General features: G+C 66.1%; 36 protein-coding genes and 3 tRNA genes (1 of these 39 running past the window's edge). 24 read left to right on the top strand and 15 right to left on the bottom strand.

Annotated features, from left to right (window positions below; genetic code table 11):
* Positions 1-74 precede the first annotated feature (74 nt).
* From ABS767_RS14895 to rpsA, 4 genes are all read right to left on the bottom strand, one after another.
* Positions 75-524 carry a hypothetical protein gene (locus ABS767_RS14895; protein ID WP_408079723.1) on the bottom strand — a complete coding sequence of 150 codons (450 nt, stop codon included), beginning with the start codon at positions 522-524 and terminating at the stop codon, positions 75-77.
* A 558-nt stretch (positions 525-1082) separates the two neighbouring features.
* Positions 1083-2303, bottom strand: a complete 1221-nt coding sequence (locus tag ABS767_RS14890; RefSeq protein WP_408079721.1) for a tyrosine-type recombinase/integrase — start codon at positions 2301-2303, stop codon at positions 1083-1085.
* Positions 2304-2506: 203 nt separating this feature from the next.
* Positions 2507-2785, bottom strand: coding sequence for an integration host factor subunit beta (gene ihfB, locus ABS767_RS14885; protein WP_408079719.1), 279 nt, complete (start codon positions 2783-2785; stop codon positions 2507-2509).
* 197 nt (positions 2786-2982) lie between these two features.
* Positions 2983-4692 carry a 30S ribosomal protein S1 gene (rpsA, locus tag ABS767_RS14880; protein WP_408079717.1) on the bottom strand — a complete coding sequence of 570 codons (1710 nt, stop codon included), beginning with the start codon at positions 4690-4692 and terminating at the stop codon, positions 2983-2985.
* 331 nt (positions 4693-5023) lie between these two features.
* Between rpsA and ABS767_RS14875 the strand changes: the two genes are divergently transcribed.
* Positions 5024-5434: a hypothetical protein gene (locus ABS767_RS14875; RefSeq protein WP_408079715.1), complete on the top strand. Its 411-nt coding sequence runs from the start codon at positions 5024-5026 to the stop codon at positions 5432-5434.
* Positions 5435-5494: 60 nt separating this feature from the next.
* On the opposite strand, the gene ald is transcribed toward ABS767_RS14875, so the two are convergent.
* A complete protein-coding gene (gene ald / locus ABS767_RS14870; RefSeq protein ID WP_408079713.1) occupies positions 5495-6601 on the bottom strand; it encodes an alanine dehydrogenase in 1107 nt (368 codons plus the stop codon).
* A 136-nt stretch (positions 6602-6737) separates the two neighbouring features.
* Here ald and ABS767_RS14865 point away from each other — a divergent pair, with 136 nt between their 5' ends.
* The 4 genes from ABS767_RS14865 to ABS767_RS14850 all read left to right on the top strand — a co-directional run bounded on the left by ABS767_RS14865 (position 6738) and on the right by ABS767_RS14850 (position 9997).
* Positions 6738-7211, top strand: a complete 474-nt coding sequence (locus ABS767_RS14865) for an Lrp/AsnC family transcriptional regulator (protein WP_408079711.1) — start codon at positions 6738-6740, stop codon at positions 7209-7211.
* A 181-nt stretch (positions 7212-7392) separates the two neighbouring features.
* Positions 7393-9324, top strand: a complete 1932-nt coding sequence (locus ABS767_RS14860) for a potassium transporter Kup (RefSeq protein ID WP_408079709.1) — start codon at positions 7393-7395, stop codon at positions 9322-9324.
* Positions 9321-9851, top strand: a complete 531-nt coding sequence (locus ABS767_RS14855; RefSeq protein ID WP_408079707.1) for a 2'-5' RNA ligase family protein — start codon at positions 9321-9323, stop codon at positions 9849-9851. Before ABS767_RS14860 ends, ABS767_RS14855 begins: the two co-directional genes overlap by 4 nt.
* 69 nt (positions 9852-9920) lie before the next feature.
* A tRNA-Met gene (locus ABS767_RS14850) sits at positions 9921-9997 on the top strand.
* 27 nt (positions 9998-10024) lie between these two features.
* On the opposite strand, the gene ABS767_RS14845 is transcribed toward ABS767_RS14850, so the two are convergent.
* Positions 10025-10498 (bottom strand): Lrp/AsnC family transcriptional regulator, encoded by a 474-nt coding sequence (locus ABS767_RS14845; protein ID WP_408079705.1) that lies wholly within the window; start codon positions 10496-10498, stop codon positions 10025-10027.
* Positions 10499-10592: 94 nt separating this feature from the next.
* On the opposite strand from ABS767_RS14845, the gene putA reads away from it, so the two are divergent.
* Complete coding sequence (putA, locus tag ABS767_RS14840; protein ID WP_408079703.1) at positions 10593-14192, top strand: trifunctional transcriptional regulator/proline dehydrogenase/L-glutamate gamma-semialdehyde dehydrogenase; 3600 nt, start codon at positions 10593-10595, stop codon at positions 14190-14192.
* Between the two features lie 47 nt (positions 14193-14239).
* On the opposite strand, the gene ABS767_RS14835 is transcribed toward putA, so the two are convergent.
* A tRNA-Cys gene (locus tag ABS767_RS14835) sits at positions 14240-14313 on the bottom strand.
* 181 nt (positions 14314-14494) lie between these two features.
* On the opposite strand from ABS767_RS14835, the gene ABS767_RS14830 reads away from it, so the two are divergent.
* The 4 genes from ABS767_RS14830 (at position 14495) to ABS767_RS14815 (ending at position 20117) form a co-directional block, all read left to right on the top strand.
* Positions 14495-15154, top strand: a complete 660-nt coding sequence (locus tag ABS767_RS14830) for a protein-L-isoaspartate O-methyltransferase family protein (protein WP_408079701.1) — start codon at positions 14495-14497, stop codon at positions 15152-15154.
* 14 nt (positions 15155-15168) lie between these two features.
* Positions 15169-16686, top strand: a complete 1518-nt coding sequence (locus tag ABS767_RS14825; RefSeq protein ID WP_408079699.1) for a TolC family outer membrane protein — start codon at positions 15169-15171, stop codon at positions 16684-16686.
* 86 nt (positions 16687-16772) lie between these two features.
* A complete protein-coding gene (locus ABS767_RS14820) occupies positions 16773-17279 on the top strand; it encodes a DUF2497 domain-containing protein (RefSeq protein ID WP_408079697.1) in 507 nt (168 codons plus the stop codon).
* A 48-nt stretch (positions 17280-17327) separates the two neighbouring features.
* Positions 17328-20117 (top strand): valine--tRNA ligase, encoded by a 2790-nt coding sequence (locus ABS767_RS14815; RefSeq protein WP_408079695.1) that lies wholly within the window; start codon positions 17328-17330, stop codon positions 20115-20117.
* On the opposite strand, the gene ABS767_RS14810 is transcribed toward ABS767_RS14815, so the two are convergent.
* Complete coding sequence (locus ABS767_RS14810) at positions 20114-21523, bottom strand: MFS transporter (RefSeq protein WP_408079693.1); 1410 nt, start codon at positions 21521-21523, stop codon at positions 20114-20116. The genes ABS767_RS14815 and ABS767_RS14810 overlap by 4 nt on opposite strands.
* 68 nt (positions 21524-21591) lie before the next feature.
* Between ABS767_RS14810 and hemB the strand changes: the two genes are divergently transcribed.
* The 3 genes from hemB to ABS767_RS14795 are packed head-to-tail and all read left to right on the top strand — an operon-like array spanning position 21592 to position 25416.
* Positions 21592-22581 (top strand): porphobilinogen synthase, encoded by a 990-nt coding sequence (hemB, locus tag ABS767_RS14805; protein WP_408079691.1) that lies wholly within the window; start codon positions 21592-21594, stop codon positions 22579-22581.
* A gap of 12 nt (positions 22582-22593) precedes the next feature.
* Positions 22594-23133 (top strand): GNAT family N-acetyltransferase, encoded by a 540-nt coding sequence (locus ABS767_RS14800; RefSeq protein ID WP_408079689.1) that lies wholly within the window; start codon positions 22594-22596, stop codon positions 23131-23133.
* 27 nt (positions 23134-23160) lie between these two features.
* Positions 23161-25416 (top strand): spermidine synthase, encoded by a 2256-nt coding sequence (locus ABS767_RS14795; RefSeq protein ID WP_408079687.1) that lies wholly within the window; start codon positions 23161-23163, stop codon positions 25414-25416.
* A gap of 9 nt (positions 25417-25425) precedes the next feature.
* On the opposite strand, the gene ABS767_RS14790 is transcribed toward ABS767_RS14795, so the two are convergent.
* Positions 25426-25917 carry a hypothetical protein gene (locus ABS767_RS14790; RefSeq protein ID WP_408079685.1) on the bottom strand — a complete coding sequence of 164 codons (492 nt, stop codon included), beginning with the start codon at positions 25915-25917 and terminating at the stop codon, positions 25426-25428.
* An 84-nt stretch (positions 25918-26001) separates the two neighbouring features.
* Between ABS767_RS14790 and ABS767_RS14785 the strand changes: the two genes are divergently transcribed.
* Positions 26002-26078, top strand: a tRNA-Arg gene (locus ABS767_RS14785).
* A gap of 272 nt (positions 26079-26350) precedes the next feature.
* Here the strand turns inward: ABS767_RS14785 and ABS767_RS14780 are convergent.
* Positions 26351-27613: a serine hydrolase domain-containing protein gene (locus ABS767_RS14780; RefSeq protein WP_408079683.1), complete on the bottom strand. Its 1263-nt coding sequence runs from the start codon at positions 27611-27613 to the stop codon at positions 26351-26353.
* 131 nt (positions 27614-27744) lie between these two features.
* Here ABS767_RS14780 and ABS767_RS14775 point away from each other — a divergent pair, with 131 nt between their 5' ends.
* Genes ABS767_RS14775 through ABS767_RS14765 form a run of 3 tightly spaced genes read left to right on the top strand, consistent with a single transcriptional unit; the run spans position 27745 to position 29931 of the window.
* Positions 27745-28389, top strand: a complete 645-nt coding sequence (locus ABS767_RS14775) for a histidine phosphotransferase family protein (protein WP_408079751.1) — start codon at positions 27745-27747, stop codon at positions 28387-28389.
* Positions 28389-29336, top strand: coding sequence for an oxygen-dependent tRNA uridine(34) hydroxylase TrhO (gene trhO, locus ABS767_RS14770; RefSeq protein ID WP_408079681.1), 948 nt, complete (start codon positions 28389-28391; stop codon positions 29334-29336). Before ABS767_RS14775 ends, trhO begins: the two co-directional genes overlap by 1 nt.
* Positions 29299-29931: a glutathione S-transferase gene (locus ABS767_RS14765; RefSeq protein WP_408079679.1), complete on the top strand. Its 633-nt coding sequence runs from the start codon at positions 29299-29301 to the stop codon at positions 29929-29931. The genes trhO and ABS767_RS14765 overlap by 38 nt, the downstream gene beginning before the upstream one ends.
* On the opposite strand, the gene ABS767_RS14760 is transcribed toward ABS767_RS14765, so the two are convergent.
* The 5 genes from ABS767_RS14760 to ABS767_RS14740 all read right to left on the bottom strand — a co-directional run bounded on the left by ABS767_RS14760 (position 29928) and on the right by ABS767_RS14740 (position 34364).
* On the bottom strand, positions 29928-30332 hold the full coding sequence (locus ABS767_RS14760; protein ID WP_408079677.1) for a hypothetical protein: 405 nt from the start codon (positions 30330-30332) through the stop codon (positions 29928-29930). The two genes, ABS767_RS14765 and ABS767_RS14760, sit on opposite strands and share 4 nt — an antisense overlap.
* A gap of 163 nt (positions 30333-30495) precedes the next feature.
* The gene (locus ABS767_RS14755; RefSeq protein ID WP_408079675.1) at positions 30496-30795 is read right to left on the bottom strand and encodes a hypothetical protein; all 300 of its coding nucleotides are present in this window, start codon (positions 30793-30795) and stop codon (positions 30496-30498) included.
* Between the two features lie 403 nt (positions 30796-31198).
* Positions 31199-31615, bottom strand: a complete 417-nt coding sequence (locus ABS767_RS14750; RefSeq protein WP_408079673.1) for a hypothetical protein — start codon at positions 31613-31615, stop codon at positions 31199-31201.
* Positions 31616-31953: 338 nt separating this feature from the next.
* Positions 31954-33177, bottom strand: a complete 1224-nt coding sequence (locus tag ABS767_RS14745) for an RtcB family protein (protein ID WP_408079671.1) — start codon at positions 33175-33177, stop codon at positions 31954-31956.
* Positions 33178-33488: 311 nt separating this feature from the next.
* Entirely contained in the window at positions 33489-34364 is an 876-nt protein-coding gene (locus tag ABS767_RS14740; RefSeq protein ID WP_408079669.1) for a hypothetical protein, read from the bottom strand.
* A 323-nt stretch (positions 34365-34687) separates the two neighbouring features.
* Between ABS767_RS14740 and ABS767_RS14735 the strand changes: the two genes are divergently transcribed.
* The 7 genes from ABS767_RS14735 to ABS767_RS14705 all read left to right on the top strand — a co-directional run.
* Complete coding sequence (locus ABS767_RS14735) at positions 34688-36994, top strand: chemotaxis protein CheA (protein WP_408079667.1); 2307 nt, start codon at positions 34688-34690, stop codon at positions 36992-36994.
* Positions 36994-37428 carry a chemotaxis protein CheW gene (locus tag ABS767_RS14730; protein ID WP_408079665.1) on the top strand — a complete coding sequence of 145 codons (435 nt, stop codon included), beginning with the start codon at positions 36994-36996 and terminating at the stop codon, positions 37426-37428. Before ABS767_RS14735 ends, ABS767_RS14730 begins: the two co-directional genes overlap by 1 nt.
* A 77-nt stretch (positions 37429-37505) precedes the next feature.
* Entirely contained in the window at positions 37506-37871 is a 366-nt protein-coding gene (locus tag ABS767_RS14725; protein WP_408079663.1) for a response regulator, read from the top strand.
* A gap of 12 nt (positions 37872-37883) precedes the next feature.
* Positions 37884-38945 (top strand): chemotaxis protein CheB, encoded by a 1062-nt coding sequence (locus ABS767_RS14720; RefSeq protein WP_408079661.1) that lies wholly within the window; start codon positions 37884-37886, stop codon positions 38943-38945.
* A 113-nt stretch (positions 38946-39058) separates the two neighbouring features.
* Positions 39059-39802: a CheR family methyltransferase gene (locus ABS767_RS14715; RefSeq protein WP_408079659.1), complete on the top strand. Its 744-nt coding sequence runs from the start codon at positions 39059-39061 to the stop codon at positions 39800-39802.
* Between the two features lie 42 nt (positions 39803-39844).
* A complete protein-coding gene (locus tag ABS767_RS14710; protein ID WP_408079657.1) occupies positions 39845-40552 on the top strand; it encodes an N-acetylmuramoyl-L-alanine amidase in 708 nt (235 codons plus the stop codon).
* Positions 40552-41770, top strand: partial view of an NAD(P)H-hydrate dehydratase gene (locus ABS767_RS14705; protein ID WP_408079655.1) — the 5' portion only. Its footprint extends 182 nt past the window's final position; 1219 of the gene's 1401 nt are visible here — the first part of the coding sequence; its start codon is at positions 40552-40554; the stop codon falls past the right edge of the window. Before ABS767_RS14710 ends, ABS767_RS14705 begins: the two co-directional genes overlap by 1 nt.

Genomic DNA, 41770 nt, shown 5'->3' with positions numbered 1-41770 from the left:
GTTGCCATCCCCTCAACCAACCATCATGAAGGAGCCGAACTCTACCTCTGACTGGTAACAATCAGGGGCGCACGTCAAACGCGCAGCTTCTCCGGCTCCGCTGGCTTGATATGGACATAATGCACGGTGGGGGTCGCCAGGCGTGCGACTTCCCTCGCGTGATCTTTCTCCATGCGCCGCCGCTTTTCTGTTTCCCGGTCGGCGGCCTGCTGCTCGCTTTTCAGCGCGCCCTCAAGCTGCCGCCGCTTATTGGTCTGGTCTCGTGAATTGTCGGCAAGCTTCTTGCTGACAGCGGTTGCCTTAGCGGCTTCACCCAAGGCTTTTTTGCGAGCGCGTTCGGCCGAATTGAGATAGGTTTTGGCGGTGCTGGCTGATGAAGCGCGCTGCGCGGACGCAAGATGGCGACGGTATTCCTCGTCGGCCTTTGCGGCGGCGGATTCGTACCGATCCATCTCCTTACGCAATGCGTGTTCGCGGTCACGCAGGCGGTCCAGGTCCCGGCGGTAGGTATCGGATAGGGGCATGTCGTTCCTCGGGCTTTGTCCCGTTCGTTATATGTTCTGAAAGAGGGCAAGTCTATTTGAGGCGATGGTCGGAGCCGTTCGGCATCCTGTTGACCACCATGCGCCACGGTACCGTGCGCATTTCGCAAGGGCGCAAGCGGGTTCCCGCCATGCGCGGCCCTTCCGTCAGTCGTGTTCACTTGGTGGCTGGTGCGGGCGGGGGGACTCGAACCCCCACGGCCATACGGCCGACGGATTTTCTTACCAGCTACGGCTTTCGCCGCCGCTCGCTGGGCGAGCGTTTGTGGTCTGGACTATCCCTTCACCGTGCCTTCCGGGGAAGGATTAGGTGCTGCCCGTCTAGTCTCTACACCTTCCCGTTGCCGGGCTTGGCTCGGGATCGCCATGTTAAAGGGTTCCCCGAATTTGAGCAGTTCTGCATCGAGGGTTTCCCCCCGAGCACTCAAGTCATTGGCCTAAGTCCGTTGCGTCTACCATTCCGCCACGCCCGCATTGCCGGGCCGGACTATATCGGGGCGACGAATCCTCGCCAAGGACGATGTTCGATCTGTCCGCAGGTTAGGCCGGTTTTTCAGCGTCCCTGCGCTTTTTGGCTTTGCGGACGTTGACCGACTCTGCGTCGATCATATCCTTGATGTGCGAGGCGTAGTACTTCTCGATCATCTCGACGCTGGTGCGGCAGTTTTTGGCGATCTGGTAGATGTCCGCGCCTTCAAGCAGCCGCATCGAGATATAGGTGTGCCTAAGGCTGTAGGTTGTGCGAGGGGTTCCCTCGCGATCCTTCTTCATCCCCAGTTCGTTCAGGATGCTGTTGAACAGCTCTTTCTGAATTTTGGGAAAGATGAGGTCTTCGGCTTCCAGCTTGTGCCGTTTTCTCATGCGCGTGAACGGGTGGACGGCTCCGGGCATGGACTTGGCCCAGCCGGTGCCGCGTTTGCCGCGCACGGCGATATGCAGGATGCGCTCATTATTGGGGCCGTCCACGACGATCTGCACGTCTCGCACCTCCAAGCGCTTCGCTTCGTCGGGGCGAAGGCCGGTGTTGGCCATAAACAGCACATAGTCGTGCAGATCCTCGCAGGCCGTTCGCCAGCGCTCCTTCTTGGGGTTTTTGGCCCGCTCGCCCGTGGCGGTATAGAGTTCCTTGTATTCGGAAGGCGAGAACCAGGCGCGGTGCGAAATCTTGCTCGGCGCGCGGTAGGGGTCTGAAAGGTCCGGCATCAACTCGATCCAGCCATGACGCCGGGCGAATTTTAGCACCTGTCGAAGAACGACCATCTCTTGGTGCAGGGAGCTGCGGGATGGCGGCTTTCCATTACGTTCGCGAATCGCGGGATCGATTCGCTCGCCGTGCTTGCCCTTGTCGAAGCCGCCGCGAGTCATCCGATCGATTCGGTAGTCCTGAACTATTCCAGATGTGATCTCGGAAAGAACCTTGTTGCCGAAGAAGGGAAGGAGGTGGAGCCTCAGCCGCTCCTCATGCCGCTGGACATAGAGCGGGCTGCGATGGCCCTGTGTGAGTACCTTGAACTCTGCCATGAACCGCTCAGCGGAGTATCCGAATGTCTTACCCGCTTTCAGCTCGCCACGATTTGCCTTGCCCCTGAGGGTTAGAAACCAATCCTCCGCAACGTCCTTCGCTAAAGCCAAACTGCTCTGCTTGGTGCTGTGCCGATGCTGGCTGCCGCCGACGCTGGCGCGGCATTGCCAGTAGTTGCTGTTGGGACGGCGGTAGAGCTGCACCTTTCCGCCAAGGATCGAATGGACTGCTTCTGCCATGGGTAGCGCCCTCACACTGCGCTAAAATGCGCTAGCTGTGTGCTAGCGCCTCATGGTCTAAAAATGGCAGAAAACTGGGAAAAATCAAGGAAAATGGTGGCTTTTAAGTCCGTTGCGTCTACCATTCCGCCACGCCCGCGCGCACTGCGCATCTATCGGGGGTGATGCGGGGTGCCAAGCCGATTTGGCACGACGCGCGGCGCTCACACGTTGAGGCGCAGGCGCATTTCCTTGCCGGGCTTGAAATAGGGGACGCGCTTCGCTTCCACGTCGACCGCTTCCCCGGTCCGCGGGTTGCGACCGGTGCGCGCATCCCGAGCGCGCGTCGAAAAAGCGCCAAAGCCGCGCAATTCGACGCGACCGTTGGCGACCAGCCGCTCGATAATCTCTTCGAAGAAGGTATCGACGATGCGCTCGATCTCACGCGCCGACAGCTCGGGATTGTCCGACGCCAGCATCTGTACGAGTTCCGAACGGATCATGTGCCATCCCCGGTTTTCCGCTCGCGGGACGACGCCCCGCGCAATCAGCGGTATTCACTATAGGAGGAGTTAGGCGGAGTGGGAGGGGGACTTCAACGGAATCTTCCCCGATCCATCGCGGGTTCGAAGGCATCGAGCCGAACCCGTTGAAATGATTGAGCGGGGCGGGCGAGAAAAATCGCCCGCCCCGCTGCAGATCACTTCTTGTCTTCGCGCGCCTTGAGCGCTTCGCCCAGAATGTCGCCCAGCGACGCGCCCGAATCGGACGAACCGTACTGTGCAACCGCCTGCTTCTCTTCGGCGATCTGCATCGCCTTGATCGAGAAGGTCGGCTTCTTCGAACGATCGAGGCCGGTGACCATCGCGTCGAACTTCTGGCCGACCTGGTAGCGCTCGGGGCGCTGCTCGTCGCGGTCGCGACCAAGGTCGGTGCGCTTGATGAAGCCGGTCGCGCCATCGTCGCCGACCTGCACTTCGAGGCCCGCATCGCGCACTTCGAGAACGGTGACCGTGACGATCTCGTTCTTGTTGACGCGTGCCGCGCCGCCGGCTGCCGGGCTCGGCACGCCGCCGCGCTCGAGCTGCTTCATGCCCAGGCTGATGCGCTCCTTGTCCGGCTCGACTGCCAGCACGACGGCCTTGACCGTCTCACCCTTGCGATGCAGCGCCAGCGCGTCCTCGCCCGAGATGCCCCAGGCGATGTCGGACATGTGGACCATGCCGTCGACGTCGTTGTCCAGGCCGATGAACAGGCCGAACTCGGTGGCGTTCTTGACTTCGCCTTCGACCTCGGTGCCGACCGGATGGGCAGCCGCAAAGGCTTCCCACGGATTCTGCTGCGCCTGCTTGAGGCCGAGCGAGATGCGGCGCTTTTCCTGATCGACTTCCAGGACCATGACGTCGACTTCCTGCGAGGTCGACACGATCTTGCCCGGATGGACGTTCTTCTTGGTCCAGCTCATTTCCGAAACGTGGACCAGGCCTTCGATGCCCGGCTCCAGTTCGACGAACGCACCATATTCGGTGATGTTGGTCACGCGGCCCGACAGCTTGGCGCCGACCGGATACTTGCTGCCCGCGCCATCCCACGGATCGCTCTCGAGCTGCTTCATGCCGAGCGAGATGCGCTGCGTGTCGCGGTTGATGCGGATGATCTGCACCTTCACCGTGTCGCCGATGTTCAGCATCTCCGACGGGTGGTTGACACGCTTGTAGCTGAGGTCGGTGACGTGCAGCAGGCCGTCGATGCCGCCGAGATCGACGAACGCACCGTAGTCGGTGATGTTCTTGACGACGCCGTCGATCACCTGACCCTCGGCCAGGCTCTGGATCAGGCCCGAACGCTGCTCGGCGCGGTTCTCTTCCAGAACCGCGCGGCGCGACACGACGATGTTGCCGCGCTTGCGGTCCATCTTGAGGATCTGGAACGGCTGCGGCAGGTCCATCAGCGGCTGCACGTCGCGGACCGGACGGATATCGACCTGCGAGCCGGGCAGGAACGCCACGGCGCCGCTCAGGTCGACGGTGAAGCCGCCCTTGACGCGGCCGAAGATCACGCCTTCGACGCGGTTGTTCTGGCTGAACTCGAGTTCCAGCGTGTCCCATGCGGCTTCGCGGCGGGCGCGGTCGCGGCTGAGCATCGCTTCGCCGTTCGCGTTCTCGACGCGGTCGACATAGACCTGGACTTCGTCGCCGACCTTCAGTTCGGCGGGCTGGCCGGGGGCTGCGAACTCGCGCAGCGGCACGCGGCCTTCGCTCTTGAGGCCAACGTCGATGATGGCGAGATCGTTCTCGATGCCGGTGACGGTGCCGATGACGACGCGGCCTTCAAAGCTTTCTGCGCCGCCGAGCGTCTGGTCGAGAAGCGCGGCGAAATCGTCGCGCGTGGGGTTTGCCGTAGAGGCCATAAAGGGTTCAGTCCTAACTATCGTTTTTCCGGCCGGCTGGTTGGATCCAGCGGTCTTTTTTGGCCGAAATGCCGCGGCGGCCGAATGCCGGTCGCGGCGTTTTGCAGGCAGGTGAAAGGGAGGGGAGACGCTCTCGCGATGAAAAGCGAAAATGGCGCGTGGGCATAAACGCCCCGCGCCTCCCTCCACGAGCACCGGCTCGCAGAACGGGCGCGCCATAGCGCCACACTGCACGAATGACAAGGAATTCCGCAGGCGGCGCCGCCATCACGGATTATTTACCGGGCTGACGGTATTTGTCTGGCAAATAGCTTCGCGGAGAGGGATGGCCATGTGGATCGAAGACGGGCGGAGCTGGCGGTCGCTGGCGGCGGTACCGGGCCAGTACGACATTGCGCGCGACGAGGAGTCGGGCGTCCTGCGGATCAGTGCCGTCGGAATGCAGCATGCCGACCAGGTCGGGCGCTATCTCGATGTCCTCGAGCGGATCGTTCAGGAAACCCGGGCACGGTTCGGCCGGATCCGGGTGTTGTCCGACCTGCGCAATGCCCCGGTGCGAACCCAGGAAGCGGCCGACCGGATGCGTGAGGGCAATCTGCGCCTCTATCGCAGCGGTGATCGCGTGGCGCTGATCGTCGAGACCAGCCTGCTCAAGATGCAGCTGCGCCGCACCCTGATCGACTGCCAGAACATCTTCGTATCGCCCAACGCCGCCGAAACCTGGCTGATGGCGACCGACTGAGACGTGCGGGGTGCCCGCCGCCCCCGGGGAATGGGGGGATGGGGACGGCGGGCGGGGGGCTCAGGGCTTCCAGGCAGTGAAGGGCAGGTCCAGCGCCGTGGCCACTGCCTCGTGCGTGATCTTGCCCTGATAGACGTTGAGACCGTTGGCGAGGTGCGGATCGGCCGCCATCGCCTTCTCCGCGCCCAGATTCGCCAGCCGCATCACGAACGGGAGCGTCGCGTTGTTGAGCGCGAAGGTGCTGGTGCGTGCGACCGCGCCCGGCATGTTCGCGACGCAGTAATGGATCACGCCGTCGATCTCGTAGACCGGGTCCTCGTGCGTGGTCGGGCGGCTCGTCTCGAAACAGCCGCCCTGATCGATCGCGATGTCGACCAGCACACTGCCGCGCTTCATCGTGCCCAGCATTTCGCGCGTGACCAGCTTGGGCGCCGCCGCACCGGGGACCAGCACCGCGCCGATCACCAGATGCGCGTTGCGCACAGCCGCCGCGACCGCCGCCTTGCTCGCATAGGCGGTCTTGATCTGGCTGCCGAAATGCATGTCCAGTTCGGCGAGGCGGGTATTGTTGATGTCGTAGATCGTCACGTCCGCGCGCAGCCCGGTGGCCATCTGCGCCGCGTTGATCCCCGATACGCCGCCACCCAGGATCGCGACGCGCGCCGGCGCCACACCCGGAACGCCGCCCAGCAGCACGCCGCGGCCGCCTTGTTCCTTTTCCAGATAGTGCGCGCCGACCTGCACCGACATGCGGCCGGCAACCTCGCTCATCGGCTTGAGCAGCGGGAGCGAGCGATCGTTCGCCGTCACGGTCTCATAGGCGATGCAGGTCGCGCCGGACTCCATCAGGCCCTTGGCCTGTTCGGGATCGGGGGCGAGGTGGAGATAGGTGAACAGCGTGTGGCGCGGTTCGAGCAGCGCGATTTCCTGCGCCTGCGGCTCCTTCACCTTCACGATCATGTCGCTGTGCGCAAACACCTCGGCGGCGGTCGCCACGATGCGCGCGCCGGCATCGGTATAGTCGGAATCCTCGAAATCGATGCCCGTGCCCGCACGGGTCTCGATGACGACCTCATGCCCTGCGGCGGTGAGTTCGGCGACCAGCGGAGGGGTCAGGCCGACGCGATATTCGTGATTCTTGATTTCCTTGGGGACTCCGACGCGCATCGTCTCTCTCCGGACCTGATGATATCGCTTCAGAATATCGCGAACCCGTCCAGAAAATCCCTGCAAAGACTTTCGTTCCAAGCGCCTACCGTGCATGAATATCGGAAACAATCCGCACTTTCATGGAGTTTCATGCGTGATCGACCAGATCGACACCAATATCCTTCGCGCGCTCGCGTCCGATTCGCGCGCGCCGGTCAGCCAGATCGCAGGCGATGTCGGGCTCTCGCAATCCGCCTGTACGCGCCGGATCCAGGCATTGGAGGCGTCGGGGCGGATCCAGGGCTATGGTGCGCGCTTCGGCCATCGTCGGCTCGGCTTCCACGTCACCGCGCTGGTCGACATCACGCTGGGCACCCAGATCGAAGAGGATCTGGAAAAGTTCGAGCGCGCGGTCTCGGCGATCGACGGCATCGTCGAATGCGCGCTGGTGTCGGGCGGGCAGGATTATCGCCTCAAGATCTTGTGTCGCGACCTCGACGATTATGAGCGGCTTCACCGTGAGCATCTCGGTCGGCTGCCCGGGGTGGTGAAGATCAACTCCAGCTTCGTCCTGCGTTCGGTGCCGACCCGCAGCGAGGCGGATGCGCTCTTCGCAGTGACCGCATAGCTGCGGAGTTCAGCGGCTACGGTCCTTCGCGATAGGCGTATGCGCCGCCACGGGGTCGGCGCCGTTCCGCGCGACCCGTTGCTACCCCATGTTGCACGTGCTAACGGCCCGCGTTCTTTCAACGGACAGGCAATGGTCGCATGACCCCTCGCTCCCTCGCCACGGCATTCAAGTCTCTCCCGTGAGCGAGCCCAACGGAAGCCCCGAGCCGGCGACCGACTCGACCCCCGTCGACCAGCATCATCCGCATGGCCGCGAGGCCGCGCTGTGGAAGCTTGCGGTCGGCGCGATCGGAATCGTGTTCGGCGATATCGGCACCAGCCCGCTCTACGCGTTCAAGGAGACCTTTGCGGGCCACCACCCGCTCGCGCTCGATCAGGAACATATCATGGGCGTGATCAGCCTGATGTTCTGGTCGATGATGGTGGTGGTGACGCTGAAATATGTCAGCGTCATCATGCGCGCCGACAACAAGGGCGAGGGGGGCAGCCTCGCCCTGCTGGCGCTGATCAACCGGTCGAGCGGCAAGAAGCGGAAATGGACCGCGGGCATCGTCATCCTCGGCGTATTTGCGACCGCGCTCTTCTACGGTGATTCGATGATCACGCCGGCCGTGTCGGTGCTGTCGGCAGTGGAGGGCATCGCGGTCGCGGCTCCCACCTTTACCAACTGGATCCTGCCGGTCGCGGTGGCGATCCTGGTCGGGCTGTTTTCGATCCAGCGCACGGGCACCGCGCGCGTCGGCGCCATGTTCGGCCCGATCATGCTCGGCTATTTCGCGACGATCGCGACGCTGGGCACGATCAGCGTCGTCCAGACGCCCGAGGTGCTGTGGGCGCTGCTGCCGACCTATGCGATCCACTTCTTCCTGATCGACGGTCTGGCGGCGTTCCTCGCGCTGGGCTCGGTCGTGCTCGCGGTGACGGGCGCGGAGGCACTGTACGCCGATATGGGGCATTTCGGGCGCCGCCCGATCCGCATCTCGTGGCTGTGGTTCGTGCTGCCGGCACTGATGCTCAACTACATGGGACAGGGCGCGCTGCTGATGCGCGACGACGGCGCGATCGCCAGCCCCTTCTATCTGCTCGCCCCGGAATGGTTGCGCCTGCCGCTGGTCGGCATCGCGACGATGGCGGCAATCATCGCGTCGCAGGCGGTGATCACCGGCGCCTTCTCGGTCACGCAGCAGGGCATCCAGCTCGGCTTCATCCCGCGGCTGCGCATCACCCATACCAGTGCGGCGACCGCGGGGCAGATCTACATCCCGCTCGTCAACTGGGCGCTGATGATCGCGATCATCCTGCTGGTGCTCACCTTCCGCACCTCGTCCAACCTCACCGCCGCCTATGGCATCGCGGTGACCGGGGCGATGCTGATCGACAACTGCCTGATCGCGGTGGTGCTGTTCACCCTGTGGAAGTGGAAGAAGCGCTACGCGATCCCGCTGCTCGCGCTGTTCTTCGTGGTCGACCTCGCCTATTTCGCGGCGAACCTGACCAAGGTGCCCTATGGCGGCTGGTTCCCGCTGATGGTGGGTGTGATCATCTTCACGATGCTGACGACCTGGGCCAAGGGGCGGGGGCTGATGGTGGCGCGGATGCGCGAGAGCGCGATGCCGATCCAGGTCTTCATCCAGTCCGCCGCCAATTCGGCCACCCGCGTGCCGGGGACGGCGGTATTCATGACGTCGACGCCGGAAGGCGTGCCCCATGCGCTGCTCCACAACCTCAAGCACAACAAGGTGCTGCACGAACGGGTGGTGCTGCTGACCGTCAAGATCGCCGACCAGCCTTTTGTGTCGGAGGCGGAGCGCGTGACCCTGGACGATCTGGGCGAAGGCTTCCATCGGATGAAGGTCTATTACGGCTTCATGCAGGAGGCCGACGTGCCGGCCGCGCTCGCCATGTGCGGCGCGTGCGGCGGCAAGTTCAACATGATGGACACCAGCTTCTTCCTCTCCCGCCAGACGCTGCTGCCCTCCGACCATCCCGGGATGCATATCTGGCGAGAGAAACTGTTCGCCTGGATGCTGCGCAACGCGGAAGGGGCGATGGAATTCTTCCGCCTGCCCACCAACCGCGTCGTCGAGCTCGGCAGCCAGGTCGAGATTTGATCTCCGATCGCGTCGGGGGCGGGGCTCCGGCGCCGATTATCGTCTCGGCCTTGTTCGGGCGCAGCGATCAGGCCGAGTTCGACGCGCTGCGCCGGGCGCATTTTCCGCCCGAACGCAACGTGCTCTCGGCGCATCTCACGCTGTTCCACCATCTTCCGCCCTCGGCACTGGATGAGCTCAAACATCGCCTCAACGGCGCGACGCGCGGGGTGCGGGCTCCGGTGGCACGCGCGGCCGGGCTGATGTCGCTCGGTCGGGGCGTCGCGGTGCGGATCGAATCGCCGGCGCTGACGGCGATCCGGCGCGATCTGTGCGAAGCGTTTGCCGGGCTGCTCACGCCGCAGGACGCGGGCGGCTGGCGCCCGCATGTGACGATCCAGAACAAGGTCCAGCCGTCGATCGCGAAGCTGTTGCTGTCCGCGCTGTCGAAGGAGTTTCAGCCGCGTGAGGTCGAGATCGCCGGTCTGGCGACGTGGTATTATCGCGGCGGACCGTGGGAAGCGATTTCGCGGCACATGTTCGCTTGACCGTCCCGAAAACCCTGCCTATGTGCGCCGCTCTCGCTCGCGCCGGATGGCTGCGGGCCGCCTTGGTAGGGCGGAGTAGCTCAGTTGGTTAGAGCACGGGAATCATAATCCTGGGGTCGGGGGTTCAAGTCCCTCCTCCGCTACCATCCACCTATCGGCCAGCGTCGCGGCCACTATCCTCCCGCATCGCGGATCGTCTCCATCGCCACGAAGGTCGACGTGCTCGCGACATGCGGCAGGCTGGAGATGCGCTCGCCCAGCACTTCGCGATAGCGGCGGATGTCCGCCGTCCGCACCTTGAGCAGATAGTCGAAGCTGCTGGCGATCATGTGGCATTCCTCGACTTCCGGGATGCGCAGCACCGCGACGCGGAACGCCTCCAGCGCTTCCTCCCTCGTGTCGGAGAGCTTCACTTCGGCAAAGGCGATATGGTCGAGTCCTAGCCGTGCCGGATCGACGATCGCGCGAAAGCCGCGGATCACGCCGCTCGCCACCAGCCGTTTCACCCGCACTTGGCAGGGGGTCTTGGACAGCCCGACGCGCGCGGCGAGATCGGTGATCGAGATACGGCCATCGACGCGCAAGACCTCGATGATCTTGCGATCGAACGGATCGAGATCGCTGTGATCGAGCGTATGAACGCGCATCTGTCCTGCCATTCCATCCAAATGAAGGCGAAATGCAAAGCATGGGGCAGCTGAAAAGTCCATCTGCCTTTGCGAGCTTTGATATCGTGCCGCAATGACCAAGCCCTTCGCCGACTTCGCCCCGCCGATCCGTCCCGCCACGCCGCTGCGCGCCGCGATCACCGCCGCCTATCGCCGGCCCGAGCCCGACTGCCTCGCACCGCTGATCGAGGCGGCGACGCTTCCCGCCGGTACGCGGGAAGCCGCCAGGGCGACCGCGACCGGTCTGATCGCTGCGCTGCGCGCCAAGCACAAAGGCAGCGGAGTCGAGGGGCTGGTGCAGGAATATGCGCTGTCGAGCCAGGAGGGCGTCGCGCTGATGTGCCTCGCCGAAGCGCTGCTACGCATCCCCGACGCGGCGACGCGCGACGCGCTGATCCGCGACAAGATTTCCGAAGGCGACTGGAAGGCGCATATCGGCGACGGCCGCTCGCTGTTCGTCAACGCCGCGACCTGGGGGTTGGTGGTGACCGGCAAACTGACCGGGAGCGTCAACGACGCCGGCCTTGCCGCCGCACTGACCCGCCTGATCGCGCGCGCCGGTGAGCCGGTGATCCGCCGCGGCGTCGACATGGCGATGCGGATGATGGGGGAGCAGTTCGTCACCGGCGAGACGATCGGCGAGGCTTTGAAGCGCGCGCGCCCGCTCGAGGCGCGCGGCTTCCAGTATAGCTACGACATGCTGGGCGAGGCGGCGACGACGATGGCCGACGCCGACCGCTATTATCGCGACTATGAGAATGCGGTGAAGGCGATCGGCACGGCGTCGGCGGGCCGGGGTGTGGTCGGCGGGCCGGGCATCTCGATCAAGCTGTCGGCGCTGCATCCGCGCTATGCCCGCGCCCAGGCCGCGCGGGTGATGAACGAGTTGCTGCCGCGCGTGAAGGCGCTGGCGGTGCTCGCCAAATCCTACGACATCGGCTTCAATATCGACGCCGAAGAGGCCGAACGGCTCGAACTGTCGCTCGACCTGCTCGAGAGCCTTGCGCTCGATCCCGACCTGACGGGCTGGGACGGGCTCGGCTTTGTGGTGCAGGCATATGGCAAACGCTGCCCGTTTGTGATCGACTGGATTATCGACCTTGCCCAGCGCGCCGGGCGGCGGATCATGGTGCGGCTGGTCAAGGGCGCCTATTGGGACGCCGAGATCAAGCGCGCGCAGGTCGACGGGTTGCCCGACTTCCCGGTCTACACCCGAAAGGTCCACACCGACGTCGCCTATATCGCCTGCGCGAAGAAGCTGCTCGCGGCCAAGCGCCACGTCTTCCCGCAATTCGCGACGCACAATGCCCAGTCGCTGGCGACGATCTACCATCTCGCCGGGCCGGATTTCACGATCGGCGACTACGAGTTTCAGTGCCTGCACGGCATGGGCGAACCGCTGTACGACGAGGTCGTCGGGGCGTCGAAGCTCAACCGCCCGTGCCGCATCTATGCGCCCGTCGGCACGCACAAGACGCTGCTCGCCTATCTCGTCCGCCGTCTGCTCGAAAACGGCGCCAACTCCTCCTTCGTCAACCGCATCGCCAATCCCGAAGTGTCGATCGCCGAACTGGTCGCCGATCCGGTCGAAACCGTGACGGCAATGGACGCGCCCGGGTCGAAGCATCCGATCATCGCGCTGCCCCGCGACCTGTATGGCGAGCGACCGAACTCGGCCGGCATCGACCTGTCGGACGAGACGGTGCTGGCCGAATTGGGCGAAAAGCTGCGCGAGAGCGCCGAGATTGGCTGGGTCGCACAGCCGGCGGACGGGCAGGGCAAGGCACGCCCGGTGGCCAACCCGGCGGACGCGCTCGACATCGTCGGTACGGTTATCGAAGCCAGCGAAGAGGCGGCATCGCGCGCAGTCGTGACCGCTGCGGCCGCTGCGGCAGAATGGGCTGCCGTCCCGGTGACCGACCGCGCCGCCTGCCTCGACCGTGCGGCGGACCTGATGCAGGTGCAGATGCAGACGCTGATGGGTCTCGTCATGCGTGAGGCGGGCAAGTCCGCGCCCAACGCCATCGCCGAGGTGCGCGAGGCGATCGATTTCCTGCGCTATTATGCGCAGCAGGCGCGCGCCACGCTCGGTGCGGCACACACGCCGCTCGGCCCGGTCACCTGCATCAGCCCGTGGAATTTTCCGCTCGCGATCTTCATCGGGCAGGTGTCCGCCGCGCTCGTCACTGGCAACCCGGTGCTCGCCAAGCCCGCGGAAGAAACGCCGCTGATCGCCGCGCAGGGCGTCGCGATCCTGCACGCGGCAGGCATTCCCGCGAACGTCCTCCAGTTGGTTCCCGGCGACGGGCGCATCGGCGCGGCGCTGGTCGCGGCGCCGGGCACGCAGGGGGTGATGTTCACCGGATCGACTGAGGTTGCCCGGATCATCCAGAAGCAGCTTGCCGGCCGCCTGGCGGATGACGGCTCGCCGATCCCCTTCGTCGCCGAGACCGGCGGTCAGAATGCGATGATCGTCGACAGCTCCGCGCTGGCCGAGCAGGTGGTGGCCGACGTGATCGCCTCGGCGTTCGACAGCGCCGGCCAGCGCTGTTCGGCGCTGCGCGTGTTGTGCCTGCAGGAGGACGTCGCCGACCGGATCCTGGTGATGCTGAAGGGTGCGCTCCACCAATTGTCGATCGGCCGCACCGACACGCTCGCTACCGATATCGGCCCCGTCATCACCGCCGAGGCGCAGGCCACCATCCTCAAGCATGTCGAGCGGATGCGCGGCATGGGGCGTGCGGTCGAGCAGATCGATCTCGCCGGCGAAACCGGGCAGGGGACCTTCGTCCCGCCGACGATCGTCGAGATCGACGCGATTGCCGACATCGAACGCGAGGTGTTCGGCCCGGTGCTGCACGTCATGCGCTACCGCCGCCGCGACCTCGACCGGGTGATCGATGCAATCAACGCGACCGGTTACGGCCTCACTTTCGGGCTGCATACCCGGCTCGACGAGACGGTCGAGCATGTCACGCAGCGCGTCGAGGCAGGGAATCTCTACATCAATCGCAACATCATCGGCGCGATCGTGGGGGTGCAGCCGTTCGGCGGGCGCGGGCTCTCGGGCACCGGGCCCAAGGCGGGCGGGCCGCTGTACCTCAGCCGTCTGGTCAAGGCACCGACGGTGCCGCCAGGCATCGAATCCGCGACCGCTGATCCGGCACTGCGCGACTTCGCGCTGTGGCTCGGCGAGAAGGACGCTGTCGCGCGCGAGGCGGGCGAGGCGTCGCTGCTCGGCGCGCAGGTCGAGCTTCCGGGTCCGGTGGGCGAAGCCAATCTCTACGGCATTCACCCGCGCGGCCGGATCCTGCTGTTCCCGCGCAACGGCCACGAACTGCTCGACCAATTCGCCGCCGTCCTTGCCACCGGCAATCACGCGGTCGTAGCGAACGGCAATTTCTGTCGCGCGCTGAAGGGCGTGTCTGACCGCGTCTGGGCCCGGATAGAGTTCCCGTACGACTGGCGCAGCGCGGGACCGTTCGCGGGCGCGCTGCTGGGCGGTGACGAAGCGACGCGGCTGCAGGCGCTGGCCGACATCGCAGCACTGCCCGGACCGATCGTCCTGGTTCAGGCCGGAACGCCCCGGCTCGACTGGCTGGTCGAGGAGGTCTCGACCTCGATCAACACCACCGCAGCGGGCGGCAACGCCAGCTTGATGGCGATGGCGTAATCTGATGCGAGGCCGGCGCCGTTCGCGCCCAGCGACCGAAAAGACTCTGGAGGCCCGAGCCGGAATCGAACCGGCGTGCAAGGATTTGCAGTCCTCTGCGTAACCACTCCGCCATCGGGCCTCGGGAGCGAGGGCGCGATGTGCGCGGGGCGCATCGCCATGTCAACCGCCATATCGAGCGGACCCCGTAAAATTGCGTGGCGACCTTGCTTGGCGTGGCGCGCTGCACAAGATACAAGCGCGCGAGCGAACAAGTGTATTGCATGACTAAAACAGTTGTGCGAACAAGGGCTGGAGTGATGATGAACGCAACCGCCGAAACCCATGGCCATGAGGCCGCCCGCGCCGCGATGGTGGTGAGCCAGCTGCGTACCAGCGGCGTCAGCGACGCGCGCGTGGTCGCGGCGATGGCACAGGTCGAGCGCGAAGCATTCCTGCCCGAATCGCAGCGCGCGCTGGCCTATCGCGACCGCGCGCTCCCGCTCGGCAATGGGCGGATGCAGAACCCGCCGCTCGCCACCGGCCTGCTGCTGACCGAGGCGAAGATCGCACCGGGCGACAAGGTGCTGATCGTCGGCGCCGCAGGCGGCTATGCGGCTGCGGTCGCGGCCAGGCTGGGCGCGGTCGTCACGGCGGTAGAGGAGGACGCGGCGCTCGCCACCACCGCGCGATCCGCCCTCGACGGCGTCGTTGAGACGGTCGAGGGGCCGCTCGCCGCCGGAGCCGCCGCGAACGCGCCCTATGACGTGCTGCTGATCGACGGCGCGGTGGAACAGATTCCGACGGCGCTGGTCGAACAGGTGCGCATCGGCGGGCATGTCGTCACCGGCGTCATCGATCGCGGCGTTACCCGCCTTGCCACGGGCGTGCGGACCGAGGGTGGTTTTGGCCTGACCAGTTTTGCGGACGTCGAATGTGCGCCCTTGCCCGGCTTCGACAAGCCGCGCGGCTTTCAGTTCTGAAGAAAGAGAATCTGATGCGATTGAGCCTGATCCTTGCCGGCGTGAGTGCAGCCGGTCTGACGTTGCCCGCGCTGGCCCAGACGACTCCGCCGGCCGCTCCGGCGCCGGTCGGAATCGCGCCAGCCGCGCAACCGACCGAGACGCTGCGCGAAGCGATGGTCAAGGCGTATCGCACCAATCCGGACCTGACCGCCGAACGCGCCAATCTGCGCGCGACGGACGAGAACGTGCCGATCGCGCGCTCCCGCGGGCTGCCCGGCGTGTCGACGACCAGCAGCTATAACGAGAATCTCTACGACACCGACGACAGCGGCGTTTCGCCGCCGCGCCAGGGGACAGTCGGCGTCAACCTGAGTGTCCCGGTCTTCTCGGGCGGCTCGGTGCGCAATTCGGTGCGCGCCGCCGAAACGCGGGTCGAAGCCGGTCGGGCGGGGCTGCGCAGCGTCGAATCACAGCTCTTCACCGATGTCGTGTCGGTCTATCTCGACGTGCTGCGCGACGAGGCGACGGTTCGCCTGAACCAGCAGAATGTCCGCGCGCTCGACGTCAACCTCCAGGCGACGCGCGACCGGTTCGAGGTGGGCGACCTGACCCGTACCGACGTCGCCCAGTCCGAGGCGCGGCTCGCACTGGCGCAGAGCCAGTTGCGCGGCGCGGAGTCGCGGCTGATTTCCAGCCGCGAGAATTATATCCGGGTCGTCGGCACCGCGCCCGGCGAACTGGCCTCGCCGCCACCGCTGGTCGGCCTGCCCGCCAATCCCGACCAGGCCGTCGCCACGGCGCTGGAGGAGAACCCGTTTCTCGAAGGCACGCGCAAGGCGCGCGAAGCGAGCGGCTATGACGTACGCGTGGCGCGCGCCGCCCGCCTGCCGACAGTGAGTGTCGGGGTCGGCGGCGATTACTATAACCGCTTCGGGTCGATCCCGGGCCCGGGCCAGGCCGCCGGAATCCGCAATGACGGCTTTGCGACTTCCGCAGGCGTCAGCCTCAGCCTGCCGCTGTTCCAGGGCGGCCGCCCGGCCGCACAGGTTCGCCAGGCACAGGCACGCGAATCGGCGGCAATCGAGCAGGTCACCGCGGCCGAGCGCGGGGTGATCGCGCAGGCGCGTTCCGCCTATGCCGTGTACCAGTCGGCGCTGCGTGTCATCGAAAGCAGCCGGATCGCGGTGGACGCCAACCGGCTGAGCCTGGAAGGCGTTCGTGCCGAGAACAGCGTCGGCACCCGCACGATCCTCGATATCCTGAATGCCGAGCAGGAACTGCTCAACAGCCAGGTGCAGCTGGTGACGGCGGAGCGCGACGCCTATGTCGCCGGCTTTGCCGTGCTCGCCGCGATGGGCCGCGCGGAGGCTGAGGATCTGGGACTGGACGGGGGGCCGCTCTACGATCCGGTCGCAAACTACAATCGCGTTCGCGGTAGCCTTTCCGACTGGCGCGACGATGCGAAGCCCGAGGCTGAGGCTACGCGGACGGTGGATACCCCCGCGCAGACCCCGGTTGTTTCCGGGCCGATCGATCCGCAGCCGCGCTGAACGGTTGACAGACCCATTGTAATTCCCACAGGTGGCGGGCTCGCCGATTCCTGGTTAACACCGCCTTGGTCTGATAGGGATGACGAATGGGGGACGTAAGCAACGAGCCGTCGATGGAGGACATCCTGTCGTCCATCAAACGCATCATCGCCGAAGAGGGCGATGCTGCGGTCGCGAGCCGTCCGCGCCGTCCGGCTCGGCCTACGCAGCCCGCTCCCGTCGATGACGATGAGATCCTCGAACTGCGTGAGCCCGTGCCCAGTGAAGCTGCACAGCCTGAACCGCGCCGCGCGCCGCGCGAAACGCCGCGTGTCGACCTGCGCGACATCGAACCGGAGCCGGCCGCCGCGCCACAGCCGGTGACCGCCGAATCGATCCTGTCGCCCACCACCGCCGAAGCGACGCGCGGCCGGCTCGAGGCGCTGTCGCGGCTGGTGGTAAAGCCCGACGTCCAGGGTAGCGACACGCTGGAGGGCATGGTGCGCGAGATGATCCGCCCGATGCTGCGCGAATGGCTGGATGCGAACCTCCCCCGCATGGTCGAGGAAATGGTCCAGCGCGAAATTTCCCGGATCGCCGGCGGGCGCGACTGAGCCTGCGTCCGACTTGCCTAACGTGTTCGGCCCGTTAGAGGGCAGGGCATGAGCGAACTTCCGAAGACCTTCGACCCCGCCGATATCGAGCAGCGCTGGTACGCGTACTGGGAAGCCAGCGGCCTGTTCCGGCCCGAGCGTCCGGGCGCGCAGCCCTGGACGATCGTCAACCCGCCGCCCAACGTCACCGGCTCGCTGCATATCGGCCATGCGCTCGATAACACGCTGCAGGACATTCTCGTCCGCCATGCGCGGCTCAAGGGCATGGACGCGCGCTGGGTCGTCGGGACCGACCATGCCGGCATCGCGACGCAGATGGTGGTCGAGCGCCAGCTCGCCGAGCGGCAGGACAAGCGCACCAACTATTCGCGCGAGGACTTCATCGACCTCGTGTGGAAGTGGAAGGAAGAAAGCGGCGGCACGATCACGCGCCAGCTTCGTCGCCTCGGCTGCTCGATGGACTGGTCGAACGAGCGCTTCACCATGGACGAGGGCTTTTCGAAGGCCGTGCTCAAGGTGTTCGTCGATCTGCACCGGCAGGGGCTGATCTATCGCGACAAGCGGCTGGTGAACTGGGACCCCAAGCTCAAGACCGCGATCTCGGACCTCGAAGTCGAATCGCGCCCGGTGCAGGGCCATATGTGGCACTTCAAATACCCGCTCGCGGGCGGGGAAACCTACACCTATGTCGAGCGCGATGCCGACGGCACGATCGTGCTGGAAGAAGAGCGCGACTATATCGCGATCGCGACGACCCGGCCCGAGACGATGCTGGGCGACGGCGCGGTCGCGGTGCACCCTGACGACGAGCGCTACCGCCCGATCGTCGGCAAATTGTGCGAGATCCCGGTCGGCCCCAAGGCGCTGCGCCGCCTGATCCCAATCATCACCGACGAGTATCCCGATCCCGAGTTTGGATCCGGCGCGGTCAAGATCACCGGCGCGCACGACGAAAACGATTATGGCGTCGCGCAGCGCAACGGCATCCCGATGTATCGTCTGATGGACGAGAATGCCGCGATGCGCGCCGACGGCGACCCCTATGCCGTGACGGCGGCGCGTGCGCAGGAGATCGCGGAGGGTGCCGCGTGGACCGGCGCCGAGGTCGACGCACTCAACCTCGTCCCCGACGCCTATCGCGGGCTGGACCGCTATGAAGCGCGCAAGCGCGTCGTCGCGGACATCGATGCCGACGGCCTGATGATCATGGTCGAGGACAAGCAGATCATGCAGCCGTTCGGCGACCGCGGCGGCGTGGTGATCGAGCCGATGCTGACCGATCAATGGTATGTCGACGCCGCGACGCTGGCGAAGCCGGCGATCGAGGCGGTGCGCTCGGGCGCGACCAAGGTCGTGCCGAAGTCGTGGGAAAAGACCTATTTCAACTGGATGGAGAACATCCAGCCATGGTGCGTCAGCCGACAGCTTTGGTGGGGCCACCGCATCCCGGCCTGGTATGCCGAGGATGGTCGCATCTTCGTCGCCGAGACCGAGGAAGAGGCACAGGCGCAGGCGGGGCAGGGCGTTGCGCTCAAGCGTGACGAGGACGTGCTCGACACCTGGTTCTCCTCCGCGCTCTGGCCCTTCGCGACAATGGGCTGGCCCGATGCGAGCGATCCCACGCTGGGCGGTCGCTACCCGAACGACGTGCTGATTTCCGGGTTCGACATCCTGTTCTTCTGGGATGCGCGGATGATGATGCAGGGCTTGCACTTCATGAAAGACGTGCCGTTCAAGACCTTGTATCTCCACGGACTTGTCCGCGCGGCCGATGGGCAGAAAATGTCCAAGTCCAAGGGCAATGTCGTCGACCCGCTGATCCTGATCGATAAATACGGCGCCGATGCGCTGCGCTTCTTCATGGCGGCGATGGAGAGCCAGGGCCGCGACGTGAAGATGGATGAGAAGCGCGTCGAGGGCTATCGCAACTTCGCGACCAAGCTCTGGAATGCGGCGCGGTTCGCTCAGTCGAACGGCATCCGCGCGAGCGAACATGTCGAGCCGCCCGCCGCCACGCTCGCGGTCAACAAATGGATCATCGCAGAGACGGTTTCGACGGTGCAGGCGATGGACCTCGCCTTTGCCGACCATCGCTTCGACGGCGCGGCCAACACGATCTACCAGTTCACCTGGAGCCGCTTCTGCGACTGGTATCTCGAGCTGATCAAGCCGGTGCTGCAGACCGAAGGCGCCGAGGGTGCCGATGAAACCCGCGCCGTCGCGGGCTGGGTTCTCGACCAGATCCTGGTCATGCTCCACCCGTTCATGCCCTTCATCACCGAAGAGCTGTGGTCGAAGATGGGCGAGCGGCCCGACTATCCGATCATCACCGCGAAATGGCCGATGGCCGACGCCCGCGCGCTCGATCCCGAGGCGGCGCAGGAGATCGACTGGCTGATCCGGCTGGTGAGCGAGCTGCGCGCCGCGCGGACCGAGCTCAACGTGCCGCCGGGCGCGCGGCTCGCGCTGCACGTCCGCGACGCGCATGCCGAGACGCTGGAGCGGCTTGTGCGCCAGAACGCGGCGCTCGGTCGTCTCGCCCGCGTCGATCGCGCGGAAGGCGAGGCTCCTGCGGGCGGCGCGCTACAGATCGTGGTGGACGAGGCGACGTTCGTTCTTCCGCTCGAAGGCGTGATCGACCTCGACGCCGAACGCGCGCGCCTGACCAAGGCGATCGCGGCGGCGGAGAAGGAGCGCGACAGCCTCAACAACCGCCTCTCGAACCCGGCCTTCGCCGAAAAGGCCAAGCCCGAAGCGGTGGAGAAGGCGCGCGCCGACCACGCCGAGAAATCGGCCGAAGCGGCACGGCTGCAGGCGGCGCTGGGCCGGCTGGGCTAAGGCGCGGCTCTGCGCGGGATGGTGAGCGCGGCGACGATCGCGCTCGCAATCGCCAGCATGGCAGCGGCCGCCATCACCAGCCGGTAGCCGTTCGCCACATTGCCTTCAGCGTCCGCGCCGAAGGCGATGCCGAGCGCCGCCACCGCGAGCAGACCGCCGACGCGCGCCGCCGCATTGTTGATCCCGCTCGCGGTGCCGTCGGCCTCGTCGGGCACGGCGTCGAACACGGTGGTGGTGAGCGGCGCGACCGTGATGGTCATGCCGAGCGCGACCACCAACAGGCCGGGCAGATAGCCGGTCCAATAGCTAGCCATCCCGCTCGACCAGGCGAGCAGCGCGAAGCCGCAGGCGGTCACGGCAGGCCCGGCAATCAGCATGGTGCGCGCGCCGATCCGCTGGCCAAGCTTCCCCGCCAGCGTCGAACCCGCGCCCATCACGATCGAAAAGGGCAGGAACCCCGCGCCGGCCGCAGTCGCGCTGAACCCCAACTCGCGGATCAGCGCGAAGGGTAGCACGAAGAGCCCCGCCGACAGCCCGGCATAGAGCAGCACGGTCAGCAGGTTGGCGCCGGAAAAGGCGCGGCTGGCGAACAGGCCGAGCGGCATCATCGGCGCCGCCGCCCGCCGTTCGACCCACAGCAGCAGGGCGACCAGGGGAATCGCGCCGAGCAGGGCGATGCCGCCGGTCGCGTGCGCGCCGTTGCCGAACGCGATCAATCCGTAGCTGAGCGCGCCCAGCGCAGCGACGGCGAGCGCAGCGCCGGCCCAGTCGATCGGAGCGTCGCCGTTGCGCTCGCGGTCGGCGGGCAGGCCGCGTGCCAGCAAAAGCGCGACCGCGGCGATCGGGAGGTTGATGAGGAAGATCGCGCGCCAGCCGGCAATATCGACCAGCCATCCGCCGAGCGGCGGGCCGAGCGCAGTAGTGATCGCGCCCGCCGCCGCCCAGGTGCCGATCGCCGCGCCGCGCGCCTCGCCGGTATAGGCGCCGCTGATGATCGCGAGGCTGGCGGGGGTGAGCAGCGCGGCGGCCGCGCCCTGCACGATCCGCGCGACGATCAGCAGCGCTTCGTTCGGCGCGACCGCGCACCCGAGCGAGGCGAGCGCGAAACCCGTCAGCCCCCAAATGAACACGCGCCGCCGCCCCAGCCGGTCGCTCATCGCCCCGCCGATCAGGATCAACGCGCCGAGCATCAGCATATAGCCGGTGACCACCCACTGCACCGCGGCCAGTCCGGCACCGAAGCTCGACTGGATCGCCGGCAGCGCGACATTCACCACCGATCCGTCGATAAACCCCATGGAGGATCCCAGCACCGTCGCCGGCAGCACCCATCGCGTCGCGGACGTGGCGCCGGATTGCGCCGCCGGGGCGGGGCTATCGCCGGGCAGTCGGTGGGGACCCAGCATCGCGTTCCTCCTCGTGACGGTGCGCAATCCCGTTGCGCGCCTGCGCGTCATAGCGCAGAAGCCGCGGCATGAGCAGCTATCCCGCACTTCGCCTTCGCCGCACGCGGTCTGCCGGCTGGAGCCGGCGGATGCACGCTGAAACGGTGCTGACCCCCGCCAACCTGATCTGGCCGCTGTTCGTCACCGAAGGGGATGCTGTGGAGGAGCCGATCGCGAGCCTTCCGGGCGTCTCGCGCTGGTCGGTCGACGGCATCGTGGCGCGCGCCAGGGACGCGGCGGCGGCAGGCATTCCGTGCCTGGCCCTCTTCCCCAACACGCCGTCGGACCTGCGCACCGAAGATGGCGGCGAGGCGCTGAACCCGGACAATCTGATGTGCCGCGCGATCCGCGCGATCAAGGATGCCGTGCCCGAAATCGGCGTGCTGACCGACGTCGCACTCGATCCCTACACTGCGCATGGCCATGACGGCCTGGTCGATGGCAGCGGCTATGTCCGCAATGACGAGACCGCCGAAATACTGGTCGGCCAGGCGCTCAATCAGGCGCGCGCCGGGGCGGACGTGATCGCGCCGAGCGACATGATGGACGGGCGCGTCGGACTGATCCGTGCAGCGCTGGAAGACGAAGGCTTCGTCAACGTCCAGATCATGGCCTATGCCGCCAAATACGCCTCGGCCTTCTACGGTCCGTTCCGCGACGCTGTGGGGTCGCGCGGGCTGCTCAAGGGCGACAAGAAAACCTATCAGATGGACCCGGCCAATGCCGAAGAGGCACTGCGCGAAGTGGCGCTGGACCTGGACGAGGGCGCCGACAGCGTGATGGTCAAGCCTGGGCTGCCCTATCTCGATATCGTGCGCCGGGTGAAGGAGCGGTTCGAGGTGCCGGTGTTCGCCTATCAGGTGAGTGGCGAATATGCGATGATCGAGGCTGCCGCCGCGGCGGGCGCTGGCGATCGCGATGCGCTGGTGCTCGAGACGCTGATGGCGTTCAGGCGCGCAGGATGCAGCGGGGTGCTGAGCTATCACGCGCTCCACGCCGCCCGGTTGATGGGCGCCTGATCGGGCACGTCGATGATCGAAACCGCGCGTCTGCTGTTGCGTCCTCCGGTGCAGGCCGACCATCCGGCACTCTACGCGATGTGGGCCGATCCGCTGGTGATGGCCGATCTGGGGCCGGTGAAGGACGCAGCCGCGAGCGCGGCGGCGCTCGCCCGGCATGACGGCTTTCGCCATGAAGGGCTGGGCTTCCAGAGCGTGGTCCGCAAAGAGGATGGCGCGGTAATCGGCTTTTGCGGGCTCAAGCGCGGCGATCCGTCGAACCCCATCGCTGGACAGGTCGAGGCGGGATGGATGCTCGCACGCGCCTGTTGGCGACAGGGCTATGCGCTGGAGGCGATGCGCGCAATGCTCGCCTGGGGGTGGGCCAATCTCGACGTTCCGCACATCGTTGCGATCACCTCGCGGCGCAACGCCGCCAGCCGCGCGATGATGCAGCGGCTCGGCATGACCTATGTCGATGGCGGAGATTTCGACCATCATGCCTTCGCGGCGGATGACCCCTTGCGCCACATAGTCACCTACCGCATCAATCGCCCCGCCAGTGCCGCGTAAGTGCCGCGTGAGAGAGAAGGGAAGGCGATGAGCGCCGAAGCAGTCGCCGATCCCCGCCCGGACGTACCCGGATGGCTGAGCCGCGCGAGCGGGCCGCTGTTCGTGCTGACGATCCTGCTCGGCAGCTTCCTCCTCTTCCTCGTCCAGCCGATGATCGCGCGGATGGCGCTGCCGCGGCTGGGCGGCGCGCCGGCGGTGTGGAACAGCGCGATGCTGATCTATCAGGCGTTGCTGCTCGGCGGCTATGCCTATGCGCATCTGCTCGGGCACGTGCCGGTGCGGCGTCAGGCGATGATCCATCTGGGCGTGCTCGCCGTGGCGGCGCTGTGGCTGCCAATCGGGCTGATGGCGATGCAGATGCCTGCGGATGCCGAGCCTGCCGTGTGGGTCCCGTGGCTGCTCGCCGCATCGATCGGGCCGCTGTTCTTCGCGATTTCCGCTCAGGCGCCGCTGCTGCAGCGCTGGTTCGCCGCGGCATCGGGCGGGCGTGATCCCTATGCGCTGTATGCCGCGTCGAATGTCGGCAGCTTCGGCGGGCTGATCGCCTATCCGTTGCTGGTGGAACCCGGCATGGCATTGCACGCGCAAAGCTGGCTGTGGACCGGCGGCTATGCGCTGGTGTTCGTGGCGATCGCCGCCTGCGCGTTGCTGCTTCCGCGCCATACTGCCGCCACGCCGCATCTGCGCGCGACCAGCGATGCGCCGTCCGGTCGTCGCGTCGCGCATTGGATCGCGCTCGCGTTCGTACCCTCGGGTCTCATGCTGGCGACGTCCAGCTTCCTGACCACCGATATCGTCGCTGTGCCGATGCTGTGGGTGCTTCCGCTCGGCCTGTATCTGCTCAGCTTCACGATCGCCTTTGCGAGCAGGCGCGGCGTTGCCGTCGTGCTCACGCGCTTCGCGCCGATCACGATCCTGTTGTTCGGCGGGCTGATGATCGCCGGCCATAATGCCAATCCCTGGCTCAACGCGCTGATGGCGCTGGCGCTGCTGTTCATGGTCGCCGTCGCGCTGCACACGCATATGTACGATCTGCGTCCTGAGCCGGATCGGCTGACCGGCTTCTATCTCGCCATGTCGGTGGGCGGGGCGTTGGGTGGCGTGTTCGCCGGTCTGGTCGCGCCGCTCGTGTTCGACTGGACCTATGAATATCCGATCCTGATCCTCGCTGCAGGGCTATTGGTGCCGCAGGAAATCCTGCTGCCGGTTCTCAATCGCCTGTGGCGCGGCCCGGCGCAGGCCCGGCGACTCGGCGTGGCGGTCATCGCGCTCGCAGTCGTCGCGCTGGTGTGGTTCGGTCTTTCCGACGGGGCCGACACGCTCGGCGATGGCCGCGTTGGGCTGCTATATCTGCTCCTCGCGATCATCGGCGTGCTCAGCGTCGGTGTGCGTATCCCGTTCATGATCGTCCTGGCCGGCTCGCTGTTTCTCTTCGGCGGTTTCCGCTCGCTGGCGATGAGCTGGCAGGGGGACGTCCGCACGCGCAGCTATTTCGGGGTCTACACCATCACCGATCTGCCCGATCAGAAGCGCCTTGCGCACGGAACGACGCTGCACGGCGTGCAACTCACCGGCAATGCCGAGCGGCTGAAGCAGCCGACCACCTATTACGTGCCGGGTTCGGGCGTGGGTCAGGCGATGCAGGCCCTGCCTCCCTTGTTCGGTGCGCGGGCGCGTGTCGGCGTCGTCGGGCTCGGCACGGGGACGCTCGCCTGCTACGCCCTGCCGGGCCAGAGCTGGCGCTTCTACGAGATCGACCCGGCGGTGGTCACGCTGGCGCGGGGCGCATTCCGCTTTCTCGACGCGTGTCTGCCGGATGCCTCGATCGTCCTTGGCGACGCGCGGTTGCGGCTGGCGGAGGCGCCTCCCGCCAGTCTCGACCTGCTGGTGCTCGACGCGTTCTCCTCCGATGCCGTGCCGATGCACCTGATGACGCTTGAGGCGTTTGCGACCTACGGCCGGGTGCTGGCGCCCGACGGATTATTGCTGGTGCATATCTCGAACCGCTTCCTGTCGCTGGAGCCCGTGGTCGAGCGCGCGGCCAAGGCGGGGGGATGGTCGGCGGCGCAATTGACCTATCATCCGCCGCTGATCGAAGAGCTGAACGAAGCGGCGACATCGGACTGGATCGCGCTGTCGCGGTCGCCCCAAAGGCTGGCGCAACTCACCTCGCGGGCGGACGGCTGGCGGCGGCTTGAGGGGCGGCCTGGCTTCACCCCCTGGACCGACGATTACGCGACGATTTTGCCGGTGCTGCGTAGCCTCAACGACGATCTGCCCTGAGGCGCCCGCTCAGTCGTTGAGCGCGCGCTCCAGCGCGGCGATTCTCTGGGCCTGCTCGGTCGCCTGCGTCGCGAGCGTTGCGATCGCGGCGTCGAGGGCGGGATAGGCGGGCGCGCCGGCCTGAATGCGCGACGAAGCGGTGAGTTCGAGGTCGGTGACGATCTGTACCAGTTCGCCGCGCGTGCGATCCAGGTCGGCCAGCGCGGTCTGTGCCGAAATCCAGCGCTCGTCGCCGACGGCGACGCCCCGTGCCACTGCGATTCGCGATTCGGTTTCCAGCGCGAGCGAGCGGAACCGGGTCGCGACCGTCTCGGCCTCGGCGCGCTGCGCCGCAATCCGCGAATCGAGCGCTGCGTCGGGCGTCGCGACCGGCTCGGGCCGCGCCGGCTCGGCGTCGCTACGTCCCTCGATCGGCCGCGGCAGCAGCGAGGGATAGCCGTCGCCACGCGTGCTACAGGCACACAGGGCGAGCGGGATGGAGAGGAGGACGGGCGTTCGCATCGCGGCGGGTGTATGCCGCGAAGAAACTCTGCGCAACGGGCTTGCGTTTCCCGAAAACCGCTTCTATCAGCGCCCCTCCACCGCGCACCCGTAGCTCAGCTGGATAGAGCATCAGACTACGAATCTGAGGGTCGGACGTTCGAATCGTTCCGGGTGCGCCATTCAAAACCCCGCCAGGCCAATGGTCCGGCGGGGTTTTGTCGTTCAGGGCCTCGGCGCGCCTTGTCAGATTGCGTCTGAAAGCCGGTCACGACGCTGTCTCGAAGCGATGCTAGGTCGCGGTCATGCGGATCGGACAATTCATCCTGTGCGTGCTGCGCGGACGGCACAGTTGGCAACCGAGCCAGAGCCGGCGCGGCTATCGTACCTGCATGGCGTGCAAGCGCCGCGAGCGAATCGCGGGATGGGCGCAGGATCGCACGGACCGGGACGACTAGTCGCCCTGCGGCCCCAGATAGTCCGCGCCGTACACAGCCTTGCGGATATCGGTGTGCAGCGTCCCGTCGAAGGGCATGGTCTGGACGAAGAACACCACCGCCATGTCATTGGTGGGGTCGACCCAGAACAAGGTCGTGGCCGCGCCGTCCCAGAAGAATTCGCCGACCGCGCCGCGATTGCGCTCCGGCCCGGTCGGGCGCGCGGTGCGGACCGCGAAGTCGAACCCGAACCCGCCCTCGATCTTGCCCATCAGCCATTCGCGCTCCTTGATCGCGGGATCGAGCTGGTCGGTGGCCATCAGGCGAATCGTGGCGGGCTTGAGGATGCGCGCGCCGTCGAGCTCGCCGCCGTTGAGCAGCATGCGGGCAAAGCGCATGTAATCGTCGATCGGCGCAACGATGCCGGCCCCGCCCATGGTCAGCGTGGTGCCGGGAAAGTTGCCCCGCCGCGTCGCTTCGTCGGCCTGCCGCGCAAGCTTGCCGTCCTGCTTCACATAGGTCGCGGCAAGGCGCGGCAGACGCTCCATCGGCTGATGCCACCCCGCCTCGCGCATCTTGAGCGGATCGAAGATGTGCGTCTGGACATAGTCGGTAAACTTCATCCCGCTCAGCCGCTCGACCAGCAGCGCCTGGACATCGACCGCCGCACTGTAATGCCATTCGGTACCCGGCTCCGACAGCAACGGCACCCTGGCCAGCCGACGCCCGAATTCGGCAAGCGTGTTGTCGGGATTGAGCGGATCGGCCGCCGCAAACGCCTTGTGCACCGGCGTTGGACCGTCGCCATAGGCGAAGCCTGCCGTATGTCGCAGCACGTCGCGGATCAGGATCGGGCGGCGCGCCGGACGCCACACCGGCTTGCCCGCCGCATCGGTGCCGTCCTGCACCAGCATCGTCGCGAACTCCGGCAGATAGCGCGACAACGGATCGTCGAGCCGGAACTTGCCCTGTTCCCACAGCTGCATCAGCGCGACGCCGGTCACCGGCTTGGTCATCGACCAGATCTGGACCAGCGTATCGCGCGTGAAGGGCCGGCCACCCTCGCGGTCGGCATGGCCGCGCGCGGCGAAATGCACCTCGCGCCCATCCTTCCACACCAGCGCCGAGACCCCCACCGCACGCCCATCGGCGACCATCGCCTCCAGCGCCCGGTCGATCCGCTTGGTGTCGAGGCGCACGCGATCGGCCGTCGCGGCGCGCTGCTGGGCAAGGGCGGGAGCCGCGGGCGTCGCGAGCGCCAAAACCGTCAGCGCTGTCATGAAATGCCGCATCCACACTCTCCCGATCCTGTTTCCCGCGACGCTAACCGGGTTTCGGGCGGTTGCGAAGAGCGTTCGCTTGCAGCGGCGGCTCCGCTGCGCCAAAGAGTCCGGCCATGACCGCAGCATCGATGAACATCTCGCCCACCGATTTCGCCAGCCTGCTCTGCTCGCGTCTGTGTCACGACCTGCTGAGCCCGGTGGGGGCGCTCAACAACGGGCTGGAACTGCTCGCCGACGAGCACGACCCCGAAATGCGCGCGCGCTGCCTCGAACTGCTCGCCGAGAGCGCCAAGGCAAGCGCGAACAAGCTCAAATTCTTCCGCCTCGCGTTCGGCGCGGCGGGCGGGTTCGGCGACACCGTCGACACGCGCGAGGCGCAGGCGGCGATCGACGGGCTGTTCGGCGATAATCATCGCGTGTCGATCGGCTGGATGGTCGAGGACCCGGTCCTGCCCAAGCAGGTGATCAAGGTGCTGCTCAACCTCGCGCTGATCGGCGGCGACGCACTGGTGCGCGGCGGACAGCTCGATATCGGCGCCGAGGCGCGCGCCGACATGGTCGAGATCGTGGTGCGCGCCGAAGGGCCGCGCATCGTGCTCGACGGCGAGCTGCGCGGCGCGCTGAGCGGCGACACGGGCGACGCCCCGGTCACCCCGCGCGCGGCGGCCGCCTATCTGGTGCACCAGCTGGTGACGCAGGGCGGGGGCGAGCTGCAGGTGTCGCCACCCGACGCCGACGTGCTGCTGTTCGGAGCAGCGTTCAAGCTAAGCTGATGGACGGATCGGTTCGCGTCGCGGCGCTGTATCAGTTCACCCGGTTCGACGACCCGGCGGCCATTCGCGGCCCGCTGCTGGCGCTGTGCGTCGCGCAGGGCGTGAAGGGCACGCTGCTGCTGGCGCGCGAGGGGATCAACGGGACCATCGCCGGGAGCGAGACGGCGATCGACGCGGTGCTCGATCACGTCCGCAGACTGCCCGGCTGTGGCGAGATCGAAATCAAATATTCGCACGCCGCGACGATGCCGTTCCACCGCATGAAGGTGCGCCTCAAGCGCGAGATCGTGACGATGGGCCAGCCCGATATCGATCCGCTGGCGGGCGTCGGCCATTATGTCGCACCGTCCGAGTGGAACGACCTGATCGCCGACCCCGACACCGTGCTGATCGACACGCGCAACGATTATGAGGTGGCGATCGGCACCTTCCGCGGGGCGATCGACCCCAAGACCACGAGCTTCAGCGAGTTCCCCGACTGGTTCCGCGCCAAGCGTGCGCAGATCGAGGCGGAGGGGCGCACGCCCAGGATCGCGATGTTCTGCACCGGCGGCATCCGCTGCGAGAAATCGACGGCCTTCGCGCTGAGCGAGGGCGTCGAGCAGGTCTATCACCTCAAGGGCGGCATCCTCGCCTATCTCGAACAGGTGCCACAGGATCGCAGCCTGTGGGACGGCGAATGCTTCGTGTTCGACGAGCGGGTGGCGGTGAAGCACGGCCTTGAGGTCGGCGAGCACGTCCTGTGCCGCGCATGCCGCATGCCGGTGAGGCCGGAGGCGCGGGACTCGGCGGACTATGTCGAGGGGGTGAGCTGCCCTGCCTGTGTCGGCACGCGCACCGAGGAACAGCGCGCAAGCTATGCCGAGCGGCACCGCCAGGCACTGTTGGCGGCGCAGCGCGGCGCGGCGCATGTCGGTGCGGCATATCCGGAGCCCGAAGCTGACTGACCCGATCCTCTACAGCTTCCGCCGCTGCCCCTATGCGATCCGGGCGCGGCTGGCGCTGGCGGTGAGCGGGATCGCGGTCGAGCATCGCGAGGTGCGCCTGCGCGACAAGCCGGCGGAAATGCTGGCGGCGTCGCCCAAGGGGACGGTGCCGGTACTGGTGCTGCCCGACGGACGGGTGATCGACGAGAGCATCGACATCATGCGCTGGGCACTGGCGCGCAACGATCCCGAGGACTGGCTGGCGGGCGACGACCCGGCGTTGATCGCGACCAGTGACGGGCCATTCAAACACCACCTCGACCGCCACAAATATGCCGAGCGGTTTGCCGCAGATGATATTGATCACCGCGCGGCGGCGCTGGCGATATTGGAAGGTCTGGAAGCGCGGCTGGGTGAGCAACCGTATCTCGCAGGGGAGCGGTTCGGCTTGGGCGACGCGGCGATCCTGCCATTCGTGCGCCAGTTCGCGGCGGTAGACCGGGACTGGTTCGCGGTACAGAATCTTGCGGGGGTGCAGGGCTGGCTTGCGGCGTTTGTCGGGTCGGCGCTGTTCGAGGGGGTTATGATGGTGCGGGAGGTTTGGAAGCCGGCTTAGCGGTCCTTCTGCTGCTGAACGCCGATCAGCCTTTCGATGAGTATCGTGCGCGTACCGTCGCCGAGATATCGCTTTTGACGCGTGGCAGTACCGACGCGACCGTCGAATTCAACGGTGAAGAACCCCCATACAGGCTCGGCCTTTCGCCAACCGGACACCCGCCGTGCTTCGGCATCGAGCTTCGCGCAAATGCTCGGAGCGCATTCGATGGATGCACCGTCCGGTAGCACGGGGGATTGCCCGGACTTCGCTCGGCATTGCTCCAAACGACTGTTCTCGAAATTCGTGAACCAAGTGCAGACCAGCCGCTGTTCGGGGCCGAAGGCGGTTCCTTTTACGGTTACACTTTGTGCGGTCTGGGCAGGCGTCGACGCCAGAAGGATTGCGATGAACTGCCACATATTTATCAGCGTAACACGGCTCTCCGGATCGACAAGGAGTTCTTCCCTCGTCACCCCGGCCTTGTGCCGGGGTCCACTGGGCAGCGCATCCTCGCCGTGAGCCTAGATCGCTGCACTTGGCGACCGGTCGACACCGGCACGGAGGTTGGGACGAAAAGCGGTGCTAGCGAATCCCTTTCAGACGCGGGTCGTGCTCTTTTGCCAGAGCGAGCGGCAACGCTTCGCTAACTGCGCCATCGGAAGAACTGAAATAGAGCACCCATCTCTCACCTCTCGTCGGGAGAGGAGTTTCACCACAGCCCGAGCTGCTAAGGGTTGCTTGGAAACTGTAGGACTTTTCACTCTGCGCGCCCCGGATCGTCTTGAGTTTCCGTGCGGTCATCGACCAGCGGTTCCATCCGACGGACGATAGCCGCTCGGCATCTTCGATGGCGGCGATGACAATGATGGTGCGCGCGGCCAAGTCTGGTGCTCGTGGAGTATACAGCCTGCAAGCCTGGGCGGGCTGGACGAACGCCAAGACTAGGGCCGAAGCCCCGAGGATAACGGTCGTCACGGATCGCCGCGTCATTGCCTGAATATAGACGGACGCCGATGCCGTCGGCAATCGCCGGGCGGGGTCGTGATCGGTTCGCACAGCTATTTTGCTTTGCGGAGGATAATCCCGATAGGGGCGGGGTCACTACGGTGGCGACTACCCTCGCTCGTCCCGAAAATGATCCGGAACCATGCTGCTCTTGCTTGCAATTGGAGCAAGAAGCCGTGGCTCGCGTCAAGCGCAGGCAGACGGTGGGATGAAGCCCTTTATGCAAGCGGGCGGTGATGCCGGGGAGCCGTGGCGGAATGTCACGCTTATCAGCACCGGATTATGTGGGCGGCTGGGGCTGCCAAGGCTTTGAGCCGCGAAATTTGATCGTGGCCCCCTTCGCGCGTGCCACATGTTTGAAAACGCGACCATCCTCGTCATGGACCACGCTGAGTTCGCCCGGCGCGGTCCAGACGACGTTCATGAAGATCGCGCCCCCGCCATAAATCCCTTGATTTGCATATCCACCATCGCTGTCTGCGACGAACACCTCGACAGCCTCGGATTGCGGTTCGCTCGCGCGCCCGACGCGGACAATGGTGGCGTAGTCGGTCGTCGCACCGCAATCGCGCAGCTCTGTCACGGCATAGCGATCGCTGCCGATGTCGCGGGCGACTTGCAGGACTTTTGTGCTGCATGTCGGTTCGGTGCCGCAAGCCGACAGCGGTATGAGAAGTGCGGGAAGCAGGGCGCGCATGGTGCGAGGCTAGCTGCCTGTCATTGATCCGCAACCCCGCACCGTCACCCCGGCCTTGTGCCGGGGTCCACAGCACCGCGCATCCTGCCCGTGAGCCTTAAGCGCTGCGCTTGCCGACCGGTCGACACCGGCACAGGGCCGGGGTGACGCTGCGATTGGGCTGGATGATGCAGGCCTTCTAGCCCTCTCCCGCTCGCGGGAGAGGGTTGGGTGAGGGTCTTCCTTCTTCTTCCTTTCGGCTGTGCATCACCAAAAGAAAGAAGAACAAGAAGACCCTCCCCAACCCCTCCCGCAAGCGGGAGGGGCCTAAGCAGAAGGAGAAGGGGCAGGGCGGAGCCTCACCCCTTCACATTCACCACCTGCCGCAGCCGGTGGCGGATGCGGACCAGGTCCTGCTGCGCATCCATTACGGCGCCGATGTCCTTGTAGGCGGCCGGGCTTTCGTCGAGCACGCCTTCGTCCACCCGCGCCTCGATGCCGTGCATCGCGGCCTTGTGGTCCTCCAGGGAAATCAGCTTCTTCGCCTGCCCGCGCGACATCACCCGGCCGGCGCCGTGCGAGCAGGAGCAGAAGCTCTCCTGATTGCCCAGCCCCTCGACGATGAAGCTGCCCGTGCCCATCGAACCCGGGATGATCCCGAGTTCGCCTTCCCGGGCGCTCACCGCGCCCTTGCGGGTCACCCACACCTGCTCGCCGAAATGCAGTTCCCGGGTCGCATAATTGTGGTGGCAGTTGATCGCGGCCTTGTCGGTCTTGAAGCCCGGAAGATGCTTGCGCAGCGCCTCCAGCACGCGGACCATCATCAGTTCGCGATTGGCCATCGCGTAATCCTGCGCGAAGTGCATCGCCTCGATATAGTCATCGAACAGCTGCGACCCTTCGGTCAGGAAGGCGAGGTCCTTGTCGACCAGATGGAAGTCGAGCGTCTCCTTCACGATCGCTTCCTTGGCGGCGTTGATGAAGTAGGTCCCGATCCGGTTCCCCGTGCCGCGCGAGCCGGAGTGAAGCATCACCCACACACGCTGATCTTCGTCGAGGCATACCTCGATAAAGTGGTTCCCCCCGCCCATCGAGGCGAGCTGGTCGCTGGTCTTGCCGTCGACCTTCGGGTTCTTCGCCACGACCTTGCGCCAGCGATCCTCGAACCGGTCGTACCAGGCGCGCGACACGCTGTTCGGCGTGCTCGCCCAGCCACCCTTGGCGTGATTGGCCGACTGGCTCGATTCCATGCCCTTGGGCACGGCGCGCTCGATCTCGGCACGCAGCGCGGAAAGGCTGTCGGGCAGCTGGCTGGCGGTGAGCGACGTGCGTACCGCCATCATGCCGCATCCGATGTCCACGCCCACCGCAGCGGGCACGATCGCCTTCTGCGTCGCGATCACCGATCCGACCGTCGCGCCCATGCCCCAATGCACGTCGGGCATCCCCGCGACATGGCGGAAGATGAACGGCAGCGAGGCGACATTGCGCAGCTGCTGCATCGCGCCGGCCTCGAACGGACCGGCGCTGTCCCACAGCTTAAGCGGCGCGTGATGCGTCTTGTGGATCGAAAACTGAGACATCGGAAGTTCCTTTTCAGGCTTCGCGGTGCCAGCCCGCTGCCCCACCCGGCCACCCAACGCCAGTATATTCTATGGGTGGCCGGGTGGGGCAGCGGGCTGGCACCGCAACCGATCCAGCTTGGCTGGATCACATGAAGGGACGCCGATTCAGGGGACCAATTGAGCGATGGTGCCGATGAAGCTGCGCCCCGGCGGGCGCAACTTGCCCGCAGGTCAGGTCGTCAGGCCGACGACGATTGCGTTAGGGGTTGCGGGTTTGCTCATGGCGTGGAGCATTAAACCAGATCGGGACGCGGCAAAAGGGTCGAAATCTAACGCCACGGGCGCGGACGGCCGAGCACCTGGTCGAGCGCCGTGCAGCCGAGACCGCAGCGATGGCGCTCGATCCGTGAGAAGAGCGTCGCAGTGCGGCCCGCGACAAGCTCGAGCGCCTGGATGTAGAGGGGGCTGGTCAACAGCGAAGCGGCGGGTCGAACGGCATAGCCCTGCCGTTCGAACAGGTCCGCCCGTTCCGCGTTGCTGACAATCCGATAGATGGTCGATCGCGACACGCCGATCGTTTTGGCCAGTTCGTCGAGCGGGATGAAGGCGCGTTCCGCATCCGGTGGCACCGCGCCGGCCTCGGCATAGGGATTGGTCCCCGACGGGCTCGCGTTGAGATGGACGACGCTCGCGGTGCACACGAAGTTGACGACCAGCAACTCGGTAAAGCGCAGGCCGAAGAGCTTCTTGGTTCCTGCCATTGCGAGACACAGGTCCAGTGCGCCCAGGATGCAGCTATTGTCGCACATCCCATCGCCGATCGACCTCGGCTCCGTCGCACCCAGCGCCTCGATCCGCTCGGCGATGCGTCGAATGCGCTCGCCGACTTCGACGCACCAGTGTGCGAGCGTGGGCGGGACCGGGTTGGGGAGGGTGACCCCGCCCGCCTCGCCGATCTCGACCCAATCGGCGTCGTGCAGGCGCAGGATGTTGCGCCGCACGGTCTCGAACGGAAGGTCCAGCGATGTCGCGATCGCGTTGATCGACGGCCCGCGCAGCGTGCCCAGGCCCCGCATTTCGCGGTCGATCATGTCGCGGGTGATCGACATGACGATCGGAAGGCAGATCAGCCGGGTCCGCTCGACCTCGGTCGGCAGGCGCTGGGCGAGGTCGATCGCCCCCGCGTAAAGTTCTTCGCCGACCACGCGCGTGACTACTCGGCAGTTGTTCCGCATGGTCTCAAGTCTGGTCGGCATCCGCACCCCCCAGCAAACCCTTAGGCAGCTTCCGGCAGCACGCGGAAGCCCCTTGGAAAGCAATATGGGTAAGATAAGTGCGCGCTCGGCAGTACTACGGTAAACTACTATTTTGTCTGGATATTCAGAATGGTTCGCAACAAAGCGCGGACGGCAGCCGGGATGTGCCGCGCAACGGCTCCGGGTCGCACCCGACGCGGGCCGGGGCGCGCATTCTAACTCCGTGTTAACCCTCCCGGTGCCATGAACCCTGGCACGTGTGGGGGCGCTTCGTGGACGATCTGCTTCAAGAATTCATCGCCGAGACGCGCGAAACGCTGGAGGCGTTGTCGGGCGAGATCGTGGCGTGGGAGGCGTCGCCCGACGATCGCGCGCGCCTCGACGCCATTTTCCGCTTCGTGCACACGGTCAAGGGGAGCTGCGGTTTCCTCGATCTTCCGCGATTGGCGCGGCTCAGTCACGCGGCGGAAGACGTGCTCGCCGACGTGCGCATGGGCGGACGCACGCCCGATCGCGCGCTGGTCAATGCGGTCCTGGCCGTCGTCGACCGGATCGGCGAGATCGTGGAAGCGATCGACGCCGGCGCGTCGCTCGATGACACGGGAGAGGATCTGCTGATCGCCGCACTGGCCGGCGGCACGGCTGAGGTGGCGCAGACCAACGCCGCGGTGGCGCAGCGCGCGCCGAGCCGCAGCGTGCGGCTGAACGTCGACCTGCTCGACCGGATGATGAGCGGGATGTCCGACATGGTGCTCGCCCGCAACGAACTCTCGCGCCGCCTGCGCAGCGTCGATGTCGATCCGCAGATAGAAGCCGCACTTGAACGCATGTCGGCCACCGTTGCGGATCTCCGCGACACCGTAACGCGCACACGCATGCAAAAGATCGACGCCCTCTTCTCAGCGTTGCCCCGGATGGTGCGCGATACTGCCGCCGGGCTGGGCAAGTCGGTGACGTTGCATGTCGAGGGCGCCGATGTCGAACTCGACCGCGAGATGATCGAGGTGCTGCGCGATCCGCTCGTGCACATTATCCGCAACTCGATCGACCACGGGATCGAACATCCTGCGGACCGCCGAGCCGCAGGAAAGCGCGAGAATGGGCGGCTGACGGTGTCGGCGCGTCAGTCGGGCAACCAGATCGTCGTGGAAATAGCCGATGACGGTCGTGGCATCGACCCAGAGAAGTTGATCCGTAAGCTCGTCGAAGCGGGGCGCGACGAACGTCAACTTCGCACACTTGGCGAGCGTGCGCGCCTCGACCTGATTTTCGAGCCGGGTTTGTCGACCAAGGACGAGGTCACCGAGATCTCCGGACGCGGTGTCGGGATGGACGTGGTTCGGGCGGCGATCGAGCAGATCGGGGGGCGCGTCGAACTGGTCAATCAGCGCGGGCAGGGGCTGAGAATCCTGATTCATGTGCCGCTGACGCTCTCGATCATTCCGACCATCGTCGTCAGCGCGGGCGGGCAGCGATTCGCGATACCACGTCAGGCGATCGAGGAGATCGTCAGCGAGCGCAGTGAGACGATGCGCATCGACCGGATCGGCAGCGCGCGGGTGGTGACGTTGCGCGATCGCAGGCTCCCCATGGTCGCGCTCGTGGAACAGCTGGGGATTGATGCACCCGTCGCGGATCGCGCCATGGTCGCCGTGGTGAACATCGGCGAGGGCAGCTACGCGCTGCGCGTCGATGACGTGCTCGATAATGAGGAACTTGTCATCAAGCCGGCGGCGCCCGCGATCATGGCGACCGGCTTGTACGCTGGTCAGACCCTGCCGGACAGCGGAAGTCCGATGCTGTTGCTCGACTGTTCCGGACTGGCGCGCGATGCCGGGCTCCAGTTCGAGCGCGTGCGCGAAATCGAAGAGGAGATCGATGACGCGGAAGTCGGTGACGCGGCGCTGGCGCTGGTCTTCCGTGACCTTGACGGCCAACGCCGCGCGGTGCCGCTCGACGTCGTCGACCGGATCGAGAAGGTCGGCAGCGGTGCGATCCACCGCAGCGCCGGGCGCCTGCGTCTCACCATCGACGGTCGGATCGTTCCGCTGGTCACAGTCGAGGGCGCCGACCCCGCCAATACGGGATCCATCGTGCGACTGCGTGACGGACAGAATGAGGTCGCCTACGCGATACGGGAGCCTGCCGACATCGTCACCTTGCCATCCGAGTTCACGAGCGCGGTCGCTCCGGGCCTAATCGCCGGCGTCGCTTTGATCGATGACGAGCCTATCGAAATGCTGGACCCGCTATGGCTGTTCGCAGAATATTCGGAGGATGAGGCGCCATCCGGAACGCCGCCCCTGTGCCTGCTGGCCGGCGGGGATACTGGATGGATGGGCACATTCATCCAGCCGATGCTCGAAAGTGCGGGATATCGGGTCGCACATTCGTTGAGACCAGGCGAAACGGCTCAGATCGTCCTGACACTGGATGCTGAGGCCGATGTCCGATCCGACCCGTCACGGGTGGTGCGGCTGCGCAGTCGCAAGCGCGGTGGCGCGGACGGCTCCATTTATCGCTATGACCGCGAGGCCCTGCTTGGCGCCCTCGCTCGCGCTAACCAAGGGGGCGTCTGATGAGCGAACAATTGTTTCTGATCGCTCATATCGCCGATCAGTCTGTTGCGATCGATGCAAATCAAGTCGAATCTGTCGTAGATATCGGCGCAATCGTTGCAGTGCCACGTGCAGAGGGGCATGTTCGCGGTCTCGCAGCGCTGCGCAGTCGCGTTGTGACGGTGATCGATACCCGTGCCGCCTTGGGGCTTCCACCTAGCGCGGCGCCCGCCGGTCGCGCTGTGATCACGCCTGTCGAAGGGCACCATTATGCAATGCTGGTCGACGCGCTCGATGATGTCGCTCCCTTCGAACTTCAGCCGCTCGCTGCGGGCGTGCCGCTGTCCGAAATGTGGCAGCGCGCCGGCCGCGGCCTCGTCGAGCGCGATGGCGAGCCGATCCTGAGCATTGATCTTTCCGCTCTGGTGCCGGGTCTGGCCGAGCCGACTGCGTGAGATGCGGTTAACCCAGTCCTTACATATTTATCAGATAGTGCAATCAAGCTGCGCCAGGAAAACAGGAAGTACCTTGTATGAAGACCTGCCTCGTCGTCGATGATTCCAAGGTGATCCGCAAGGTTGCGCGACACATTCTCGAGACGCTCAATTTCGAAGTGCGCGAAGCCGGAGATGGCCGCGAAGCACTCGACGCGTGTCTGCAGGCTTCGCCGGATGTGGTATTGCTCGATTGGAACATGCCGGTGATGAGTGGGATGGATTTCCTGCGTGCGCTGAAGGACAGCGGGATCGCCGATAAGCCCAAGGTTGTGTTCTGCACGACCGAGAACGGGATGGCCTATATTCGTGCGGCAATCGAGGCGGGGGCCGACGAATATGTGATGAAGCCGTTCGATCGCGAAACGCTCGAAAGCAAGCTTCAGATCGTCGGCGTCGCCTAAGGGAGAACCCCCATGGCGGGTCCCAGCCACGCGGCCGGCATCCGGCCGGAACCGTCGGAAGACAGTGTCCGCGTTCTGATCGTCGATGACTCGGCGGTGGCGCGCGCCGTGCTGAGCCGAATGATCGAGGGAATGGCGCGGTTCGAGGTCGCCGCATCGGTCAGCAATGTCGCGGCCGCGCACATGTTTTTAGCGGATCAACGTGCCGACGTGATCCTGCTCGATCTCGAGATGCCAGGCGTTCACGGGTTGACCGCGTTGCCCGATCTGCTCGCCGCGGGGCGGGGAGCTAAGGTGCTCGTCGTATCGTCCGCTGCGGAGAAAGGAGCCGCAGCAGCTGTTCAGGCTCTCGCGCTCGGTGCTGCGGACACACTGGTGAAACCAGGGGTGGGCAGCTTTGCGGGGAAGTTCGCCCTCACGCTTGAGGAACGGCTCACCCGGCTAACCGATCAGACGGTTAGTCCTGCCCCTGCCGCTCCCGGCACGACGCGCGTTCCCGCGGAGTTCGATATCGTCGCAATCGGCGCGTCGACTGGGGGCATTCATGCGCTCAGCCAGATGCTGCGGGCGATCCCGGCGAGCTTCGAGACGCCGATTCTGGTCACGCAGCACCTGCCGGCGTCCTTCATGAGCTATTTCGCCGCGCAGTTGGCTGTGTTGGCAGGGCGCCCGTGCGAAGTCGCCGAAGACCATATGCGGGTTCGCCCGGGGCGCATGCTGGTGGCGCCGGGTCATGCTCATATGCGTTGCGTGCGGATGTCGGACGGCGTCGCGATCCGCCTGACCGACGACGGATCGGTCAGCGGATGCATGCCATCGGTCGATCCCATGCTCGATTCGATTGCGGAAGTATTTGGAAGTCGCGGGCTTGGCGTGATGCTGTCAGGCATGGGGCGCGACGGCGCTATTGGCGCAAAGAGGCTGGTCGATGCAGGCGGCGGGCTGATCGTGCAGGATCGTGCGAGTTCGGTCGTCTGGGGCATGCCCGGTGCGATTGCGGGGAGCGCAGGCGCAGTATTGCCGCCCGACGAAATCGGCCGCATGGTCGCCAGCCAGCGCAAGCCCCGCATATGAGCGCCGCTCAGCCGCTCGTCTCGCCCGGCGCGATCAATATTATCGGAGCGCTGCTGGAGCAGCGGACCGGGCAGCAGATCGCGGCCAATCGCGTCTGGCGGATCGAAACCGCATTGAAGACGGTTCTGCGCGAGCACGGCTTGCAGACGGCGGACGACCTGATCACGCAGCTGACCAGTGCCTCACACGGCGCGCTTGCCGATGCCGTGGTGGATGCGCTCCTCAATCGCGAAACCTCGTTTTTCCGTGACACCGGTGTGTTGGAGATGGTGGTCGATGCTGCAGCATCGCTTCAGGCAGAGCATCCGGGCCGACGCTTGCGCATATGGTCGGCGGGATGCTCGACGGGGCAAGAGCCCTATTCGCTCGCGATGCTGTTCGAAGAAGCGGCGGTCGCGCGTGGTCTCCTGATGCCAGAGATTATCGCGACCGACGTGTCTGCAGCGACCCTCGCGCGGGCACGGGCGGGGCGCTTCACGCAGTTCGAGATTCAGCGGGGGCTGCCGGTTCGACGGATGGTGAACTGGTTCGAGCAGGACGGCGAGGAATGGGTGGTGCGCGCGGAACTCGCGCGTCGCGTTCAGTTTCGGCGCCACAACCTGACGCAAGACCGGGCGCTAGTCGGGAAGTTTGACATCGTCTTGTGTCGCAATGTCTTGTTCTATTTCCCGCCCGCAATGCGCAGCCGGGCATATTCGACACTGCGCGAAGCAGTGCGCGACGACGGCTTCCTGTTGCTGGGCGCGGGCGAGACCGTGATCGGCCAAACCGACTCCTTTGCCCCCTGTCCCGCGTTTCGCGGACTTTATCGCGCTGAAGCGGCAGCCGAACTGCGTGCGGCGGTCGGTTCGCGCTAACCCGGCTTGCGTTTCGGCGCGCGTCGCCGCATCCCTGACGCGATGCAGGACCGGGCCGATCTCAATATCATCGACGCACCGTCGCCGAATTTCGGCGAGCGGCTTTTGCCGGTCAGCATGATTGTGCTCCATTATACGGGGATGCGGAGTGCAGAAGAGGCTATTGCGCGGCTTCGTGATCCTGAATTCGGCGTTTCTAGCCATTATCTGGTCGCCGAGGACGGGCAGATCGTCCGGCTGGTGCCGGAGGACAAGCGCGCGTGGCACGCCGGGGGGTCGCACTGGCGCGGGGTGACCGATGTCAATTCGGCATCGGTGGGGATTGAGATCGTCAATCCCGGCCATGAATATGGCTATCGCCCGTTCCCCGACGAGCAGATCGATGCGGTGATCCGGCTGGTCGCCGATATCAAGGAGCGCCACGGGATCACGCGCGGCAATGTCGTCGGCCATTCCGACATCGCGCCTGCGCGCAAGCAGGACCCGGGCGAGCTGTTCCCCTGGGGCAAGCTCGCGCGTTTGCGGCTGGCGCTGCCGCGTCCGACGAAGAACCTGATGGACCCGGGCTGGAGCGACGCGGGGTTCCTGCTCGCGCTCGAACGCTTCGGGTATGACGTGACCGACCCGCTCGCGGCCACCGTGGCGTTTCAGCGGCGGTTCCGCCCCGAGCTGATCGACGGGACGATCGACGCCGAATGCCGGATGCTGCTGCTCGCGCTGCTGCTGCCCAAGCCGCAGGGCGAGGATTGATGTTCCAGACCGTGCCCGAAGGGGCGCCGGTGCTCACCGCCGAAGCGATGCGCGCGGCGGAGGAGCGGGCGATTGCCGAGGGATCGAGCGTCGCCGAACTGATGGAGCACGCCGGAACGGGCGTTGCCGACTGGGTCCACCGGCTGGCGGCGGGCAGCGAGGTGCTGATCCTGTGCGGACCCGGCAACAATGGCGGCGACGGCTATGTCGCGGCGCGCGCGCTGGCGCACCGGGGCGTGCCGGTTCGGGTAGCTGCGCTGGGGGAGCCGAAGACGGAGGCTGCAGCGCAGGCGCGAGCGGCGTGGGGCGAGCCGGTCGAGAGCTTGTCCGGCGAGACTGAGGCTGCGCCGGTCCTGGTCGATGCGCTGTTCGGAACGGGTCTAACGCGCGCGATCGATGCGACGCTGGCGGAGACGATGCGCAGGCTGGTCGCCGCCGCGCGGCTGTCGTTCGCGGTGGACCTGCCCAGCGGCGTGGATGCCGATGCTGGCAACACATTCGGTTGCGACCTGCCCGGCTATGATTTGACGCTGGCGCTCGGAGCGCTCAAGCCCGCGCATCTGCTGTTGCCGGCAGGGGCAAGTTCCCGAACGGTCCGGCTGGTCGAGATCGGGCTCGGCGAGATCGACGGACCCGTACGGACGCTTGAGCGGCCCGGGATCGCAGCGCCGCGCCGCGACGCGCACAAATACAGCCGCGGCATGGTCGTGGTCATCTCCGGCCCGATGCACGGCGCGTCGGAGCTGGCGGCGCGGGCGGCGTATCGCGCGGGCGCGGGCTATGTGCTGCTGCTGACGGGTGGCCTGCCGAACCCGCCGCACGCCATCGTCCGCCAGCGCTGGAGCGAGGGGGCGTTGGATGACGAGCGCATCGGCGCCGTGGTGACCGGGCCCGGGCTGGGGCGCGACGATCGGGCGCGGGAAAAGCTGGATGCGGCACTGGCGAGCGACCGGGCGCTGGTGATCGACGGCGATGCGCTGCATCTGCTCGATCTGGACATGCTCAAGGATCGCGCCGCGCCGGTGGTGCTGACCCCGCATGCGGGGGAATTCGACGCGCTATTCGGCGCGGGACAGGGCAGCAAGATCGACCGCGCGCTGGACGGGGCGCGGCGAGCGAATGCGGTGGTGGTGTTCAAGGGCGCCGACACGGTGATGGCAGCCCCCGATGGCCGGGTCACGGTCGCGCCGATGGGCAATTCCTGGCTGTCGGTCGCAG

The organism is Sphingomonas plantiphila (genome assembly GCF_046000505.1).
GTDB classification, from domain to species: domain Bacteria; phylum Pseudomonadota; class Alphaproteobacteria; order Sphingomonadales; family Sphingomonadaceae; genus Sphingomonas; species Sphingomonas plantiphila.
This window is presented reverse-complemented; position numbering and strand designations above follow the sequence as displayed.

What these genes read in the sequence shown, in the direction of transcription:
- ABS767_RS14895 (WP_408079723.1), bottom strand. Translation starts at nt 524, where the DNA reads ATGCCCCTATCCGATACCTACCGCCGGGACCTGGACCGCCTGCGTGAC.
- ABS767_RS14890 (WP_408079721.1), bottom strand. Translation starts at nt 2,303, where the DNA reads ATGGCAGAAGCAGTCCATTCGATCCTTGGCGGAAAGGTGCAGCTCTAC.
- ihfB (WP_408079719.1), bottom strand. Translation starts at nt 2,785, where the DNA reads ATGATCCGTTCGGAACTCGTACAGATGCTGGCGTCGGACAATCCCGAG.
- rpsA (WP_408079717.1), bottom strand. Translation starts at nt 4,692, where the DNA reads ATGGCCTCTACGGCAAACCCCACGCGCGACGATTTCGCCGCGCTTCTC.
- ABS767_RS14875 (WP_408079715.1), top strand. Translation starts at nt 5,024, where the DNA reads ATGTGGATCGAAGACGGGCGGAGCTGGCGGTCGCTGGCGGCGGTACCG.
- ald (WP_408079713.1), bottom strand. Translation starts at nt 6,601, where the DNA reads ATGCGCGTCGGAGTCCCCAAGGAAATCAAGAATCACGAATATCGCGTC.
- ABS767_RS14845 (WP_408079705.1), bottom strand. Translation starts at nt 10,498, where the DNA reads ATGCGCGTTCATACGCTCGATCACAGCGATCTCGATCCGTTCGATCGC.
- putA (WP_408079703.1), top strand. Translation starts at nt 10,593, where the DNA reads ATGACCAAGCCCTTCGCCGACTTCGCCCCGCCGATCCGTCCCGCCACG.
- ABS767_RS14830 (WP_408079701.1), top strand. Translation starts at nt 14,495, where the DNA reads ATGAACGCAACCGCCGAAACCCATGGCCATGAGGCCGCCCGCGCCGCG.
- ABS767_RS14825 (WP_408079699.1), top strand. Translation starts at nt 15,169, where the DNA reads ATGCGATTGAGCCTGATCCTTGCCGGCGTGAGTGCAGCCGGTCTGACG.
- ABS767_RS14820 (WP_408079697.1), top strand. Translation starts at nt 16,773, where the DNA reads ATGGGGGACGTAAGCAACGAGCCGTCGATGGAGGACATCCTGTCGTCC.
- ABS767_RS14815 (WP_408079695.1), top strand. Translation starts at nt 17,328, where the DNA reads ATGAGCGAACTTCCGAAGACCTTCGACCCCGCCGATATCGAGCAGCGC.
- ABS767_RS14810 (WP_408079693.1), bottom strand. Translation starts at nt 21,523, where the DNA reads ATGCTGGGTCCCCACCGACTGCCCGGCGATAGCCCCGCCCCGGCGGCG.
- hemB (WP_408079691.1), top strand. Translation starts at nt 21,592, where the DNA reads ATGAGCAGCTATCCCGCACTTCGCCTTCGCCGCACGCGGTCTGCCGGC.
- ABS767_RS14800 (WP_408079689.1), top strand. Translation starts at nt 22,594, where the DNA reads ATGATCGAAACCGCGCGTCTGCTGTTGCGTCCTCCGGTGCAGGCCGAC.
- ABS767_RS14795 (WP_408079687.1), top strand. Translation starts at nt 23,161, where the DNA reads ATGAGCGCCGAAGCAGTCGCCGATCCCCGCCCGGACGTACCCGGATGG.
- ABS767_RS14790 (WP_408079685.1), bottom strand. Translation starts at nt 25,917, where the DNA reads ATGCGAACGCCCGTCCTCCTCTCCATCCCGCTCGCCCTGTGTGCCTGT.
- ABS767_RS14780 (WP_408079683.1), bottom strand. Translation starts at nt 27,613, where the DNA reads ATGACAGCGCTGACGGTTTTGGCGCTCGCGACGCCCGCGGCTCCCGCC.
- ABS767_RS14775 (WP_408079751.1), top strand. Translation starts at nt 27,745, where the DNA reads ATGAACATCTCGCCCACCGATTTCGCCAGCCTGCTCTGCTCGCGTCTG.
- trhO (WP_408079681.1), top strand. Translation starts at nt 28,389, where the DNA reads ATGGACGGATCGGTTCGCGTCGCGGCGCTGTATCAGTTCACCCGGTTC.
- ABS767_RS14765 (WP_408079679.1), top strand. Translation starts at nt 29,299, where the DNA reads ATGTCGGTGCGGCATATCCGGAGCCCGAAGCTGACTGACCCGATCCTC.
- ABS767_RS14760 (WP_408079677.1), bottom strand. Translation starts at nt 30,332, where the DNA reads ATGTGGCAGTTCATCGCAATCCTTCTGGCGTCGACGCCTGCCCAGACC.
- ABS767_RS14750 (WP_408079673.1), bottom strand. Translation starts at nt 31,615, where the DNA reads ATGCGCGCCCTGCTTCCCGCACTTCTCATACCGCTGTCGGCTTGCGGC.
- ABS767_RS14745 (WP_408079671.1), bottom strand. Translation starts at nt 33,177, where the DNA reads ATGTCTCAGTTTTCGATCCACAAGACGCATCACGCGCCGCTTAAGCTG.
- ABS767_RS14730 (WP_408079665.1), top strand. Translation starts at nt 36,994, where the DNA reads ATGAGCGAACAATTGTTTCTGATCGCTCATATCGCCGATCAGTCTGTT.
- ABS767_RS14725 (WP_408079663.1), top strand. Translation starts at nt 37,506, where the DNA reads ATGAAGACCTGCCTCGTCGTCGATGATTCCAAGGTGATCCGCAAGGTT.
- ABS767_RS14720 (WP_408079661.1), top strand. Translation starts at nt 37,884, where the DNA reads ATGGCGGGTCCCAGCCACGCGGCCGGCATCCGGCCGGAACCGTCGGAA.
- ABS767_RS14710 (WP_408079657.1), top strand. Translation starts at nt 39,845, where the DNA reads ATGCAGGACCGGGCCGATCTCAATATCATCGACGCACCGTCGCCGAAT.